This is a genomic window from Facklamia lactis (assembly GCF_015863205.1).
GTDB classification, from domain to species: domain Bacteria; phylum Bacillota; class Bacilli; order Lactobacillales; family Aerococcaceae; genus Facklamia; species Facklamia lactis.
In genome coordinates this window covers 230687-288357 of sequence record NZ_JACBXQ010000001.1, presented here as the reverse complement: position 1 = coordinate 288357, position 57671 = coordinate 230687, and the positions used below count along the sequence as shown (strand labels likewise).

At 37.4% G+C, this 57671-nt stretch carries 50 protein-coding genes and 1 riboswitch (2 of these 51 running past the window's edge); of the genes, 49 read left to right on the top strand and 1 reads right to left on the bottom strand.

Annotated elements, in window-relative coordinates; genetic code table 11:
- The 6 genes from rsmB to HZY91_RS01260 all read left to right on the top strand — a co-directional run.
- Positions 1–1176, top strand: the 3' portion of a protein-coding gene (rsmB, locus tag HZY91_RS01285; protein WP_197113933.1) for a 16S rRNA (cytosine(967)-C(5))-methyltransferase RsmB. Its footprint begins 186 nt before the window's first position; only the last 1176 of its 1362 coding nucleotides appear in the window; the start codon falls outside the window, past its left edge; the stop codon is at positions 1174–1176.
- 15 nt (positions 1177–1191) lie between these two features.
- On the top strand, positions 1192–1953 hold the full coding sequence (locus HZY91_RS01280; protein WP_197113931.1) for a Stp1/IreP family PP2C-type Ser/Thr phosphatase: 762 nt from the start codon (positions 1192–1194) through the stop codon (positions 1951–1953).
- Positions 1953–3944, top strand: coding sequence for a Stk1 family PASTA domain-containing Ser/Thr kinase (gene pknB / locus HZY91_RS01275; RefSeq protein WP_197113929.1), 1992 nt, complete (start codon positions 1953–1955; stop codon positions 3942–3944). The genes HZY91_RS01280 and pknB overlap by 1 nt, the downstream gene beginning before the upstream one ends.
- A 111-nt stretch (positions 3945–4055) precedes the next feature.
- The gene (rsgA, locus tag HZY91_RS01270) at positions 4056–4985 is read left to right on the top strand and encodes a ribosome small subunit-dependent GTPase A (RefSeq protein ID WP_197113927.1); all 930 of its coding nucleotides are present in this window, start codon (positions 4056–4058) and stop codon (positions 4983–4985) included.
- A gap of 15 nt (positions 4986–5000) precedes the next feature.
- On the top strand, positions 5001–5648 hold the full coding sequence (rpe, locus tag HZY91_RS01265) for a ribulose-phosphate 3-epimerase (RefSeq protein ID WP_197113925.1): 648 nt from the start codon (positions 5001–5003) through the stop codon (positions 5646–5648).
- The gene (locus HZY91_RS01260) at positions 5648–6322 is read left to right on the top strand and encodes a thiamine diphosphokinase (protein WP_197113923.1); all 675 of its coding nucleotides are present in this window, start codon (positions 5648–5650) and stop codon (positions 6320–6322) included. The genes rpe and HZY91_RS01260 overlap by 1 nt, the downstream gene beginning before the upstream one ends.
- Positions 6323–6354: 32 nt before the next feature.
- Here HZY91_RS01260 and rpmB read toward each other — a convergent pair whose 3' ends face one another.
- Positions 6355–6543 carry a 50S ribosomal protein L28 gene (gene rpmB, locus HZY91_RS01255; protein WP_197113920.1) on the bottom strand — a complete coding sequence of 63 codons (189 nt, stop codon included), beginning with the start codon at positions 6541–6543 and terminating at the stop codon, positions 6355–6357.
- A 205-nt stretch (positions 6544–6748) separates the two neighbouring features.
- On the opposite strand from rpmB, the gene HZY91_RS01250 reads away from it, so the two are divergent.
- From HZY91_RS01250 to der, 43 genes are all read left to right on the top strand, one after another.
- The gene (locus tag HZY91_RS01250; RefSeq protein WP_197113917.1) at positions 6749–7105 is read left to right on the top strand and encodes an Asp23/Gls24 family envelope stress response protein; all 357 of its coding nucleotides are present in this window, start codon (positions 6749–6751) and stop codon (positions 7103–7105) included.
- A 21-nt stretch (positions 7106–7126) separates the two neighbouring features.
- Complete coding sequence (locus tag HZY91_RS01245) at positions 7127–8800, top strand: DAK2 domain-containing protein (protein WP_197113914.1); 1674 nt, start codon at positions 7127–7129, stop codon at positions 8798–8800.
- Between the two features lie 68 nt (positions 8801–8868).
- Positions 8869–10911: an ATP-dependent DNA helicase RecG gene (gene recG / locus HZY91_RS01240; RefSeq protein ID WP_197113911.1), complete on the top strand. Its 2043-nt coding sequence runs from the start codon at positions 8869–8871 to the stop codon at positions 10909–10911.
- 15 nt (positions 10912–10926) lie between these two features.
- A complete protein-coding gene (gene plsX, locus HZY91_RS01235) occupies positions 10927–11925 on the top strand; it encodes a phosphate acyltransferase PlsX (RefSeq protein WP_197113908.1) in 999 nt (332 codons plus the stop codon).
- Positions 11926–11996: 71 nt separating this feature from the next.
- Entirely contained in the window at positions 11997–12245 is a 249-nt protein-coding gene (gene acpP / locus HZY91_RS01230; RefSeq protein ID WP_197113905.1) for an acyl carrier protein, read from the top strand.
- Between the two features lie 36 nt (positions 12246–12281).
- Positions 12282–13292, top strand: coding sequence for an ABC transporter ATP-binding protein (locus HZY91_RS01225; RefSeq protein ID WP_197113902.1), 1011 nt, complete (start codon positions 12282–12284; stop codon positions 13290–13292).
- On the top strand, positions 13292–14254 hold the full coding sequence (locus HZY91_RS01220; RefSeq protein ID WP_197113899.1) for an ATP-binding cassette domain-containing protein: 963 nt from the start codon (positions 13292–13294) through the stop codon (positions 14252–14254). Before HZY91_RS01225 ends, HZY91_RS01220 begins: the two co-directional genes overlap by 1 nt.
- Before the next feature lies 1 nt (position 14255).
- Complete coding sequence (opp4B, locus tag HZY91_RS01215) at positions 14256–15218, top strand: oligopeptide ABC transporter permease (RefSeq protein ID WP_197113896.1); 963 nt, start codon at positions 14256–14258, stop codon at positions 15216–15218.
- A 10-nt stretch (positions 15219–15228) separates the two neighbouring features.
- A complete protein-coding gene (locus tag HZY91_RS01210; RefSeq protein ID WP_197113894.1) occupies positions 15229–16158 on the top strand; it encodes an ABC transporter permease in 930 nt (309 codons plus the stop codon).
- Positions 16159–16320: 162 nt separating this feature from the next.
- Entirely contained in the window at positions 16321–18099 is a 1779-nt protein-coding gene (locus HZY91_RS01205) for an oligopeptide ABC transporter substrate-binding protein (RefSeq protein ID WP_197113891.1), read from the top strand.
- 136 nt (positions 18100–18235) lie between these two features.
- Positions 18236–18937: a ribonuclease III gene (gene rnc / locus HZY91_RS01200; protein ID WP_197113889.1), complete on the top strand. Its 702-nt coding sequence runs from the start codon at positions 18236–18238 to the stop codon at positions 18935–18937.
- A complete protein-coding gene (gene smc, locus HZY91_RS01195; RefSeq protein ID WP_197113886.1) occupies positions 18937–22497 on the top strand; it encodes a chromosome segregation protein SMC in 3561 nt (1186 codons plus the stop codon). The genes rnc and smc overlap by 1 nt, the downstream gene beginning before the upstream one ends.
- Before the next feature lie 291 nt (positions 22498–22788).
- Entirely contained in the window at positions 22789–23349 is a 561-nt protein-coding gene (locus tag HZY91_RS01190) for an HD domain-containing protein (RefSeq protein ID WP_197114547.1), read from the top strand.
- Between the two features lie 840 nt (positions 23350–24189).
- Positions 24190–24999: a Cof-type HAD-IIB family hydrolase gene (locus HZY91_RS01185; RefSeq protein ID WP_197113869.1), complete on the top strand. Its 810-nt coding sequence runs from the start codon at positions 24190–24192 to the stop codon at positions 24997–24999.
- Positions 25000–25013: 14 nt separating this feature from the next.
- Positions 25014–26033, top strand: a complete 1020-nt coding sequence (gene ftsY / locus HZY91_RS01180; protein ID WP_197113866.1) for a signal recognition particle-docking protein FtsY — start codon at positions 25014–25016, stop codon at positions 26031–26033.
- 118 nt (positions 26034–26151) lie between these two features.
- Entirely contained in the window at positions 26152–27177 is a 1026-nt protein-coding gene (locus HZY91_RS01175) for a helix-turn-helix domain-containing protein (RefSeq protein WP_197113863.1), read from the top strand.
- Positions 27178–27181: 4 nt separating this feature from the next.
- Positions 27182–27763, top strand: coding sequence for a CDP-diacylglycerol--glycerol-3-phosphate 3-phosphatidyltransferase (gene pgsA, locus HZY91_RS01170; protein WP_197114545.1), 582 nt, complete (start codon positions 27182–27184; stop codon positions 27761–27763).
- An 89-nt stretch (positions 27764–27852) separates the two neighbouring features.
- Positions 27853–29127 carry a competence/damage-inducible protein A gene (locus HZY91_RS01165; RefSeq protein WP_197113860.1) on the top strand — a complete coding sequence of 425 codons (1275 nt, stop codon included), beginning with the start codon at positions 27853–27855 and terminating at the stop codon, positions 29125–29127.
- A 52-nt stretch (positions 29128–29179) separates the two neighbouring features.
- Positions 29180–30241, top strand: coding sequence for a recombinase RecA (recA, locus tag HZY91_RS01160; RefSeq protein ID WP_197113857.1), 1062 nt, complete (start codon positions 29180–29182; stop codon positions 30239–30241).
- Between the two features lie 194 nt (positions 30242–30435).
- Positions 30436–31992: a ribonuclease Y gene (gene rny, locus HZY91_RS01155; protein WP_438940335.1), complete on the top strand. Its 1557-nt coding sequence runs from the start codon at positions 30436–30438 to the stop codon at positions 31990–31992.
- A 130-nt stretch (positions 31993–32122) separates the two neighbouring features.
- The gene (locus HZY91_RS01150; protein ID WP_197113851.1) at positions 32123–32905 is read left to right on the top strand and encodes a TIGR00282 family metallophosphoesterase; all 783 of its coding nucleotides are present in this window, start codon (positions 32123–32125) and stop codon (positions 32903–32905) included.
- A 30-nt stretch (positions 32906–32935) separates the two neighbouring features.
- Entirely contained in the window at positions 32936–35524 is a 2589-nt protein-coding gene (gene mutS, locus HZY91_RS01145) for a DNA mismatch repair protein MutS (protein ID WP_197113848.1), read from the top strand.
- A gap of 47 nt (positions 35525–35571) precedes the next feature.
- Positions 35572–37458 (top strand): DNA mismatch repair endonuclease MutL, encoded by a 1887-nt coding sequence (mutL, locus tag HZY91_RS01140; protein WP_197113845.1) that lies wholly within the window; start codon positions 35572–35574, stop codon positions 37456–37458.
- The gene (gene msrB / locus HZY91_RS01135; protein WP_197113843.1) at positions 37451–37888 is read left to right on the top strand and encodes a peptide-methionine (R)-S-oxide reductase MsrB; all 438 of its coding nucleotides are present in this window, start codon (positions 37451–37453) and stop codon (positions 37886–37888) included. The genes mutL and msrB overlap by 8 nt, the downstream gene beginning before the upstream one ends.
- A gap of 1 nt (position 37889) precedes the next feature.
- Complete coding sequence (ruvA, locus tag HZY91_RS01130) at positions 37890–38468, top strand: Holliday junction branch migration protein RuvA (RefSeq protein ID WP_197113841.1); 579 nt, start codon at positions 37890–37892, stop codon at positions 38466–38468.
- 41 nt (positions 38469–38509) lie between these two features.
- Positions 38510–39517 (top strand): Holliday junction branch migration DNA helicase RuvB, encoded by a 1008-nt coding sequence (gene ruvB / locus HZY91_RS01125; protein ID WP_235991438.1) that lies wholly within the window; start codon positions 38510–38512, stop codon positions 39515–39517.
- A gap of 20 nt (positions 39518–39537) precedes the next feature.
- Positions 39538–40575 carry a tRNA preQ1(34) S-adenosylmethionine ribosyltransferase-isomerase QueA gene (gene queA, locus HZY91_RS01120; protein WP_197113837.1) on the top strand — a complete coding sequence of 346 codons (1038 nt, stop codon included), beginning with the start codon at positions 39538–39540 and terminating at the stop codon, positions 40573–40575.
- A gap of 20 nt (positions 40576–40595) precedes the next feature.
- On the top strand, positions 40596–43940 hold the full coding sequence (dnaE, locus tag HZY91_RS01115) for a DNA polymerase III subunit alpha (RefSeq protein ID WP_197113835.1): 3345 nt from the start codon (positions 40596–40598) through the stop codon (positions 43938–43940).
- A gap of 146 nt (positions 43941–44086) precedes the next feature.
- Positions 44087–45058 carry an ATP-dependent 6-phosphofructokinase gene (locus HZY91_RS01110; protein ID WP_197113833.1) on the top strand — a complete coding sequence of 324 codons (972 nt, stop codon included), beginning with the start codon at positions 44087–44089 and terminating at the stop codon, positions 45056–45058.
- 20 nt (positions 45059–45078) lie between these two features.
- Positions 45079–46836 carry a pyruvate kinase gene (gene pyk / locus HZY91_RS01105; protein ID WP_197113831.1) on the top strand — a complete coding sequence of 586 codons (1758 nt, stop codon included), beginning with the start codon at positions 45079–45081 and terminating at the stop codon, positions 46834–46836.
- A gap of 114 nt (positions 46837–46950) precedes the next feature.
- Positions 46951–47835, top strand: a complete 885-nt coding sequence (locus HZY91_RS11135; RefSeq protein WP_328751391.1) for a CvfB family protein — start codon at positions 46951–46953, stop codon at positions 47833–47835.
- Positions 47822–48724, top strand: a complete 903-nt coding sequence (gene xerD / locus HZY91_RS01095; protein WP_197113829.1) for a site-specific tyrosine recombinase XerD — start codon at positions 47822–47824, stop codon at positions 48722–48724. Before HZY91_RS11135 ends, xerD begins: the two co-directional genes overlap by 14 nt.
- A gap of 13 nt (positions 48725–48737) precedes the next feature.
- A complete protein-coding gene (deoB, locus tag HZY91_RS01090) occupies positions 48738–49907 on the top strand; it encodes a phosphopentomutase (protein ID WP_197113827.1) in 1170 nt (389 codons plus the stop codon).
- 10 nt (positions 49908–49917) lie between these two features.
- Entirely contained in the window at positions 49918–50736 is an 819-nt protein-coding gene (locus HZY91_RS01085) for a purine-nucleoside phosphorylase (RefSeq protein ID WP_197113825.1), read from the top strand.
- A gap of 71 nt (positions 50737–50807) precedes the next feature.
- Positions 50808–51257, top strand: a complete 450-nt coding sequence (locus HZY91_RS01080; RefSeq protein ID WP_197113823.1) for a hypothetical protein — start codon at positions 50808–50810, stop codon at positions 51255–51257.
- Complete coding sequence (locus tag HZY91_RS01075) at positions 51254–52024, top strand: segregation and condensation protein A (RefSeq protein WP_328751387.1); 771 nt, start codon at positions 51254–51256, stop codon at positions 52022–52024. The genes HZY91_RS01080 and HZY91_RS01075 overlap by 4 nt, the downstream gene beginning before the upstream one ends.
- Positions 52014–52592, top strand: coding sequence for an SMC-Scp complex subunit ScpB (gene scpB, locus HZY91_RS01070; RefSeq protein WP_235991440.1), 579 nt, complete (start codon positions 52014–52016; stop codon positions 52590–52592). The genes HZY91_RS01075 and scpB overlap by 11 nt, the downstream gene beginning before the upstream one ends.
- Positions 52593–52607: 15 nt before the next feature.
- Entirely contained in the window at positions 52608–53342 is a 735-nt protein-coding gene (locus HZY91_RS01065; protein WP_197113820.1) for a pseudouridine synthase, read from the top strand.
- Between the two features lie 40 nt (positions 53343–53382).
- A riboswitch (FMN riboswitch) is annotated at positions 53383–53504 on the top strand.
- A gap of 120 nt (positions 53505–53624) precedes the next feature.
- Entirely contained in the window at positions 53625–54251 is a 627-nt protein-coding gene (locus HZY91_RS01060; protein ID WP_197113818.1) for an ECF transporter S component, read from the top strand.
- Between the two features lie 184 nt (positions 54252–54435).
- Complete coding sequence (locus tag HZY91_RS01055) at positions 54436–55125, top strand: LysM peptidoglycan-binding domain-containing protein (protein WP_197113816.1); 690 nt, start codon at positions 54436–54438, stop codon at positions 55123–55125.
- 60 nt (positions 55126–55185) lie between these two features.
- Positions 55186–55848 carry a (d)CMP kinase gene (gene cmk / locus HZY91_RS01050; RefSeq protein WP_197113814.1) on the top strand — a complete coding sequence of 221 codons (663 nt, stop codon included), beginning with the start codon at positions 55186–55188 and terminating at the stop codon, positions 55846–55848.
- Between the two features lie 336 nt (positions 55849–56184).
- Positions 56185–57486 (top strand): 30S ribosomal protein S1, encoded by a 1302-nt coding sequence (gene rpsA, locus HZY91_RS01045; RefSeq protein WP_235991479.1) that lies wholly within the window; start codon positions 56185–56187, stop codon positions 57484–57486.
- Positions 57487–57600: 114 nt separating this feature from the next.
- A protein-coding gene (gene der, locus HZY91_RS01040; RefSeq protein ID WP_197113810.1) for a ribosome biogenesis GTPase Der crosses the window boundary here: on the top strand, positions 57601–57671 show its 5' portion. The gene runs 1243 nt beyond the window's last position; 71 of the gene's 1314 nt are visible here — the first part of the coding sequence; it begins with the start codon at positions 57601–57603; its stop codon lies beyond the right edge, outside the window.

The window sequence follows — 57671 nt, the reverse complement described above, 5'->3', positions numbered from 1 at the left end:
CAAAGAAGAATGACTTTAGACTATTATTTGAAGGACTTGCTTGAGGATAAAACAGTAGAAGACTGGATTCAGTCTCTATTAAGGCTTTCCGTTTATCAGTTAGTCTATTTAGACCGAATCCCTGAGCATGCCGTGGTGCATGAAGCGGTTGAAATAGCAAAAATTAATGGTCATCAAGGCTTAGCAAAATTTGTCAATGCGATATTAAGGCAATTCTTACGTAAGAAATTACCGTCATTTGATCAGATAACTGATCTTTATGAAAGATTATCCATTAAATACTCGATCCAAAAATGGATGGTGGAATATTTTAGTCAATTTCTAGAACTTGAGCAATTAGAAGAATTTTTATCTAGTTTAAATAATCAATCTTACCTTTCGGCTCGTCTCACCCTCCCAAAAGAGCAGAGGGAAGAGTTGGTTCAAGCTTTAATGGAAGAAGGATTTCAAGTAGAAAAAAGTTCAGTTGCTCCAGAAGGAATTCGTTCTACAAATAGAAATTTAATTCATTCAACAGCTTTTCAACAAGGAAAATTGACCATCCAAGATGAGTCCTCTATGCTAGTTGCTCCTTTGGGCTTAATTCAAGGAGATGAAGAAGTTTTGGATGCTTGTGCAGCACCTGGAGGAAAAGCTACTCATATTGCATCTTTGTTAAGTGAGGGACATTTAACTGCTTTAGACATATCAGCAAGAAAATTAAAAATTTTAGCAGATCATGCTGAGCGAATGGGCTTATCGGATAGGATTAGCTTGAAAGCAATGGATGCTTTAAAATTTGAAGGACTTTCTCAAAAGCTTTTTGATGTGATATACTTAGATGCACCATGTTCAGGGTTAGGTTTAATGCGTCGAAAGCCTGAGATTAAATATGTAAAGACAATGGCAGATATTCAATCTTTATCCAGGATTCAAAGTGATTTATTAAATCACCTTTCAACATTGTTAAAACCTGGAGGTTATTTGATATATTCTACTTGTACCCTTAGTGTGGAAGAAAATGAAAATAAAATAGAATCATTTGTTGAGGAGCATACCCATTTTGAAGTTGATGAAATCAACCCAGAAGAAATCCTTGATGATTCACTAATTACAGATAAAGGTTATATACGGATATGGCCTCATGATCATGGGACAGATGGTTTCTTTATCTGTCGACTTAAGAAAATTCAATAATTAATGAGGTGAATTATGGATATTACAGTGCATTCAAGTATTGGTCAAAGAAGAAGTTCCAATCAAGATTATGCAGATTATTTTTATTCACAGAACCAACAAGTCCTACTTGTATTATGTGATGGAGTAGGTGGAAATTTAGCCGGAGATGTTGCAAGTCGCAAAACGACCGAGTTCATCGGACGAAAATTTGAGCAAATTGATTTAGAATTTGACCGAAAGGCGATGGAAGAATGGCTAAGAATGATTATCGAAGAGGTAAATGATTATATTCTAGCAGAATCCAATAAGGATAGTGATTATGGTGGAATGGGAACGACCTTAGTATTAGCAAGTATTGTGAATGACGAAGTGATCATTGCCCATGTCGGTGATTCAAGGGCATATGCATATAATGAAGGGAATTTAGAACAATTAACGGAAGATCATTCCCTAGTCAATGAGCTTATCAAATCTGGAGAAATCACACCAGAAGAGGGCTTACAGCATCCTCGTCGGAACGTGGTGACGCAATCGATTGGGAGTCCTAGTCGTCCAGAACCAGAAATCAATTATCTTGCAAGTGATCAAATAGAAATTTTATTACTTTGTTCGGATGGTTTAAGTAATATGATCTCGGATGAAGAAATAACTCAGATTATTCAAGAACATAAAGAAATTAAAAAAATAGGAACCGTTCTCATTGATGCTGCTAATCATGCTGGAGGACTTGACAATATTACAATTATCCTTGTGCGAAACCTGACTCATGCTGATGAGAAAGGGGGACAAGCGTAATGATAGAAATTGGAGATAAATTATCAGATCGTTATGTCTTGAACTCTTTAATTGGGCAAGGAGGAATGGCTAATGTTTTCCTTGCCCATGATTTAATCTTAGATCGGAAAGTGGCAGTCAAAGTTTTACGTTATGACTTCCAAGAGAATCAAGATGCAATCAAGAGATTTCAAAGGGAAGCTATCTCAGCTAGCCAGCTTCTTCATCCTAACATTGTAGAAGTTTATGATGTGGATGAGCATGAAAATCAACAGTATATCGTAATGGAATATGTTGAGGGACAGGACTTAAAATCTTTTATTAAAGAAAATGCCCCGGTTTCATTAGAATTAGTCGTTGCGATCATGTGTCAAATTGTGGCTGGAATTGGAGTTGCTCACCGTAACCGAATTATTCATCGAGATATAAAGCCTCAGAATGTCATGATTACAAAAGATAATATTGTTAAAATTACCGACTTCGGTATTGCCGTTGCCTTGTCTGATACGTCGATTACTCAGACTAATACCCTGCTAGGTTCCGTTCATTATTTGTCACCAGAACAGGCTCGCGGATCTAGTGCGGCGACTAAATCTGATATCTATGCAATGGGTGTTGTACTATATGAATTAATTACAGGAAAGGTTCCACATGATGGAGAATCAGCCGTTTCAATCGCTTTGAAGCATTTCCAAGAGCCCTTTCCAAGAATTCGTGAAAAATTGGACTATGTTCCCCAAAGTCTTGAAAATGTCGTTTTACGTGCCACTGCTAAACAACCACAGGATCGCTATAAATCAGCGCAAGATATGTTCAATGATCTATCAACTTGTCTAAGTAGTAACCGTATCAATGAACAGACTTTTAATCCTAAGAGTCAAGGAGACGAATCAGAGCAATTTAGTTCTATTCAACCCTTATCACAAGCAGAAAAAATCTTAGCAGAACAAGTTGAGGCACCCGAGCCCTTAAATGAAGAGTTATATCCTAGTTTTGATCAGCCAAATAAAGTTAAATTCCCTAGCCGGGGTCGAATTATGAGGATTTTATTCTTCTCCTTAATCTCAATCCTTTTAGGATTAGCGATCTTTTTTGCTTATCAATTCATTACGGGCAGTGTGAATGTCCCAGATTTAGCTGAGATGGATCAATCTCAAGCTGAAAAAGTTTTGTCAGAGAATGATCTGTCGATTGGTAAAACAGAGGTTGTTTTTGATGAATCAATTCCTCGTGGACAAATTATTGAAACAGATCCAAAAGCGGGAGAACGCGTGGATCGAAATAGTTCTGTTCAGCTGAAGTTAAGTGATGGCAAGCCACGAGTTAAGATAGGTGATTACGTTGACAAAGAATATGAACCCGTTAGGCGAGATCTGATTGATGCAGGTTTCATTGTGGACCTTCGTTATCTAGCTTCTAGTCAGGAAGAATCGGGCAAAATTCTCGAACAAAATCTTGAACCAGGGGAAGAAGTTGTCCCTGAAGATACGACGATTACGCTTGTTATTGGTTCCTACGTAGAAGATACGACCATGCAGGATTTTTATAATCTTTCAATTGAAATGGTGCACAAGTTTGCCGATACTTATGGCTTATACGTAGAAGAAACCTATGAATACCATTCCTTCATACCAGAAGGACAAATCATTGAGCAAGAACCTCTTTCGGGTTCACCTATTATCAATGGGGATACCATTAAAGTGACCGTCTCACAAGGAAAAGAGGAAACAGACGTCGTAGCAGCAATCGAAACGGTTTATCTTGAATATGTTCCTAAATATGCTGAAAATGACTTTGATGAAGAGAAACCTTTGCCAAACTTAATTCAAGTTCAAATTGGGGATGAACGTAATAATATTAATGAAGTTGCCAGAGAATTTGAGATCACAGAATCTGAGGAATTACAGTTAACCCTTTATATTCCAACAGATGGAACCGGACAATATCGGATCCTTCGTGATGGCGAGGTTATAGCTGAAAGTTCAGAAGTTTATCCCGCAACGGAAGAATAAAAAAAAGAAAGCACATAGAGACTGGTTGATCATTAGATTCTATGTGCTTTTATTGTTTGAAATGATATGCTTAGAGAGAAGGAGTCAGAAAGAGAATAAAAGGAGGGACATATGTCAGATAATAAACAAGAATATACTGTATTAACGGGAATTATCTATCAATCCATAAGTGGTTTCTACTATGTTTGGAGCGAGAATCATTCTTATGCTACTAAACCAAGAGGAAATTTTCGTCATTTGCAAATGAAGCCCTTAGTAGGAGACTATGTTAAATTTGAATTAGATGAAGAAGACTCTCAATCGATTGGGCGATTAATTGAAATTTTACCCAGACAGAATGAACTAAAGCGACCAAATGTGGCCAATGTTGATTATGCCTTAGTGGTAACTTCTTTGACTGAGCCAGAATTTTCTTATAATTTATTAGATTATTTTCTAGTTTCGGTGGAGTCTCATCAGATCGAACCTCTCATTGTTCTCAGTAAATATGACTTACTTTGTCAGCAGTTAGGAAATCAGAAGGCGCAAGAGAGATTAGAAGAAATTAAGGCTCTCTACCATTCGATTGGTTATCAAGTCTATGAAATTGATCAGAGTTCAGATCGCTTGGATACACTTAAGAATGCTATTACTGAAGGGACCTATGTCGTAATGGGGCAATCTGGTGTAGGTAAATCAACATTGCTCAACCAATTAATTCCGACCGCCTTGATTAATACAGCAGAAATTAGTGACTCACTTAATCGTGGGAAACATACGACCCGTGAAGTCACTTTATATCGGTACCATGAAGGTCTATTAGCTGATACACCAGGTTTTTCATCAGTTGATTTTGACCAAATCCAAAATGAAGAACTTGCGAATGCTTTTCCTGAGATTAGAGAGGCCAGTTATAATTGTCGTTTTCGGTCATGTATGCATGTCAATGAACCTCATTGCCAAGTAAAAAAAGAAGTAGATAACGGAAACATTGCCTTGTCTCGTTATCGTAATTATCTTCAAATTTTCGAAAAAATTGAACAAAGAAAACCAAAATATTAATAAAGGAGAATCATTATGAAAATTGCCCCATCGATGTTGAGTGCGGATTTTAATCGTTTAGCTGAAGATATTCGGATCGTAGAAGAAGGAGGAGCAGATTATTTACATCTGGATTTAATGGATGGACAATTTGTTCCTAATATTTCATATGGACCTATGATTTATGCTGGGCTACGTTCTCAAAGTCAATTAGTCTTTGATTGCCATATGATGGTGACTGAACCAGAGCGATATTTTGAGATGGTTGTGAAGGCGGGTGCAGATATTATAACAATTCATGTGGAATCAACCTTGCATATTCATTCTGCTATTCAGAAAATAAAAGAATTGGGTTGTAAAGCTGGGCTTGCAGTCAATCCTGGTACCTCAGTGGATACAATGATTCCACTTTTAGATATGATCGATTTGGCTCTTGTAATGAGTGTCAATCCTGGTTTTGGAGGACAGAAATTTATTCATTCTAGTCTTGATAAAATAAAACAATTAGCCGATTGGCGTCAAACAAATTCATCCTATCATTATGAAATCGAAGTGGATGGGGGCGTCAATGAGGAAACGGGTCAACTCTGTCTAGAAGCAGGGGCCGATGTACTTGTAGCGGGCTCTTATATCTTTAAACAAGCAGATCGAAAGGCAGCAATTGCCTCGTTAAGAGGAAAGTAATGGAAGTAATGATTATTTGTGGGGGAGCTCAGCCTCCTTATAAGCAAAAAATTTCAGCCTTAAAAGAACTTGATGATGCTTCTGTGTTAATCGGTGTGGATCGGGGCGCTTTATATTTAGTGGATCAAGGTTTTCAACTTGACCATGCAGTAGGCGATTTTGACTCAGTAGATGAGCAGGAATTATTAAGAATACGAGAAAACGCTAGCTATTTTTATCAAACTTCTCCAATTAAAGATGATACGGATATGGAATTAGCTTTATCAGTGGCCCTATCAATAGAGAGTAGTCAGGAAGTTGAATATTTTATTTTTGGAGGGACGGCAAGTGATGGACGTCTGGATCATCTCGTGGCTAATTTATGGATGATTCATCAGCCCAGATATCAAAGTTTAGTGAATCGATTAACTTTTTTTGATCGAGATCGCTTGATTAGAATTTTAGGGCCAGGCCAGCATCTGTTAGAGAATCAAAATGATTGTGTTTATCTTTCGATTATCTCAGCAACACCGGTTAAAGCGCTTGAAATTGTAGGGGCGAAGTATGAACTATCTGCTACAGACTTTGCTTATCCACGTGCTTTAATTAGTAATGAATTTGTGTCTCATAATCATGAGGTACAACTTTCGTTTAAAGAGGGAATTGTCTTTGTTATTTTGGAAAAGAATAAATAAATAAAAAAACGTCAGCCTGGCTGACGTTTTTTTTAAGCGCGTTCTACTTTACCTGATTTTAAGGCACGAGCAGATACCCAAACTTTTTTAGGCTTTCCATCGATCATTACGCGTACTTTTTGTAAGTTTGCACCAAAACGACGTTTTGATTTATGCATTGAGTGAGAACGAGCGTTTCCTGAAACAGCTTTGCGTCCTGAAAAATAACATTCTTTAGCCATATTTTTGCCTCCTTTTCCTTGTAGTAAGTTATAATACTACATTTCATACCAAACTAATTTATCATAATTAGCTATTTGAATCAAGAGAATTTTATGAAGTTCAACTATTGACAGGATGTCTAACAAATCGAATAATAAATAATATAGATGCCTAATTTGGCATTTTATGCTAAACTATTAAAGATACTAAGAAGGAGGAGTCACTATGGCAATTAATATCCAAACGCCTAATGGCGAGATTACCTTAACTAATGAAGTGATTGCAACTATTGTTGGGGCAGCCGTTACGGATAATTATGGTGTGGTGGGAATGGTGAGTAAACACTTTTTCCGAGACAATCTTACAGAAATTCTAAAAAAAGAGAACTACTCCAAGGGTGTACTCATTTCTCAAGATGGGGATAATGTCACTGTTGATATTCATATTGTTGTATCTTATGGCACTAAAATTTCAGTGATTTGCCAGAATATTCAGCAAGCCGTAAAATATAATGTTGAGCAATTATTAGGGTTTGAATTATCATTTGTAAATGTTCATGTACAAGGAGTAACAATCGATTAAGATTGTGTTAGGAGGCAAAGAGTGGAACTTAAAATAATGAAGTCATCTGAATTTAAACAGATGTTTAATGCGGGAGCAGAGCGTTTAGCTGCTAATGTTGATTTAGTCAATTCTTTAAATGTGTTTCCTGTGCCTGATGGGGACACTGGGACAAATATGAATATGTCGTTCCAATCAGGCGTTGAGAAAATGCGATCTAATTCGAGCCTGCATGTGGGTGAGTTAGCAGGATCGGTTGCGAAAGGTCTTTTAATGGGAGCAAGGGGGAATTCTGGTGTAATCCTCTCTCAAATTTTCCGAGGTTTTTCTCAAGCCATTAAAGATGAAGAAAATTTAGATGGTACTGCTTTTGCTCAAGCCTTCATGGGCGGGGTAGAGTCAGCTTATAAAGCGGTCATGAAACCAGTTGAAGGAACGATCCTTACAGTAGCTAGAGAGTCCGCTATCCGAGGAGAAAAGAAAGCACAAAAAACGGATGATATCATCGAGATCATGCGCTCTATCGTGAGAGGTGCTCAAGAGTCTTTAGACAAAACTCCTGATTTACTGCCAGTATTGAAACAAGTGGGAGTAGTGGATTCTGGTGGAAAAGGTTTACTATGTATTTATGAAGGCTTTTTGGCTGCTTTAACGGGTGAAGTGATTGAAGATGAGAAAGACACTTCAAACGACTCACAACATGCCCATGCAATTTTTGATGAAATGAATGAACACCCTATGTCAATGGAGGACATTACTTTCGGTTTCTGTACTGAAATTATGGTACGTATTGGCCAAGGAGAGGGACTTAAAAAGACCTTTGATTATGAAGAATTTCGTCATACTTTGGATCAAAAAGGGGATTCTCTATTAGTAGTGGCAGATGATGAAATTGTCAAAGTTCACATTCATACTGAAAATCCAGGTGAAATTATGCAACTGGGCCAAGAGTTTGGTGAATTGATCAAAATTAAAGTTGATAATATGCGAGAGCAAGTACGAGCTCTTGAGGGACAAGAAGAAGCGATTCAGTCTAAACAGGCAAAGAGTCATCATACGAAGGAGTATGCTATTATTGGGGTAGCTTCTGGTCAAGGACTGATTGAATTGTTTGAGTCAATCGGGGTTGACTATGTGATTGCGGGGGGACAGACAATGAATCCTTCCACTGAAGACTTTATAAAAGCGATTGAAACAGTTAATGCTCATAATATTATTCTTCTGCCAAATAACAAAAATATTGTGATGGCTGCCGAACAAGCTGCTGAAGTAAGTGAGGTTCCAACTAAAGTTGTTCCTACTCGTTCTATCAACCAAGGAATTGCTGCAATGTTAATGTTTAATCCGGAACAGAATATTGACGAGAATCAAATCGCTATGACAGAATATATTGCTACGGTGTCTTCAGGCCAAATTACTCATGCCATTCGAGATACTGAAATTGATGGCTTAACCATTAAAGAAAATGATTTTATGGGAATTTTAGATGGAGATATTGTGTATGCAGATCCAAGTCTTGAAACGGTCCTTTCAGATCTCATCAAACGAATGTTAGAAGATGATTCAGAACTTGTAACCATCATTATCGGTGAAAATGGTGAGGAAGAAGTAGCGAATTCAGTTGCTGAAGCACTAAGCTTAGAAAACTCTGATCTTGAATTTGAATTTATTCAGGGAGATCAACCGGTTTATAATTATTTTGTAACGGTTGACTAGTCTGAATGATACGATAATTCACCACTATTATTAGTGGTGAATTATTTTATAATTAAGGAGGTGAGAGCTTGAGTCACACACAAGATTGGAATGCAACGATTAATCATTTGAAAGGCGTCGGACCCAAAACAGCCACTTTATTTCAAAGTATAGGAATCTACACGATTAGAGATCTGATGTTTCATTTTCCTTTTCGCTTTGAAGACTTACAAGCTCGAGAACTTAATTCACTATTGGATCAAGAGAAAGTGGCCTTGGTTGGCAAAGTGATTACGGACCCAACTGTTTCCTATTTTGGTAGAAAAAAAAGTCGTTTGTCTTTTAAAATGGCAGTTGATTCCTATCATATTATTCAAGTGACATTCTTTAACCAGCCCTATTTAAAAAAACACATCCAAGCGGGTCAAATGCGAGCGATTTATGGCAAGTGGCAAGAAGCATCGCAACAGTTAATGGGGACTAAATTAATTAATCAGACAGCGGGGGAAGATTTCTCCCCCATTTATCGTAGTACGCAATCTTTAAAGCAAGGGCAAATCGTTAAGGCGATTCATCAAGCCTTTGAAGACTACAGCGCTTCAATTGAAGAAATAATTCCTAATTATTTGAATCAAAGATTTCATCTAATACCGTTACAACAAGCTTTAAAAGCCATGCACTTCCCATCAAATTCTGAAGAGCAAGAAGCAGCTAAAAAGAAAATTATTTTCCAAGATTTTTTCCTCTATCAATGGAAGTTACAATCCGCTCGTTATCAACGTCAGCATCTTAGGGGGCAAAAGATTGATTACCCTGTAGACGAGCTACGTCAAGCGATTAAAATTATTCCTTTTGAGCTAACGGCTGCACAGAAGAAAGCTGTGAATGAGATTTGTGTTGATTTGTTGTCCACTTATCCGATGAAACGTTTACTACAAGGAGATGTGGGAAGCGGTAAAACTCTAGTTGCTTTTATTACCATGTTAGCTGTGGTTCAAGCTGGCTTTCAAACAGCTTTAATGGTTCCAACTGAAATTTTAGCTCAACAGCATTATCAATCTTTTAATCGTTATTTTGAAGCAGTAGGCTTTCATGCCGAACTTTTAACCTCTGATATGAATCGGGAGCTCAAAAAAACTACAATTGAAGGATTAGCAAGTGGTCGTATTCGGATTGTAATAGGGACTCATGCTCTCATCCAGGATTATGTCAAGTTCAAGAACTTAGCTTATATTGTGATTGATGAGCAGCATCGGTTTGGCGTAGGGCAGCGGCAAGAATTGTTAGAAAAAGCTAATGCTAACCATTTAGCTAATATTTTACAAATGACTGCAACGCCGATCCCAAGAAGTCTAGCACAGACACTGTATGCCGATATGTCAGTTTCTACTATTGATGAACTGCCGGGTGGGCGTCAAGCCATTTCGACAGTTGCCGTTAAAGAAGATGAAATTGATCATGTATATGATCGAATTGAGAAAGAAATCAGTCTGGGTCATCAAGTATATTATGTGCTTCCGCTTATCGAAGCATCAGAGTACCTCGGCGAAGTCGAAAATGTGCAAAATATTGTTTCAGTTCTGAGTAAAAAATTTCCAGCCGTTCAGGTGGCTCCTTTGCACGGGCAAATGAATAAAGAAGAACAAAAAATAGTCATGGAGCAATTCAAAGAGCAGCAAATTCAGATTTTAGTAGCGACCACGATGGTGGAAGTGGGAGTGGACGTTCCCAATGCAACCGTTATGGTGATCCAATCAGCAGAACGATTTGGGCTTGCTCAATTACACCAATTACGGGGGCGAGTCGGACGGAGTCATTTAGCTTCTTATTGTTTTTTGATTGCTAATCCCACGACCCAGCAGGGAAAAGAACGGATTGAACAAATGGTTAAAAGTCAAAATGGTTTTGACTTGTCAGAAGCAGATTTAAAAATTCGAGGAATGGGTGACTTGTTAGGAAGAAGCCAGAGTGGTATCCCAATGTTTCAAGTAGGAAATCCACTTGAATTCCCGGAGATTATGCAAGCGGCTTATCAAGCGGTTCAAGAAATATTTACTCAAAAAAATATAATAACAAATGAAGAAAGACAAAAATTAATCGAATATGCTGAAAAGCAGCCAATTGAAGTTTAAATGAGGAGGAATAATATGATTAAACTAGCAATAGATGCTATGGGTGGCGACAATGCTCCCCAATCAGTTGTGGAAGGGGTTAATAAGGCTCTTCAAGAATTTGAAGATCTAGAAATCCATTTATTCGGAGATACAGAGGCAATTAAAACTTATTTAAAAGATAATGACCGCGTAAAAATAACTGAAACAACCGAAATCATTACCGGCGAAGATGAACCTGTTAAAGCCATACGCTCTAAAAAAGATTCCTCAATGGTAGTGGCGGCGCGTTCCGTAAGAGAAGGAAAGACGGATGTCTTGTTGTCTGCAGGTAACACTGGGGCCCTTTTAAGTGCGGGGCTTTTAATCGTCGGCCGAATTAAAGGAATTGACCGACCAGGTTTAATGCCAATTATTCCAACTGTTAATCCGGATTCTCCCCAATTTATTTTAATGGATGCAGGAGCAAATGCAGATTCTAAAGCAATTCAACTTCACCAACATGCCATCCTTGCGAATTATTATGCTCAGAATGTTTTGGGGATTCAAAAACCTCGAATCGGTTTACTTAATAATGGAACTGAAGAAGGCAAGGGTGATGATTTGCGTAAAGAAGCATTCGACTTATTAAACAATGATCCCTCGATCCACTTTATTGGCAATGTAGAAGCCAAAGAATTATTAACAGGCTCTCTGGATATTGCAATCACTGATGGTTTTACTGGAAATGCCATCCTAAAAACGTTAGAAGGAACGGCAAAAAATATTTTTAAAGTTTTAAAAGATTCTCTCATGAATTCTGGGGTTAAGACTAAATTAGGGGCTCTTTTGGTTAAATCTTCTTTGAAAAGTATGGCAGAGAAATTTGATGATACTAAACAGGGAGGAGCGGTGCTTCTCGGGGTAAAACACCCTGTTATTAAAGCACATGGTTCTTCAGATTCAGAAGCAATTTATAATGCGATTCGCCAGGCAAGACAAATTGTCGATTCAAAAGCAGTCGAAAAAATGAAAGAATATTTTAATCAAGATTAAAATAATGATAGACACATTAGAATTTTATAGGTAAAATCAAAGTAATGTTAATATATGAAGGAGGTAATAAAATGTCCAATAAACAGGAAATATTTGAAAATGTAAAAACTTTAATCGTAGACCGTTTTGGAGTGGCTGAAGATTCCGTAACAGAAGAAATGACTTTTGAAGATCTAGGTGCAGATTCACTCGATATTGTTGAATTTGTGATGGAGTTAGAAGACCAATATAGCATTGAATTCGAAGATGAAAAAATCGAAAAATTAAATAATATTAAAGATGCTGTCGATTATATTGACCAATTAAAAAACAATCAATAATCGTATGACATCAATTATTTAATTAGGAGGATTAGAATGGATTCGAAGAATGTTTTATTAGAAGTAAAAGACCTACACACTGGTTTCCGGATCAAGGATAACTACTTTGATGCGGTGGACGGTGTTTCTTTTACCTTATCAAGGAATGAAAAATTAGCAATCGTCGGGGAATCAGGTTGTGGTAAATCGACACTTGCGACGGCTATTATTGGCCTACATAATCGTAAAAACACCAAAATTACGGGCGAAATTATCTATAATGATGATAATTTAGTAGAATATAGCGAAGTAGATTATAACAAAATTCGTGGTAATGACATTGGAATGATCTTTCAAGATCCTTTAGCTTCATTGAACCCTTTAATGACGATAGGAGCTCAAATCGAAGAAGCCCTATATTATCATACTAAATTAAACAAGGAGCAAAGGAAGCATCGAGTGATTGAGTTGCTCGATCAAGTAGGAATTACTTATCCAGAAAGAATGGCTAAGCAATATCCACATGAGTTATCAGGAGGAATGAGACAGCGGGTGATTATTGCCATTGCTTTATCTTGTAAACCGCCGATTATCATTGCGGATGAACCGACAACCGCTCTAGATGTCACCATACAAGCGCAAATTTTAGACTTATTAAATGAAATTCAAGATGAAACCGAATCAGGTATTATTTTAATTACACATGATTTAGGAGTCGTAGCAGAAACGGCCGATCGAGTAGCGGTGATGTATGCAGGCCAGTTTGTTGAGATCGGACCTGTTCAGGAGATTTTTAATAACCCTAAACATCCTTATACACGTTCATTATTGAAGTCGATTCCTCAATCAAATGATGTAGTAGATGAAGAAGGAGAACTTCATGTTATTCAAGGTGTGGTTCCGCCTCTTACTCGCTTACCTCGACAGGGTTGTCGTTTTAAAGAACGGATCCCTTGGATTGATGAGTCTGCTCATGAGACGAATCCGCAATTGCATGAAGTGGGGCCGGATCATTTCGTTCGTTGTACCTGTCACGAACATTTCTTTTTCCCAGAGGAGGTTGAATAATGTCTGAATTCTTAACGATTGAAAATTTAAAAGTACACTATCCCATTCGTTCAGGGTTCTTCAACCGAATAACTGATCATGTTTATGCTGTGGATGGAGTCAATCTGAGCTTTGAATCTGGCAAAACTTATGGATTGGTAGGAGAATCAGGATCTGGTAAATCAACGATTGGTAAGGCAATTATTGGTTTAGAAAAGTTGACTGAAGGAAGAATCATCTATGAAGGACAAGATGTTTCGAATTCTGCGACAAGCCGTCGTTCTGAGTATCGTCGGAATGTTCAAATGATTTTTCAAGATTCTCTATCATCATTTAACCCTAAGAAACGAATCATCGATATTTTGGCAGAGCCAATGCGGAACTTTAGTAATATGACTTCTGATGAGGAAAAACGCAAATCGATTGAATTACTAGAAATTGTAGGTTTAACCGAAGAGGCCCTGCATAAATATCCACACGAGTTTTCAGGTGGACAGAGACAAAGAATCGGAGTAGCGCGAGCGGTGGCACTTAATCCAAAATTGGTGATTGCTGATGAGCCGGTTTCTGCTTTGGACTTATCTGTTCAAGCTCAAGTCCTAAACTTTATGCAACGAATTCAAGATGAATTTGGTGTTTCTTATTTATTTATTTCGCATGATTTAGGTGTTGTAAAGCATATGTCCGATGAGATTGCTATTATGTATCATGGTCGTTTCACAGAGTATGGAACGAATCAAGAAATTTATTCTAATCCTTTACATATTTATACGCGGCGTCTGCTTTCTGCAATTCCACAGGTTGATCCGAATAATCGTGAACAGAATAAGATTAATCGCTTACGTGTTGAAAAAGAATACCGTGAAGAAGCTAGCCAATATTTTGATGGTGAGGGTAAAGTATATGATCTTCAAAAAGTGAATGAAGATCATTATGTCGCTTTAAAAGATATTCCAACACCTGTTGAAGGAGGTATTCGATAAAATGTGGAAAACAATTCTACGCCGGATCATCTTAATGATCCCGCAAATTTTTATATTAAGTATCATTGTTTTTGTTCTAGGAGCGCTTATGCCTGGGGATGCTTTAACAGGGATGTTGGATCCTAATCTTGATCCTGCTCAAATAGAAGCTATGCGTGAGCAACTTGGTTTGAATAAGTCTTGGCCTCAACGGTACATTGATTGGATTACAGGAATTCTAAATGGAGATTGGGGACGTTCTTGGCATCATCGTCAGCCTGTGATGTCGATTATTGGCCAGCGAATTAGTCCCACGATTCAGCTTTCTCTGTTAACTGTCATTTTATCTTATCTTATTGCTTTACCTTTAGGTTTATTAGCAGGACGTTATAATGAATCATTCTTTGATAAGGCAGTTAACTTATACAACTTTATTTCTTATGCCATCCCTTCTTTTGTGCTAGGGTTATTTTTAATTTGGATTTTTGGATATACATTGGGCTGGTTCCCAACAACTGGGACAGTTTCACCAGGCTTAACGCCGGGAACAATGGAATTTGCCATGTCTCGGCTTTATCACATGATTCTACCGGCTATCACGTTGGCATTGTTGAGTACCACGGGAACCATTCAATATCTTAGAACGGGTGTCATTGATGCTAAGAGTGAAGATTATGTAAGAACCGCTAAGGCTAAAGGGGTTCCTGACTCCGTTATTTATCGTAAACATATCTTTAGAAATTCTATTCTACCAATCGCAGCTTTCTTCGGCTTCACTATTACCGGTTTAATTGGAGGATCTGTTTTTATTGAGAATGTCTTTACTTATCCAGGTATGGGGAAATTGTTTGTCGAATCAATTAGTTTACGTGATTTTTCTGTAATGCTTGCGATTACTTTAATTTCAGGCTTTATGACACTAATGGGGTCTTTATTATCAGATATTATTATGATCTTCGTTGACCCACGAATCAGAATAAAATAGGAGGGATAAGATGGCAGAAAATAATCCACAACAAGTTATTAAAGAAGCAGCCTTAGAAGAACAAATTGAAGCTTCTACTCCTCCTATGGGGTGGGAAGTCATTCGACGTGAATTTGCCAAAGATAAATTAGCAATCTTTTCCTTGGTCTTAATTCTATTGATTGTTCTAGTAGCAATCTTTGCACCATTATTTATAGATCAAACTGCAGCCAATACAGTTGATATTTTTAATCGTTATACACCACCCGGAGAGAAAGGCTATATCTTGGGATCGGATGAATCAGGTAGAGACGTCTTACAACAGTTAGTCTTAGGAACCCGCAATTCTCTTCTTATTGCCTGGGCTGTGACGATTATCACCGCTGTGATAGGAACCATCATCGGCTTAGCAGCTGGCTATTATGGAGGATTGGTAGATGATATGATTATGCGTGTGGTAGACTTCTTGTTAGTCTTACCAACGATCATGATCATTATTGCGGTTGTTACTATTGTTAGAAGTTTTAATCCATGGACGCTGATTATCATCATTTCTCTCTTAGGCTGGATGGGACAAACTCGATTGGTTAGAACAGCCTCTTTAAGCGAGGGGTCAAAAGACTATATTCATGCTTCTAAGACCATGGGAACAAGGGATTGGAAGATTATGCTAGGTTCACTTCTGCCCAATCTTTCTTCTCTCATGATTACAAACTTAACCTTGTCTTTCGCTGGAAACATCGGGCTTGAAACAGGGCTTTCTTACTTAGGATTTGGCTTGCCAGTAGGAACACCGTCTCTTGGAACCTTGATTGGTTATGCGAATTCGCCGGATATTATTGAGAATAAGACTTGGGTATGGTTACCGGCCGCCTTATTAGTCTTAATCATGATGTTGGCGATTAATTACATCGGACAAGCTTTCCAACGAATTGCCGATTCTAAACAAAGAAGAGGTTAATAATTAACAGTTCAAAATAGTGATAGTCTTCTATCACTATTTTTATATAAAAATAAGATTTAGATAAGTTGAAAATGAAATTATAATTAAAGATTCTCTTGCATTTCTCACACAATTCCTATATTATAGGGACATAATAAAATAATAATTGGAGGGATTCTCTTGAATAAAAAAATTAGAAAAGTTTTTGCGGCTTTTGCCTCGGCCCTAACTTTATCCGCTCTCTTGGCACAAGCAAGTCCAGCTGTCTTTGCACAAGAAGAAGAAAAACCTCAGGCTCCTGAATTTGAAAGTACTGTGACGCATGAAGGGGAGAAAATTGAAGGTGGAACTTTAAATTATGCCCTAGTCTCTGATACAGCCTTTGCGGGAGTATTAAATAATATGCTGTATTCTGGTCAACCCGATTCAGAAGTTATTAACTTTTTCAACCCGGGTCTGTTTGGTTATGATGAGAACTTTCAGTATGATGATGAAGGCTTTGGTCAAGTAGAACTTGATCAAGAAAACAAGCAAGTAACGATTACAATCCCAGAAGGGGAAAAATGGGATGATGGGGAAGATATTACGATTGATGATGTCATTTTTCCTTATTATGTAATTGGTCATCCTGATTATACTGGGATTCGTTACGGTGTAGACTTTGAGAACGTTGAAGGTATGGAAGAATACCATAATGGTGAAGCGGATGAGATTTCAGGTCTTGAACGTGTTGATGATTATACACTGAAAGTAACTTATAAAGAATTCCCGAACTCCATGATCCAAGCAGGGGGCGGAATTTCGCATTATATTGAGCCAGAACATGTCTTATCTGAAATACCGGTGGCTGAATTAGAAGATTCCGAAGCAGTAAGAACAAAACCAGTTGGTTTTGGTCCTTTCAAGGTTGAGTCAATTACGCCAGGTGAGTCTGTTACTTTTGCTGTTAATGAGTATTACTATAAAGATCGTCCAGCTGTAGACAAAGTTCAATTAAAAGTCGTGAATCCAACGTCAATTGTAGCAGAATTAAAAGCTGGTAATATTGATATTGCTCAATTAGCCTCCTCAGAATATGAGACCTTTGCGGATGCAAGTAACTTCTCAGTCATTGGAAGAATTACTAACTCTTACAGTTATATTGGTTTCAAGATGGGGAAATGGGATGCTGAAAAAGAGGAAGTCGTTTATGATCCTGAGTTAGCAACTTCTAATAAAGCCTTGCGTCAAGCCATGGCTAAGGCCTTAGATTTACCGGCCGTTTCAGAGAATTTCTACTATGGTATTCAACAACAGGCCCAATCACATATTACCCCTAACTTTACGGAATACATTTCGGATGAAGTCAAAGGTTATGAATATGACCCTGAAGGGGCCAAAAAATTATTAGCAGATGCTGGCTTTGAAGATAAAGATGGTGATGGTTTTGTGGAAGATCCGAAGGGTCAGCCTTTAACTTTAAATTATGCGACCATGTCAGGTAACTCTACTAATGAATCCATTGCTCAATATTACATTCAGGCCTGGAATGCGATTGGCCTCAATGTACAATTATTAGATGGTCAGTTGATTGAGTTTAACTCATTCTATGAGCGAATCCAAAATGATGATCCTGAAGTCCATGTCTATGGAGCTGCATGGGGCATGGGTGGAGATCCAAATCCAACTAATCTCTATGGTCCAGAAGCTGAATTCAACTTCCCGCGCTGGCAAACAGAAGAGCATAATGAAATTTTAGATCGTCTGAATTCAGATGATTCATTCGACGATGAATTCCGTGCTCAAGCGTATGCGGATTGGCAAAAGATGATGATGGATGAACTGCCAACTTATCCAACCTTCTGGCAATATGACTTATTCGCAGTGAATAAACGCGTGTCAACTTATGATGTTGCAATTGGAAACGATCTCCAGTGGTCAGACATCTATTTAACATCAGAACAGCCCGTTAAAGAATAATAAACAACTTATGCGTAAAGCATCTCCTTTGTAGGAGGTGCTTTTTTAGTCTGGAGAAGATAGACTACACTTTGCCTTTGAGTAAATGCTTTTCTTTTGGTAAAATCAACGTATGTCAATAAGGGGAAGATGTCGAATGAAACCATTAATAAATTATTTAAAGGGAGACTTACAAGTAAAGATTGAAGACCAAGGACTAATTCAGCAAGCTTTTAATCATACTTCTTATGTAAACGAGAAAGCTCATAAAGATTCGCTATCAAATGAACGCTTAGAATTTTTGGGAGATGCCGTCTTGGAACTAGTTGTTAGTCAATACCTTTACCATACTTATCCTAAGCAAGCAGAAGGTCATTTGACCCGGATGCGTGCCCAATTAGTCAGAGAACCTTCGTTAGCTTACCTTGCTCGTCAGGTCTCCTTTGACCAATATTTAAAGTTGGGTAAGGGAGAAGCTGAGTCAGGTGGAAGACAAAGAGAGTCGATTCTTTCTGATTGTTTTGAAGCTTTTTTGGGAGCTCTTTATATCGATCAAGGAATAGAAGCTGTTAAGTCATTCTTAACCCCCATCCTCTTAGCTCCACATCAAACGATCTTAGAAATAACCAGTCAAGACTATAAGACAAAATTTCAAGAGTTGGTGCAACAAAAAGGAGCCGTTCAGATTGAGTATCGACTATTAAAACAAGAAGGTCCTCCCCATAGTCAAGTCTTTACTGCGGGTTTATTTGTAGAGAATCAACTTCAAGCGCAAGGAAAAGGCAAAAGTAAAAAAGAAGCAGAAATGCAAGCCGCTAGAGAGGCACTTAATGCCTATGATAATGGAGGGAAACCTTAGTGTATTTAGAAAAAGTAGAAATGACAGGTTTCAAATCGTTTGCAGATAAGACGGTGATTACCTTCGATCGGGGCTTAACAGCGGTAGTAGGGCCGAATGGAAGTGGTAAATCCAATTTATCAGAAGCAATCCGCTGGGTATTGGGTGAACAATCGGCTAAAAGCTTGCGAGGAAATAAAATGGAAGATGTTATTTTCAATGGATCGCAAGAAAGAAAGCCTGTGAATGTGGCAAAAGTGACCCTAGTTTTGAATAATGAAGATCATTATTTTAATTATGATCGTAAACAAGTGACCATCACGCGTCAATATAACCGTAAAGGTGAAAGTACCTATTTAATTAATAATGAAGTCGTACGTTTGAAGGATGTAACGGATTTACTATTAGATACAGGTATCGGCAAAAATTCCTTTGCCATGATCTCACAAGGGAAAGTGGAATCAATCTTTTTGAGTAAACCGGAAGAAAGACGGGGAATTTTCGAAGAAGCAGCAGGTGTTCAGAAATATCAGCATCGTAAGCAGGAAGCTCAACGTAAATTATCACGCTCACAAGAGCATTTAAACCGTGTGAAGGACATTCTGTTTGAGCTTGAAGGACAAATTGCGCCTTTAAAGGAGCAACGAGAAACGGCTCTGATTTATCAAGAGAAAATTCAATTACTCCAGGAACATGAGATCGCTTATTATACTTATCAAATCGACCAAAGCAAAAAAGTCTGGCAAAAAGCTCAAGAAGACTTAGGGACAGTTCAAGAACAGTTACAAAAATTAAACCAAGAACAAAATGATCATCATCAGCAGTTAACACACAGTCAAGAGGAACTTGATCAACTAAATGATCAACTTGATCGACTGGTTGAAACCGTTCAGCAAGATAGCCAAACCATTGAGCGTCAACGTGGTGAATATCATGTTATTCAACAAAAAATAGAGTATGCGACGCAATCCAGTAAAGAGCGGGAGAAGAGTCAAGCAAACTGGCAGGAGAAGATTGCGACTAATCAGTACGAATTAGAACAAGTACAGCAACAAGGAAAGGTAATCACAGACAATATTCAACAAGTAGAAACGACCCTTCATCAATCAAAAGAGCAAATTCAAGCTCTAAGTGAAATGAATCCAGAAGCGTTAGAAGAACTAAGAGCAGACATGATTGAAGAGTACCGTCAAGAAAGCAATGTAAAAAATCAACTGCAACAAATGGAAGAAACCATTCAGAATTATCATAAGAAAAGCCAAAACTTTCAGGACCAAATCGATCGAATCGATGCTCAACTACAAGAAATAAACCCTGAAAGACTAGAAAAACAAAATGAGATATCTAGATTGGAAACTGACTTGACGCTTTTGCAAAAGGAGTCTCAACAAAGTCAAAATCAATTGGAAGTTATCATTGAACAAAAAAAGCAGCTCCAAAAGCAGATTTATCAAGAAGAACATCCTTTAAGAATCTTAGAATCAAAATATCACTCCCTTGAACAAATGCGTAATGATTATTCAGGCTATTATCAAGGCGTTAGAGCAGTGATGAATCACCGCCAGTCGTTAAGGGGCATTGATGGAACGGTAGCCGATCTTATACAAGTTGATTCAGAGTTTCAGACTGCGATTGATATAGCTTTAGGTGCAGGCTTACAGAATATTATTGTAGAAGATGATCAAGCAGCTAAAGAGGCAATTCAATATTTACGACAAGAAGGTGCAGGCCGAGCTACTTTTCTTCCAAGAAGCAATATTAAAGGTCGATTTTTACGTCAAGATCACTTAGAAGTACTTAGATCACATCCTAGCTATTTAGGCATCGCTTCTGAACGAGTGGCTGTGTCTGAAAAATACCAATCGGTCATTCAGCAATTATTAGGAACGACAGCCATTGTAGAGGACCTTCACACGGCACAATTATTGGCCAAACAAGTTCACCAGCAAGTGAAAATCGTGACCTTGCAAGGTGATGTCATCATGCCAGGAGGAGCCGTCACGGGGGGACGGGTTCAAAAGAAACAACCCTCAATGTTAGCTCGCCAGAATCAACTCGATCAAGTAAAAAAAGAACTAGAGGAAGCTCAGGCTCATTATCAAGTTTTAGTTCAAAAGCATCAAGAGATCGAAATTCAAGTATCGCAGGCTGAAGAAGTGGCTTTTCAAAATAATCAGAAAGTTCAAAATACTTACCAATTTTTGACAAATTTGAGGGCTCAATATCAAGAATTAGACCAACGCTATCAGCAATTAACCCAACAAAAATTAATACTAGAAGATGATCTTCATCAATTAACAGATAACTTTCAAGAGAGTCAGCAAAATTTTAAAGAGGCACAAGACAAATTGGCTCACATTCAAGAAAAAATAGCCTCACTTAATGAAACAATTAAGCATTATCAATTGAATCAAACGGATCGCGACCAGCAAGTTCTTGCGTTGCAAGAACAATATAATGAAGCGAGGACGCAGTTAGCTGTTTTAAAACTAGAATTAAAACAAAACCATTCAAAAGAAGAAGAACTTTGTGATGACATCTATCGATTGCAATCCAACATTGAGAACAATCAAAGCCAAGAAATCAATAAACGAGAAGAGTTAGAGGCATTGCAGGCTGAAGGCACGATGATTCAGCAGAATTTATCTGAACTCGAACAAGTATTAACGAAAAACCAAGTTCAACTAGAAGAAGCCAGACAAATTCGTCAAACCCTCAATGATACGATCCGCCAAACCCAAGCTAAGAATCGTGATTTTGAGGCAAAATTACAAGATCTCTATCAAAAGGAAGGCAAACTAGAAGCAAAAGTTGAAAAATATGGTAGCTTAATTGATCAGTACTTGTCCTATCTTAGTGAAAATTATCAATTGTCTTATGAGGCTGCCGTAAAAGCTAGTCAACCTGGAGATGAAGTTCCTAATCGTCAAAATCTAATCAAGCAATTGCGTCAAGAAATTGATCGTTTGGGACCAATTAATATCGCTGCAATTGAAGATTATCAGTTATTACATGATCGGTTTGTTCATTTAAAAGAACAAGAAACAGATTTACTAGAGGCAATGGCCCAGCTCAATCAAACGATTGACGAAATGGATGAGGAAGTTTCCACTCGTTTTAAAGAGGCTTTTCAAGCTATAAATGTTCAATTCCAAAAGACTTTTGTTCGTTTGTTTGGAGGGGGAAGAGCACAACTGGAATTAACTGATCCATCGGATTTATTAACCACTGGCGTGGATATTACTGCCCAACCGCCTGGTAAACGCAAACAAAATCTAGCCTTGCTCTCAGGTGGCGAAAGAGCTTTAACCGCAATTGCGCTACTTTTTGCGATCCTTGAAACAAAGGCCGTTCCTTTTGTAGTGCTAGATGAGGTTGAAGCGGCTCTTGATGATGCTAATGTTTATCGTTATGGTGAATATATCCATAACTTTACTGAAAAGACCCAATTTATTGTCATTACCCATCGAAAAGGAACCATGGAGTATGCAGATGTCTTATATGGTGTTACAATGGAACAAACAGGTATTTCAAAACTCGCTTCTGTTCAATTAAAAGAAGCTCAAGGAATTACTGAATAGGAGAAGTTATAAGCAGCATAATATAGGCAAAAGTATGGGATATTATAAATAAAAAGCTTTGAGATTATTTGGTTTCAAAGCTTTTTACTTGATTTTTAGTGGAAGCGTAACCAAAAATGACTGGACTTATTCCTTTTATAAAGCTAATATAGACCTTGAAAATTTAAAGAAGTAGAAATAAGGGATTATAAACACTTAAATTTTTGTAAAAGAGCTAATTCCTTTAGGTAACGTATATAATATTAAATATGAAATGAGGTTAATATTTTGGAAAAAATTGTAAAACAAGTAATGTTCATTGAAGAAATTGAACAATTAAAGACAATAACAAGATTTAATAGAACGTTAGATGAAAGATTTGAAAATAGTGCAGAACATTCGTGGCAAGCTGCGTTGGCTTCCATTATTTTTCAGAAATATTACCCTAAAAAGTTAGATATGGGAAAGGTCATGTTAATGTTATTAATACATGATTTAGGCGAGATACATGCTGGTGACACTTGGGTTTTTGATGCGAATCAAAAGATACATTCACATGATAAAGAATTGAAGTCGCTGGAACAAACATTGAGTTTACTTCCCAGTGATCAACATCTAAATATAAAAAGGATTTGGTTAGAATTTGAAAAAGGCGACAGCAATGAGGCAAGGTATGCACGAGTGATTGATGCCCTAATACCACTCATCAATCATCTATCCGTTTCAGAGCCAAATTACAATCCTGATAATATTCCTGCACAATTAGTATTAGAAAAGAAAAATTTCATTAAAGAAGAATCTGAAGAATTGTGGAAGCTAGTCCAAGAATTAGTGAAATTGAGTGTAGAAAAAGGGCTCTATTTACAGAATTAAGATGATTTTATAAGGTATGAATCTTGAAGCGTTAACTCCTTACATATATAGAGACTCGTGAGAAGAAGTATTAAAAAAATCAATTTTCAAAAAATAGGAGATATAGTAATGAATGAATTAGTGGTTAGATTTTCCATTAAGAGTGAAATAGACTATAAAACTACAATTGAATATTTGAATGATAAATATGAACATAAAAAGGGAAAGTAGATAAGTTGATAAATATTTTAAAGAGCATGGAAAAGAGAATGAAGAGGTTGTTATTGGAAGTTTTATCTATCGATTACGTTGGGAAAATAATACTCTTCTAGGCAGTTTTACTAGAAAAGAGACCATGTAACCAAGAATTTGGAATGAAGTGAATAAAAACAATTAGATTTTGTAAAAGATATTTTAGCTACCGGTTTTACAAAGGTTTTGACCATTGATAAATATAGAAAAACTTACGGTGATAGAAATAAGACAAGAACTATAAATGTTGACAAAATTGAAAAATTGGGTTTTTTGCGAAATTGAAATCTTAGATGATTATTCTGAAGAAGATTATTAAACTTTTTATAATGAGATGAAAAAAGTTTTCATTTATTGAGTCAGAAATCGAAACAAGAGGATATGTACAGTTAATGTTAGAAAAAATGAAACCAGTAGATAAGAATCCCTAAACTAAGATAAACAAGCTTTCATCAACTACAGAAGCAGGATTTACATGAGTTAAATAAAAAAGTGGCGTGTCTGAAATGGCACGGTTTTTTTAATCTATATTTTAATTCATCTATGGTATAATGACGAAAGAGAATCTAAGGGGCAAATTTGCTCTTAAAGGTATAAAGGATGAATAGGATGATTAAGTTAATAGCCACTGATTTGGATGGAACTTTATTAAATGAAAAGAAGCAACTAACCAAAAATAATTTACAAGCTTTGCATTATGCTCACGAGAAAGGGATTAAAATCGTTGTATGTACGGGGCGTCCCTATTTAGCAACTCATTTTCTGATTGATGAAATTGGGCTGAAAAGTGAGGAAGATTATTTAATTGTCTTTAATGGTGCTCAAGTAAGACGTTCGATAGATGGACGGATTGTTGTCGAGAATAGTTTGACCCATGCAGACATGCTGATCTGGTATCAAGAGACAGCAAGATTAGATTTACCGATAAATGTTATTGATAGCGAGTGGGTCTATGAACCCTTGTCCTATCCGGAAGGATACGAAAGCTTTTATGCGAGCAAGTTGACGGCGGCTCCAAGCACAGTGAAAGATTATGCAAGTTTTTCAGAAGAACATCAGTTTTTAAAATTTGTCATTACCGTGGATGAGGAACATTTAGCAAATCAAATCCCTAAAATGAATCCAGAACTAAAATCGCGTTATAGTATCTCACGTTCACACCCATTTCAACTCGAAATTATGAAAAAATCAGTTGACAAGGGGAGAGCCTTAAAACAATTGGGCGATCACCTAGGGATTCGGATGGAAGAAATGATGACGATCGGTGATCAGATGAATGATGAGAGTATGATTAAGATGGCAGGAACAGGGGTTGCGATGGGGAATGCCGTCCCAGCAATTAAAGAAATGGCTCAATTTGTCACGAAAAGTCATATAGAAGATGGCGTGGCTCATGCTATTTATCATTATATTAAATAAGAAGGGGTGATAATATGGGATTATTTGATCGCATTAAACGTGCCTTTACCGGCGAAGATAAAGTCGTTAAGGACCAAATAGAAGAAAAAGAGGAACAAATTGTCTTTGAGAAATATGATCGAGGCATGGAAAAAACGCGAAAATCTTTTTCAGATAAAATTTCTGATCTGTTTACAGGATGGCGTGAAGTTGACGAAGATTTTTATGATGATTTAGAAGAAGTTCTGATCGGTGCCGATGTTGGATTTCAAATGACTTTGGCCTTAACTGATGCGATTCGTGATGCAGTAGAGGAACAAAATGTTCATAAACCAGAAGATGTTAAGCGGGTAATGTTGGAAGAGATGGTAGCTATTTATGAGAAAGATGGTCAAGCAAGTGTTGATTTAATCGAAAATCCAAATGGCCCAACGGTTGTTCTTTTTGTTGGGGTTAATGGCGTTGGAAAAACAACCTCAGTTGGTAAAATAGCTTATAATCTTAAGCAATCTGGGCACAAGGTGTTAATGGCTGCTGCTGACACTTTTAGAGCGGGAGCAGTTGAGCAGTTGAATGTTTGGGGGGAAAGATTAGATATTCCTGTCGTAACAGGGATTGATCAAGGCGATCCAGCCTCCGTTGTGTTTGACGCCGTGAAGAAGGCAAATGCCGAAAATTATGACTATCTCTTGGTCGACACGGCAGGGCGTTTACAAACAAAAGTTCATTTGATGGCAGAATTAGCTAAAATTAAACGTATTATTGAAAGAGAAAATCCAAATGGTATTCAAGAGGTACTTTTAGTATTAGATGCAACTACTGGACAGAATGCCTTGACTCAAGCCAAACAATTTAATGAAGCAACGGAAATTACGGGCCTCGTTCTGACTAAATTAGATGGCACCGCAAAAGGGGGCGTTATCCTATCCATACGTCACGAATTAGATATTCCAGTTAAATATATTGGATTAGGTGAACAAGCAAGTGATTTACAAGTGTTTGATGCGGAGAAATATATGTATACATTAATTCGCGATCTATTAGAAAATGTATAAATTATTTATCTTCCTTGTATCCTATTGAGGTTTTTTTATGATAAGATACAGAATATACCGTCAAATAGCTTTGTTTATGCTATAATATTTTAGAAATGACAAAAAGGGAGTAGCTGGCATGAGTGAATTAGGTACACGTTTACGTGAAGCCCGCGTAAATAAGGGATATACATTAAATACTTTACAACAAATGACAAAAATTCAAAAAAAATATTTACAAGCGATTGAAGAGGGTCATTATGATGAAGTCCCTGGCACATTTTATGTTAGGGCTTTTGTTAAGCAATATGCAGATATGGTAGGACTTGATGGTGACCAATTATTAAAGGATTATGCAAATGAATTAGAAGTTCAAAATGATCCTTCCTCTGAAGCGAGCTTGATAGAAGAGAAGGAAGAGGAATTACCGAGTCGATTGGAAACACGACACTCAGGTGAGGATAAAAATCGTTTGGAGATGATTTTATCTTATATTCCACTTTTTATTTTGACAGGGATTATTATCCTCATTATTCTGATATTGTTCTTTGCGATTCAAGATTTGCAGAAAGAGAAACAAAAAGAAACTGCGCAAGTTCGACCTACGACTAGTATTGTGGAGTCAGTAGAGCCTTCTTCCAGTCTTGAGATAGACAATGAGAGCGAAAAGGAAGAAGCAGATGAAGCTGAAAGTAATGAGGATACAACTGAAACCACTGAAGAATCGACAGAAACAGATAAAAATCAGATAAAAGTGGGCGACCAGTTAATTACGCAGAAATCTGAAGAAGGCAGTGAAAAGACTTATCAACTTGAAGGCAATTTAGACAAGTATAAGTTTGGAGCTGAAGCTGAATCATTTGTATGGTTAGGGATTTATGAAGATGGCGCAATGGTGGTGGATCAAACGATTCCAGCTGGTGAAAGTTTTGAATACCAAGCAAATGCAGGCGTTCAAGAAATTCGATTAGAATTTGGTTATCCTGAAGGGGGAGCCTTCACTGTTAATGGCAAGAAGATAGAAGTAGATCCCGCTGTTCCTTCCTCTGTTCTTTTCTTAGTCGGTTCGGATGCCGATGAAGCGGCCAACTCGACAGAATCACTTGATGTTGAGGGACTAAGTGATGAAAGCAGTACTGAGACGACAGAAGCGGTTGGAGATTAGACCTATGAATATTGCGAATCGCTTGACTGTATTTAGAATCATTATGATTCCGATTTTTGTTGGAATTTTAACCTTTAATTTTGAAATGGGCCAGATAAATTGGTTGGGGACCCAAGTATCTACCTTACATTTTATTGCAGGGCTCATTTTTGCTATTGCTTCTATTACTGATTATTTAGATGGTTATTTAGCCCGCAAGTATCATTTGGTCACTGCCTTTGGTATTTTTGCTGACCCTATGGCTGATAAGCTCTTAGTCTTAGCTGCTCTTATTATGCTAGTAGAAATGGGTGAAATTGCAGCTTGGATGGCGATTATTATCATCAGTCGAGAATTATTAGTAACGGGTTTACGAGTACTTCTTGCTCGTCATGATGGGAAAGTTTTAGCAGCTGCTTGGCCTGGTAAGATCAAGACCTTTACTCAAATGTTTGCTATTTTATTCTTTTTTTGGAATGATATGGCTTTTACGTGGCTTCCTTTTTCATTAGCAGAGCTTTTAATGTTTATTTGCTTAATTTTCACCCTGTATTCGGGAGTCGAATATTTCTATAAAGCACGTCATGTGTTAATCGATGAACTATAAGTGACGAAGACAAGGCATCAATATGCCTTGCCTTTTTATATTTACAAGCGCATTTAGATGATATTGGGTTATCTATAGGGGAGGTTAATATGAAAGCTGAAATCATCAGCGTTGGAACTGAATTGTTACGGGGAGAAATCACGAATACTAATAGTAAAATTTTGGCTAGTTTTCTACTCGATTTAGGAATTGAAGGAAACTACCAGCAGGTGGTAATCGATAAGGCATCCTCTATTAAGGAAGCTTTAACAATTGCAATAAAGCGAGCGGATCTTATTATCCTTTCAGGCGGACTCGGCCCCACCCCAGATGATATAACAAAGGAAGTGGTGGCCGAATTTTTGTCTACTCATCTTGTTTTGGATGAAGAACAGTGGAACTATATTCAACACTATTTTGTGTCGCAAGGCAGAAATCAGACTCCTACCGACCGCAGGCAAGCTCTCTATTTTGAAGGGGGAGTTCCATTTAGGACCCAAGATGGCTTAGCATGTGGAACGGCTTATAAGAATGAAAATTCGCAATATTTCATTTGCTTACCTGGGCCACCTGCTGAATTATCAGCTATGCTCCATCAAACTATCAAACCTTATTTATTATCAGAATTATCAAATCTTCCCATTATTCAGACGGTGAATCTTAACTTCTCAGGAATTGGCGAAGCCCAATTGGCTTATCAGATAGAAGATATTATGTCCGACTATAACCCGTCAATAATTGCTATCTATTCGAAACCCATGCAAATTAGAGTGAGAGTCACGACGAAAAGTAATAATGCTTTGCAGGCTCAGACATTAAGCCAAGAGATAGCCGACCGAATTCTCGCTAAATTAGATCCCTATTTTATCGGTTATGGTGAAAATCAAACAATTGAAACTTATATTATAGAAGCTTTAACCAAGAGGGGGCAAACACTTGGTATCTCTGAAAGTCTAACAGGAGGTCAAGTATCAGCTGCCTTAACAGAGATTCCCGGTGCCTCAAAAGTGATTCGTGGAGCTCTAGTAACTTATCAAGAGCAAAGCAAAATTGACCTGTTAAAGATAGATCCCCAAGTCCTACAACGCTATTCTGTGTATAGTAAAGAATGCGCCTTTGAGATGGCGAAAGCCACTCAAAGCTTATTACAAACAGATTATAGTCTTTCATTGACTGGGGTAGCGGGACCTGGTTCAGATCAGGGACATCCTGCTGGTCAAGTATTTGTAACGGTTTGTGGACCACTTGGCACTATTAGTAGTCGAGAGTATCAAATTCCTCCCAGAGGGAGACATTATGTGAGAGAATTAGCAAGAAAATATGCTTTGCAACAGGTAAAAGATATGTTAGAATTAAAATCGAACAAAGGTTCGTTTATCTCTTGAAAAAATTAGATAGGATTGATAGAATAAGAGAGGTTAAGAATGGAGGAAAAATATGGTAGATGAGAATCGTAAAAAAGCATTAGATCAAGCATTAAAAGGAATTGAAAAGAATTTTGGTAAGGGTGCTATTATGCGCCTAGGTGATCAGACACATCGAGATATTGAAACCATTCCGTCTGGGTCTTTAGCTTTGGATGTAGCCCTAGGAATTGGAGGCTATCCACGGGGAAGAATTATTGAATGCTACGGACCTGAATCATCAGGTAAAACAACTGTTGCTTTGCATGCAATAGCCTCTGTTCAAAAGCAGGGAGGGTTAGCAGCCTTTATTGATGCAGAGCATGCTTTAGATCCTCAATATGCTGCCAAATTAGGAGTCGATATTGATGAGCTTTTACTTTCGCAACCTGACACAGGAGAGCAAGGATTAGAAATTGCGGATGCGCTTGTGTCTTCAGGAGCGATTGATATCGTGGTAGTCGATTCAGTGGCAGCTCTTGTACCACGAGCTGAAATTGAAGGTGAGATGGGTGACTCTCATATCGGATTACAGGCTCGGTTGATGTCACAAGCAATGCGAAAACTATCAGGGTCAATTAATAAAACTAAAACGATTGCCTTTTTTATTAATCAAATTCGTGAAAAGGTTGGGGTCATGTTCGGTAATCCAGAAACAACCCCTGGGGGAAGAGCGTTAAAGTTTTATTCTTCGATTAGAATGGAAGTAAGAAGAACTGAAACCTTAAAGCAAGCAGGACAAGCCTATGGTAATCGTACAAGAGTGAAAATTGTAAAAAATAAAATGGCTCCTCCTTTTAAAGAAGCGATGGTAGACATTGTCTATGGTGTTGGCATCTCTCAAACGGGTGAGTTAGTGGATATGGCGGCAGATGTTGATATTATTAATAAAGCTGGTTCTTGGTATTCTTATAAGGACGAACGAATTGGTCAAGGACGAGAAAATGCTAAACAATTCTTAGATGATAATCCTTCTATTCGCCAAGAAATTGAAACACAAGTTCGTGAACATTATCAGATTGGTAGTAAAGAAGAAGATCATACTGAAACACAGTTAAACAGCGCAGCTGAGCAATTAACAATTGAAGAAGAATAATTTTACGGAACTATCAATCATCTTGATAGTTCTTTTTATAAGCATTTAGATAGATTAATAAAGGAAACTGGTGGATTCATTTGACACTTACTCTGATTAAAAGTATTATTATAATGTGGAAAACCACAATTTTATGTTCTAACTTTTAACATGAAAAATAAAATATAATAGATACGGAGGTGATTCTCTTGGACATGGGTATGTCACTCGCCTTCGCTATCGTTGCTTTAATTGCAGGTGTTGCGATTGGATATTTTCTTAAGAAAAAAGCTGATGAAAAGTCGTTAGCTGGAGCAAAATCAAATGCTGAAGCTATAATAGATGATGCCATCAATCAAGCTCAAAACTTGAAACGTGAAGCGCTTTTTGAAGCGAAGGAAGAGAATATTAAATATCGTAATGAGATTGAACAAGAGCTCAAAGACCGTCGTCAAGAGGCTACGAGATTTGAAAATCGTTTGATCCAAAAAGAAGAAAACCTGGAAAAGAAGAGTAATTTACTCGATAATCGTGAGGCATTATTGGAAACAAAAGAATCTGACTATTTAAAGCGTAAGGAAGAAATTGATGTTAATAAAGAGGAAATCGAAACTTTATTAGCTCAGCAAAAAGAAGAGTTAGAAAAAGTTGCCATGATGTCACGTGACGATGCCAAAGAAATTATTTTGAAAGAAACTGAAGAAACTCTTTCAAATGAAATTGCTGTTATGGTTAGAGATGCTGATCAGAAAGCAAGAGATGAAGCAGATCGCAATGCGAAAAGTGTCATTTTACAAGCTATCCAGCGAAGTGCAACGGACTTAGTGACTGAAAATTCTGTTACCGTTGTTCACCTACCCAATGATGATATGAAGGGACGAATTATCGGACGAGAAGGTCGAAATATTCGTACTTTAGAAAGTCTAACAGGAATCGATTTGATAGTAGATGATACGCCGGAAACGGTAGTATTAAGTGGTTTTGATCCAATTAGACGTGAGATTGCTCGAATTGCACTTGAAAAATTAATTCAAGATGGTAGAATTCACCCAGCCAGAATAGAAGAAATGGTTGAAAGAGCCCGCAAAGAGATGGATGAAAAAGTAAGAGAAGTTGGAGAAGAAGCCGTATTTGATGTCGGTGTTCATTCAATGCATCCAGACCTCATTAAAATATTAGGCCGACTCGCTTATCGGACCTCTTATGGGCAGAACGTCTTAAAACATTCAGTAGAAGTTGCTAAATTAGCCGGTGTGATGGCTGGAGAGCTCAATGAGGATGTAGCGCTTGCTAAGAGAGCAGGTTTATTGCATGACATTGGTAAAGCTCTTGACCAAGAAATAGAAGGTTCACACGTTGAGATTGGTGCAGAAATAGCCAACCGTTATAAAGAAAATGAAACTGTTATTAATGCTATTGCTTCCCACCATGGCGATACAAAACCAACTTCAATTATTTCAGAATTAGTCGCTGCGGCTGATGCTTTATCTGCTGCTCGACCTGGTGCCAGAAGTGAATCACTTGAAAACTATATTCGCCGTTTGCAACAACTTGAAGAAATTGCCAATGACTATGATGGTGTCTCACAATCCTACGCTATTCAAGCTGGACGTGAAGTACGAGTCATAGTAGCACCAGATAAGATTAATGATGCTAAGGCAGTGGTATTAGCTCGAGATGTTAAGAAACGCATTGAAAATGAAATGAAATATCCAGGCAATATTAAAGTGACGGTTATTCGCGAAATTAGAGCCGTAGAGTACGCTAAATAAAAGTTGACACAACTCCCTCGGAGTTGTGTTTTTATATGAATGCTATTTATTATATTTTTTGTTAAAATACATATATTAGTAAGAATAATTATCTTTTTGAAACAACTTAAATCAAACGAAAGAGGCATATATGAAACTAATATTTATTGGGGATATTGTTGGAGAAAACGGTCAGAACGCCATAGTGGAATTTTTACCCCAAATTAAGCAAGAGTTTCGTCCACAATTAACAATCGCTAACGCTGAGAATATCTCAGATGGTAGAGGCATTCACCAAAAGCATTACAAATGGCTTTTAAATCAAGGAATTGATGTGATCACGCTAGGAAACCATGCCTTTGATAACCGCAATATTTTTGAATTTATCCACAATGCAAAATGTTTGGTGCGTCCCATTAACTTGCCTGAATCAACTCCTGGTCATGGTGTACATTATGTAAAAATCAATCATTTAGAGATTGCTGTTTTAAATGTACTCGGGACCGCCTTTATGAACATCGGAATCAATGCTTTTGTCTATTTGGATACATTAATTGATCAGATAAGAAAAAGGACACCTCATATTTTTATTGACTTTCATGCTGAGTCAACAAGTGAAAAACAAGCCTTTGCTCATTGGCTAGATGGAAAAGTATCGGCAGTAGTAGGTACCCACACTCATGTTCAAACAAATGATGGTCATATTTTAAATAAAGGTACAGCCTATTTGACGGATGTTGGGATGACAGGTTCAGCGGATTCGATTATTGGCTTTAATAAACAAACGGTCATTCATCGTTTTCTAACACAGCTTCCTAGCCGAATGGAGGTTGAAGTCAAAGGACCTAGATTATTAAGCGCTGTTTTCTTGGAATTAGATGATCAAACTGGAAAAGCTTTAAAAATAGTGCCGATATTAAAGGTGAATCGATAGATTATGAGATAATTGGATAGGATGATAGAAATGGCGAAAGCTAAGAACAATGATACCCCTATGATGCAGCAATATCATTCCTTAAAAGAAAAATATCAGGATGCCATCCTCTTTTTTCGTTTAGGAGACTTTTATGAAATGTTTTTTGAAGATGCTCTGGAAGCATCCAGGATACTCGAAATCACTTTAACTTCTCGCAATAAAAAGGCAGAGAAGCCTGTTCCTATGTGTGGAGTTCCTTATCATTCAGCCACAGAATATATTAAACGTTTAGTTCAAGCCGGACATAAAGTAGCGGTCTGTGAACAAATGGAAGATCCAAGATTAACCAAAGGAATGGTGAAACGAGATGTGGTCCAAGTGATCACACCCGGGACCATCATGGAGGATACTGCTTTAGAGCAGAAGGAAAACAACTTTCTTGCAACCATTATAAAGGCAGAAGGTATTTATTTTTTAATCTATCTTGATATTTCAACTGGTCAGAGCCGTTTAACTCATACGGAAGATTGGACCCAATTCCTGAGTGAAATTCAGACGATTAAACCAAGTGAATTGGTTTATAATCCGGAAACTTTTAATGGTTTCACAGCAGAAGAAATAAATCGAATGATGGACCAAGTGAATGTTTATATCACTCATTATATTTATCATGCAGATGATATGTCTGTCATGCTTGATTTAGAAGAAGCCAATGAAGTAGAAATGGAACTCATACAATACTTATCAGCTTATCTTTATTCCGTTCAGAAGCAAAAGCTCGATCATATGCAGACTGTTGAGCGTTATGAATTAAATCAATACCTTCAAATGAATCAATACACTAAGACTCAGCTTGAGTTAACAGAATCCTTGCGAACCCAAAAAAGAAAAGGATCTTTACTATGGCTAATGGATCGAACTCAAACAGCCATGGGAGGACGAATGCTTCATCAATGGCTGGACAAACCTCTGTTAAAAGAAAAAGCCTTGAAAAGCCGTCATCAGAAAGTAGCTTCATTAATTGATCACTATTTTGAGAGGGTAGAAGTCTCAGCAACCTTAAAGAAAATATATGACTTAGAGCGTTTAGTAACAAAAATATCAATGCAGACCGTCAATGCTCGTGAGATCGATCAGTTAAGGGAATCTTTAGGACAGCTTCCTCGTATTAATTTTTACCTACGACAAATCAATGAGTCTGGTAAAGATAATAGTCAGCCTACCTTTGAAAAATTAGAGGAGTTTGACTCTTTATTAGAATTGATCAATCAAGTTTTAGTGGATGAACCTCCCATTTCAGTTACAGAAGGACGCCTAATCAGAACAGGCTATAATCTCGAACTTGATCAGTATCGAGATGCTTTAGATAATGGGGAACAGTGGTTACTAAAATTACAGCAAGAGGAAAGAAGTAAAACCGGATTAAAAACGTTAAAAATTGGGTTTAATAAAGTTTTTGGTTATTATATTGAAATTAGTCGAAATCAAGCGGAGTTACTTAAGGATGATCGATATATTCGTAAACAGACACTCGCCAATAATGAACGTTTCATCACGGAAGAATTAAAAGAAATTGAGAATACAATTCTAGGTGCACAAGAAAAGGCAACTCAATTAGAATACCAATTGTTTGTTGAATTAAGGAATAAAATTAATGTTTATGGCAGTTCTTTGCAGCTGCTAGCACAAAAAATTGCGGAATTAGATGTCCTCTGTAATTTTGCTAATTTAAGTGAAGAAGAAGCTTACGTGCAGGCAGAAATTTCAAAAGATCCAAAAAGTTTTTGTTTGATTGAAAATCGACACCCTGTTCTTGAAAAATTAATTGGGAAAGATAAATTTGTTGCGAATGATTTCATCGTACAAGACGGTCAGTTTGTTCTGTTATTAACGGGACCCAATATGTCTGGAAAATCCACTTACATGCGGCAAATAGCTTATAGTGTCATTCTTAATCAGATTGGTTGCTTTGTTCCTGCAAAACAAGCCTCCCTACCATTAGTCGATCAAATCTTCACTCGCATTGGATCTTCGGATGACTTGTCGAGTGGTCAATCAACTTTTATGGTGGAAATGCTTGAAACTAATTATGCTCTACAGAATGCAACTCAAAGAAGTTTAATTTTATTTGATGAAATTGGTAGGGGAACTGCTACATTTGATGGAATTGCATTAGCAGAAGCCATCCTTTACCATATCAGTCAAGAAGTAAAAGCCGTTACCATTTTTTCAACTCATTATCATGAGTTAACAGACTTAGACCAAGCACTAGATGCTGTGCGAAATATTCATGTCGGTGCGGTTGAGGAGGATGGCAATTTAGTTTTTCTCTATAAAATTTTGGAAGGGCCTGCCGATAAATCGTATGGAATTCACGTTGCTCAATTGGCAGGCTTACCCTCTTTATTAATTGAACGTAGCCGTGAGGTGCTTCATGAATTAGAATCGAACGCTAAGCACTTACGCCAACCTCGCTCTAAGCAATTATCCCTCTTTGAAAAAGAAAAAGAAGAGGAAGTGATGCCTTTGCCTTCATTATCGATGGTTGAAGAGGAAATAGTCGAGTTAAATATTAGTCAATTAACTCCTTTAGAAGCTTTGAATCTTTTAGCTGAACTACAAAAGAAACTTAACTAAGAAATGATAGAATTTCCTATGCATTTAAATAGAAAAGAGGTGAAGCAATGGGGAAAATTAAGCAAATGGATCGTTCTCTCGCTAACCAAATTGCTGCGGGTGAAGTAGTCGAACGCCCCGCTTCTGTGGTTAAAGAATTAGTTGAGAATGCAATTGATGCGAATGCACATCATATACAAGTGGAAGTAAAAGAAGCAGGTATCCAACAAATTAAAGTGATAGATGATGGAGTTGGGATGAACAAAGATGATTTACACATGACCTATCTCCCTCATGCCACTAGTAAAATTTACTCAGTCCATGATCTCTTTCAAATCCAATCGTTAGGCTTTAGGGGAGAGGCATTAGCTTCTATAGCGTCGGTCGCCAAAGTACGAATTGAATCGAGCTTGTCTCGTGGACAATATGTTAATCAAGGCTATTATATTGAAGTAGAAAACTCTAAATTGATCCAGAGCGGAACTTGTCCCCCAAGAGGTGGGACAATTGTTCAAGTTGACTCACTTTTTTATAACACGCCAGCTCGTTTGAAACATCTGGCAAGCTTAAAAACCGAAATGCGACATATTATTACGATTATGCAAGATTTGGCACTGGCCTATCCTGAAATAGCTTTTGTTCTAAAATCTGAAGAGCAGACAGTGGTTCAAACAATAGGAAATGGTGATCTAAGACAGACCATTGCTAATTTATATCAGCCGTATTTAGCCCGAGAACTATTAAAAATCAAACAAGCTAATGATGAATTTGAAATTTGGGGTTATATTTCACCCCCTCAGCAAACGCGCACAAGCCGTCACTACATTCATTGGATGGTGAATGGACGTGTGGTCAAAAGCCCTCGTCTTAGTAATGTTCTGTTAAGCGCTTATGGCAAACAATTGATGATAGGTCGCTTTCCTTTATCATTTATCCATATCCAACTGGATCCACGATTAGTAGATGTCAATGTGCATCCAACAAAGCAGACGATTCGTCTAAGTAAAGAAGAAGACTTATCACTCTTGTTAACACAAGCAATAGAAACGACGCTCAAACAACATCGAACGGTCCCTGAAGCCGGTGAAACTCTTTTTAAACGAAAAGGATATAACCCAAAAGACCAGTCACTTGTTTTAGATTACCAGTTTGCCCCTGAAGTGGGGCGGACGATTCCTCATACAGAATTTAACAAAGAAATTATTTGCGAAGAAGTAGAAAATGTTCAGATACCCACCCCTGCTCCTAGCATACAAGAATCAACTGATGAAGAGATAGAAATAGCTGGAGCTCAAATAGATTCCAACAAATCAAGACCAGAATTAAAAAAAGAAACAGCGGGAATCGATTTTGCTTCTTTGCGATATGTTGGACAGATACATGGAACTTATTTAATAGCGGAAAGCTTGACAGGATTTTTTCTCATTGATCAACACGCTGCTCAAGAACGCCTTCGTTACGAGCAATTGATGAAGAATCATCCCGAAACCCTTAATCAACAGCAACTACTTGTGCCAAAACTTTTTGAATTTGACCAGAACCTTTCAGTCCTTGTTGAAGAACACGCCGAGAAACTTCAGGAATTAGGGATTTTTTTACAGGCTTTCGGTCCGAAAAGTTATCAACTTGAAGCTTATCCTGTATGGATAGAAGCAGATGAATTGGATCGACTAATACCTGATATTATTGAGAAACTTAAACAGCAACCGCACTTATCGATTAATGAAATGAGAGAAGCAAGTATCATCATGCAATCTTGCCGAGGCGCCATTAAAGCTAATCAATATTTAACAAAAGAAGAAGCGATCCAATTAATCCATGATATGCAATTTTTAGAAGATCCTTATCATTGCCCACATGGACGTCCTGTGTTCGTCGAATTTGACCAAAAAACGCTTGAAAAATTATTTAAACGAATTCAAGATAGTCATCAAGGAGGAAGAATTTATGAGTAAAGAAAAATACAATCAACAAATTAAACAATTAAACGATATTCAATATAAAGTCACACAAGAAGAAGCAACAGAACGACCATTTACAGGAGAATATGACAACTTTTATGAAAAAGGTATTTATGTGGATATCGTGAGCGGGGAGCCTCTATTCTCAAGTGCTACAAAATATGATGCAGGATGCGGTTGGCCTTCATTCACTCAACCAATCAATGCTGATTCGATTTCTGAACATGAAGATCGCAAATTATTTGTTCCACGGACAGAAGTTCGCTCAAGAGAAGCAGACTCTCATTTAGGCCATGTATTCCCTGATGGACCGAAAGACCAAGGAGGATTAAGATATTGCATTAACTCTGCTTCCTTAAAATTCATTCCTTATGAAGAAATGGATCAAGCAGGCTATGGTGACTATAAGCAGTGGGTAGAATAGTATGTATCAGTATATTACAGGAACAATCCAACAGATTACTCCCACTTACTTAATTATTGACAATACCCAGATCGGCTATCAAATATGGTGTGCCAATCCCTTTCGTTGGCAAGAACAGCTAGGCGAATGTGTTACCATTTATTTAGAGTTAGTGGTACGAGAAGATTCGATGCTCTTATATGGCTTTAAAAATCAAGAAGAAAAAGATCTTTTTCTTCAATTAAATCGTGTATCCGGCATTGGGCCTAAGAGCGCTTTGTCTATATTAGCATTGGATGATCATGAAGGACTTGTAGCAGCAATTGAAAATGCAGATGCTAAATACTTAATGAAATTTCCTGGTGTAGGTAAAAAAACCGCTCAACAAATGATTCTAGACCTTCAGGGAAAAATTGCGCTTGATGTAACAGAAATCAAGCAAGAGACGATTTCTTCGGATATTGAAGAAGTCACAGCAGCTTTAGTAGGCTTAGGTTATTCCCAAAGGGAGATTAATAAAGTGAAACCACTCATTGAACAAGAATCTTTTACTAATACACAGGAAGCCTTGAGTTTTGCTTTTAAAATGCTAATAAAATAAGGCGGAACAGTTAGACACTGTCTAGATAAGGAGAGATGGAATTGGATAATGAACGCATTTTATCGAGTGATTCACAAGAGGGTGACTTGACAGACTTTTTATCCTTGCGTCCTCGTTTCCTAAGAGAATATATTGGGCAGCAAAAGGTCAAAAATGAATTAGACATTTATATTAAAGCTGCGCTTAAAAGAGAAGAAGCTCTCGATCATGTTCTTTTATATGGCCCCCCTGGATTAGGAAAAACGACTTTAGCTCTAGTGATTGCTAATGAATTGGATGTTCAAATCAAAACAAGTTCAGGACCTGCTATTGAGCGTCCAGGAGACTTATTGGCGATTCTAAATGAGTTGAACGCTGGAGATATTCTATTTATTGATGAAATTCATCGTCTCCCAAGAATCGTAGAAGAAGTCCTTTATTCTGCGATGGAAGACTATTATGTAGATATTGTCGTCGGTCAGGGTGCGACTTCGCAACCCATTCATTTTGAATTACCTCCTTTTACTTTAATTGGAGCGACAACTCGTGCAGGAATGCTAAGCCAACCTCTTAGAGATCGGTTTGGAATCATGGCACATATGCAGTACTATCAAGAGGCTGATCTAAATGAAATTGTGAAACGTTCTGCTCAAGTATTTGGAGTAGATATTCATCCAGATGCTTCTTATGAAATTGCCTTAAGAAGCCGGGGGACACCTCGGGTGGCTAATCGCATTTTAAGAAGGGTAAGAGATTTTGCCCAGGTGAATGATGGTGATGGGAATATTGGCTTTCAGCATGCACAAAAGGCTTTAGAAACTCTTGAGATTGATAAATATGGACTTGATGCATTGGATAGACGCTTGCTTCAAACCATGATCGACTATTATAATGGTGGCCCAGTAGGCATTGCTACTATTGCAGTGAACATTGGCGAAGATGTTGTAACGGTAGAAGATATGTACGAGCCTTATTTACTGCAGACAGGGTTTATTCAACGAACCTCTCGAGGAAGAAAAGTAACCTCACTCGCTTATCAACATTTAGGTTATCCGACACCAAAGGAATAAAAGAATAGAGAGAAGAAAAAATGACTTTAACAACAAAAGATTTTGATTATTTACTACCTGAGCACTTGATTGCTCAAACACCACTTGAAGATCGATCCGCTTCAAAATTATTAGTATTGGATCGTACCTCAAATGAAATGATTGATACTGACTTCAAACATGTACTAGATTATTTTAAACCAGGAGATGCTTTAGTGGTCAATGAAACGCGTGTGATTCCAGCAAGAATTTTTGGAATCAAAGCGGATACTGGTGCACATGTGGAAATCTTATTACTTAATAATACAGTGAGGAATTGTTGGGAGTGTCTTGTTAAGCCTGGCAAGCGTGTTCATATTGGGACAGTTTTACATTTTGGTGAAGATGCTCGATTAAAAGGCGAAATTATTGAAAGTCTTGATCATGGGGGCAGAATCATTGAATTTACATATGAAGGAGTCTTCCTTGAGGTATTAGAATCACTAGGGGAAATGCCTTTACCCCCTTATATTAAGGAACGTCTAGAAGATCCAGACCGCTACCAAACAGTATACGCCAAAGAGAATGGTTCTGCTGCAGCTCCCACAGCAGGCCTGCATTTCACTCCAGAACTAATGAAGGCTGCAAAAGACAAAGGAATTGAAATTATTCCTATTCTACTTCATGTTGGTCTCGGAACTTTCCGACCTGTTTCAGTCGATAATCTTGAGGAACATAATATGCATTCTGAGTTTTATCAGGTTAGTCAAGATGCAGCCGCCCGTATTGAACAAGTCAAAGCCCGACAAGGAAAAATTATTGCAGTAGGAACAACTTCTGTGCGAACATTGGAAACCGTTGCCCAAAATAACAAGGGGAAAATTGTCGCTTCCTCAGGATGGACGGATATTTTTATTAAACCGGGCGACTCTTTTTTAGCCGTAGATCATCTGATTACCAACTTTCATTTACCTCAGTCAACTCTAGTAATGCTTGTATCGGCTTTTTATGAGCGAGAAGAAATTTTGAAAGCTTATCAACACGCTGTTGAGAAGGAATACCGTTTCTTTAGCTTTGGAGATGCTATGCTGATTCTATAATTCAGAAAAGAGGGAAGTAAGTGCTATTTAATATTCGAAGTGCTTATTCTTTATTACAATCTACTATCTCAATAGAAGATTATGTTCGTGTAGCCAAGGAACGAGGCTATCAAGCTGTAGGGCTTGCGGATGTGAATGTTCTATATGGAGCCTTAGATTTCTATAAGCGATGCCGTCAAGAAGGTCTGAAACCTATGGTTGGCATGACCTTATTTATGCCAGGTTTTGTGGATCAAAGTAAAAATTTTCCCCTAATAGTCTACTGTATGAACTATCAGGGGTATTTATCTTTGATTCAACTTTCAAAAGCCATTCTTCAAGAGTCAATTTCAGTAAAAAAAGTGAAGGAAATTCTATTTACAGGTCGTAATCATTTATTAATGATTAGTGGAGGACGCTCAGGAGAACTAGAACAAGCGCTAATATATGAAGATTATGAACGTGCTCAAGAAGTATTGCGTCAATGGAAAAAAATCTTTAAAAAAGAAAACATCTATTTAGGCTTATCGATTTATCCTTTCAATGAATTTGAATGTAAGCAAATGATGCATTTTTCTAAGGATTTTTCTTTGCCGATTGTTTCTAATCAATTAGTAGAGTGCCTAGAAAGTGAAGAAGCATTTAGCTTAAAAATTCTACAAGCAATCGATCGGAATGAAGTTTTAGATGATTCCATTTTTAGTTATCGGGGGGCGCACTATCTTTATCCCAAATCTGACTTAGAGCAAATGTATATCGAACAAGGATTAACTCCTATCTTGGAAAATAGCCAAGAATTAAAGAATCGGATTCAGCTAGAACTTCCGCTGGAACAATCGCTTTTACCGAAATTTCCTGTCACTCACCATAAAAATTCATTAGAACTACTGAAAGAATTGACACACCAAGCTTTAATTGAACGCAAAAAAGATCAAAATCCTGACTATCTAGAAAGACTTACCCATGAATTAGAGATTATCAGTAGTATGGACTTTATTGATTATTTTCTGATTGTTTGGGAAATTATGGACTATTGTCACAATAACGGTATTAGAACGGGACCCGGTAGAGGGTCTGCAGCTGGTTCATTAGTAGCTTTTCTATTAAATATTACGCTAGTAGATCCGATTGAATACGGCTTGCTTTTTGAGCGTTTTTTAAATCCTGAGCGGCATAATATGCCAGATATCGATATTGATATTCCAGATGATAAACGTGATCAAGTCTTGCTTTATATTGAGAAACGATATGGTCATCAGCAAGTCGCTCAAATGATTACTTTTGGAAGCTTTGGAGCCAAGCAATCGATTCGGGATACACTTAGAGTCTTAGGGAAAGGAAAAGCCATTCAAGATCGGTGGTCAAAAGCAATTCCCAATGAAGTTTCGATTAGTTTGGAGACTGCTTATCAAAAATCATCAACTTTACGCCAAATATTGAATGAAAATCAACAAAATCAACAAATTTTCTTAGCTGCTAAAACGATCGAAGGTTTGCCACGTCATACCTCAACACATGCATCTGGGGTGGTGATTGCAGACCAAGATCTTAGTCAATGGATTCCTATCATTGAACGTCCTAACCAATTGCAAATCACACAATTTGCGATGGAAGATGTGGAAAGTGTTGGACTGCTAAAAATGGATTTCCTCGGTTTGCGAAATTTGCAATTACTTGATGATATTCTCAACAATATTCGTATTCATCGCAAGGAAAATCTGAATATTAATCAAATCGATATGAATAATCGAGCAACCCTTCAACTTTTTCAAAAAGCAGATACAGCTGGAGTCTTTCAGTTTGAATCACCAGGAATTCGTCAAGTATTAAAAAAATTAAAGCCTGAATCATTTGAAGATATCATTGCTGTTAACGCTCTGTATCGACCTGGCCCTATGCAACAAATCGATCATTTTATCGCAAGAAAACATGGCAAAGAAAAAATAATCTACCTCCATCCAGCCTTAGAACCGATTTTAGATAAAACCTATGGCATTATCGTTTATCAAGAACAAGTGATGAAAATTTGCCAAGAATTAGCGAATTTTAGTTTGGGACAAGCAGATTTATTACGCCGAGCAATGGGAAAAAAAGACATCGCGATTATGAATAAAGAAAAAGAGCATTTTATTGCTGGAGCGCTTTCTAATAATATACCAGAAGAAATAGCTGTTAAAATCTACGATTACATCTATCAATTTGCTAATTATGGTTTTAATCGAGCCCATGCAGCTGTTTATTCAACTTTAGCCTATCAACTTGCTTATCTAAAGTGCCATTATCCTTTAGAATTTTACTTATCTCTCTTGAATCAAGGCCGATCTCTGCATCAATCGAATGATGATTATGTGCGAGCAGCTAAAAACAAACTAGGAAAATTTCTACCTGTAAATATCAACAAATCGGCTGGCCAATTTACTATTGAAAATCAGAAGATTAGAATTGGTCTAATGGCAGTTAAAGGTTTACGCCATGATTTTTGCCAAGCGATTTTAAGCGATAGAAGTTTAGCTGGTCCTTATAGCGATTATCAAAACTTCTTAAATCGGCTACCTAAGAAATTTTTAAAAGAAAATTTAATTCAATTACTTATTAAGTCAGGCGCTCTAGATGTATTTGGCTATTCAAGATCTACCTTATCGGAGAATCTTGATCACTTAATACAATTTCGCATCTTTTCGGGGAATAATCTCAATCTCCTTGAAGAAATTGAACCCAAAATAGAACACTCAAAAGAATGGCCTTACAGTGAAAAACTTCAAGGTGAACGAGAAGTACTTGGTTTCCAATTAGCAGGTCATCCGATTGATGAATATTTAAATTTAATCAAAAACGATGGAACTTGGTCACAAATTGAAGAGATTTTGCTAATGGAAAAGGGGAAAAAAATAAAACTATTAGCTTTTATTGTCAGCCAAAAAGTTATTGAGACAAAAAACCAAGAACTTATGGCGTTTGTAACCGTTAATGATGGTCAACAAGATATTTCATTGGTTTTATTTCCAGCAATTTATCGTCGCTATCAAAATGCAATTTTTAACGAAGGGGTCGTTGCAATTGAGGGAAAAATCGATTTTGATCGACAAAAACAAAAACAAATCATTGTTCAAAGGGTTCAAGCTGCTGATCAATTAAATTTAAATAAAGATTCTAACCACATACAATCCCCCCATAAACTCTATATTCGTTTATTAAATCAAGACACTCAACAAATCGAAGCATTAAAAACACTTGCTCTAGAAAATCCTGGTCCTTTAGAGATTTTCTTAGTAGATCCCCAGCGTAATGCTTGGCAATTAGATCCACAGTATAATATTTCTGCTGCCAAACGAATTATTCAACGATTATATGAAATCTTTGGAAATGACAATGTTTTTTTGAAGTAAATCATTTAACGATTGTTTCTAGCAACCCAAAATCATTACTTAGCCATTTTTTATCCTTCTTATCATTAAAATGACATAGTGAATAAAAGATGATAAACTATAGCTAGATGTTTAAAGTAGATAATAGGAATTTATGAGGTGAATGTATGAGACGGTTAGCAGTCTTGACAAGTGGTGGAGATGCACCTGGAATGAATGCTGCAATACGTGCGGTTGTCGAAGAGGGCTTGCACCATGAAATTGAAGTAATGGGTGTACAGCATGGTTTTAAAGGTTTAGTAGAAGGCGAATATATCAAATTAGGTGTTGCCGATGTTACGCATGCAATCCGTCGAGGAGGGACTATTCTTTATTCAGCTCGCTATCCAGAATTTAAAGAGGAAGCCGTACAAAAGCAAGCCATTAAAAAAATGGAAGAGAATGGAATTGAAGGACTCATTGTGATTGGAGGAGACGGGTCATTTGCAGGAGCTCTTTCTTTAACCAAATTAGGTTTTCCAGCAGTCGGAATTCCAGGAACAATTGACAACGATATTCCAGGAACAGAATATACAATTGGCTTTGATTCTGCAATGACAGCGGCCACCATTGCGATCGACAATATTACTGATACAGCCGCTTCACATAATCGAACTTTTGTCGTCGAAGTGATGGGACGTAACGCTGGGGACATTGCCATATGGGCAGGTGTTGGAACGGGTGCAGATGCCATTATTATTCCTGAAGAAGAATTCTTTATGGGGGATATTGTTCGACGTGTCAGAGCTTCACGCCAACACGGTAAAGATTATTCAATCATCGTTTTAGCAGAAGGTGTCATGGGGGTAGAAGACTTCATAAAAGAATACAAAAAAGAAGCGCCCGAACAAAGTGTTCGTGGAGTGAACTTATCCCATATCCAAAGAGGAGGAAATCCTACTGGAAGAGATCGTGTTTTCGCAACCTTGATGGGAGCCAAAGCAGTAGATCTTATTTTACATGGACAATCGGGAATTTACGTTGGAATTATTGGTGAAGAGCTCGCTGTGTTTGATATTGTTGAAACTCTAGAAAAAGTTAAACATAAAGTCCGTGACGACCTTTATGAGTTAAACCGCTCGCTAACCGACCGTTATTAAGAAGTAAGGGAGATATTTTAATGAAGAAAACAAAAATAGTATGTACTTTAGGTCCCGCAACCACTGAAAAAGATATTATTGTCCAATTGCTAAAAGCCGGAATGAATGTTGGGCGTTTTAATTTTTCTCATGGTAACCATGAAGAGCACTTAGTGCGCTTTAATAATTTTAAAGAAGCAAGAGAAGAAGCGGGTGTGGTCGCTGCCATACTATTGGATACGAAAGGCCCGGAAATTAGAACTCACACTATGGAGAACGATGCCATCACTTTAGAAAAAGGAAAACAAGTTCGAATTGCGATGGAAGAAGTCGTGGGAACGCCTGACAAATTCTCTGTAAGTTATGACCATTTAATCCATGATGTTAATGAAGGCTCTCATATTTTAATTGATGACGGACTAGTAGATCTAAAAGTTATAGAAATTGATCACGAAAACAATGAAATTGTAACTGAAGTGCTTAATACAGGAATATTAAAAACAAAAAAAGGAGTCAATGTTCCTGGCGCATCCTTAAATCTTCCAGGGATCACTGAAAAAGATGAATCAGATATTCGATTTGGTTGTCAACATGGAATCGACTTTATTGCGGCATCATTTGTTAGACGACCAAGTGATGTTTTAGAAATTCGTGCAGTTCTTGAAGAAGAGGGTAAGACCAATGTGAAAATCATTGCTAAAATTGAAAATCATGAAGGTGTCCAAAATATCGATGACATCATTGATGTATCAGACGGTATCATGGTTGCTCGTGGAGATTTAGGAGTGGAAGTCCCCACTGAGGATGTTCCTTTAATTCAAAAAATGATTATTAAGAAGTGTAATCGTGCGGGGAAACCTGTAGTTACCGCGACGCAAATGTTAGATTCCATGCAAAGAAACCCACGCCCCACTCGTGCAGAAGCAGGAGATGTGGCGAATGCTATTTTTGATGGAACAGATGCTGTCATGCTTTCAGGAGAAACAGCTTCTGGAGATTATCCTGTCGAGGCAGTTCAAATGATGGCCCAAATAGCCATTCGAACGGAAGAACAATTACACGGACAAGATGCCTTTACATTAAAAGCTTTCGATAAGAAAGATTTGACGGAAGCTATTGGACAAGCTGTAGGTCATACGGCTAGGAATTTGGGTATTCAAACGATTGTTGCAGCAACTTCTTCTGGTCATACGGCAAGAATGATTGCAAAATATCGTCCTTCAGCTAATATCTTGGCAGCGACTTTTGACGAAGAAGTACAAAGATCCTTATCAATCGTTTGGGGGGTTCAGCCTTTTGTAATTGGTGTTCCAACTTCAACAGATGAAATGTTAGACTCAGCTTCTCAAATGGCGGTTCAACAAGGTTTTGCCAATGAAGGAGATTTAATTCTTATAACCGCAGGTGTACCAGTCGGCGAATCTGGAACTACAAACATTATGAAGATCCAACTTATTGGAACCAAATTGACTTCAGGTCAAGGTGTTGGTAACGGGAACTTTATTGGTAAAGCTGTTATTACGACTAACGCAGAAGAAGCGAATGAATTAGTAGGGCTAGGCTCCGTCTTAGTAACTAACGAAACGGATAGAGACTTTGGTCCAGCGCTTGAGAAAGCAGGTGCCATTGTTTGTGAAAGTGGCGGAATTACTTCACACGCTGCTTTAATTGGTCTAGAACGGGGCATTCCGGTTATTGTAGCAGCAGAAGGCGCCATGGAGGCCATTCAGTCAAACGAACTTATCACCGTTGACGCTCGCAGAGGTCTTGTCTATCGAGGTGCAACCGTCAGCATTTAATTCACCACCCCTTATAATACGAGCAAGTTATAAAGACTTGTTCGTATTTTCTTTGTTTTTTGAACTATGGTAAAATAAAAGCTACTACAGGTACAATAAGAGGAGAAAAAAATAGTGCAATATGGAGAAATAATTACAGCAAAAATTACAGATGAAAATGCCACCCATTACTTTGTACAAAAAAATGGACAAACTTTTGCATTAGCCAAAGATCAAACTGATGGAGAACACTATCAATTAGAAGAAGAAATTGAAGGTCTCATTTATGAGGACATGGATCACCGCCCAGTTATTCAGATCAACTTACCAGATATTCGACCTGGTTTTTTTGGTTGGGGAACCATCACACAGGTTAGAAAAGATTTGGGTGTTTTTGTGGATATTGGTTTATACAATAAAGATATCGTGGTCTCCTTAGATGATTTGCCCGATGATCGATCACATTGGCCACAAAAAGCAGATTGTTTGTATCTGACAATAATGGTTGACCAAAAAAATCGTTTCTGGGGACAAATCGCTAACTATGAAGAAATTGCTAAACTTTTCAAACCAGCTCCTCAACGACTTATGAATCAAGATGTTGAAGCAAGAATTTTTCAATTGAAATTAGCTGGTGCACAATTGATCACTAAAGAAGGATATCGCGCCTTTGTTCATGAAAGTGAATGGATCCTCCCACCACGACTAGGACAGAAAGTTCAAGCCAGAGTAACCAAAGTTCATCCAGATGGTTCGCTCAACCTTTCATTAAAACCTCGTGCCCATGAGGCGATAGAGGATGATGCCACCATGTTGTTACGTTTGCTAGATAAAAGTCCAAACCATTTCTTACCCCTACATGACAAATCAGATCCAGAAGTCATTAAATCTTATTTGGGGATTAGTAAAGGACAATTCAAACGCGCGGTCGGTTCTTTGCTAAAAGATAAAAAAATTCGTCAGGAAAAAGAGAAGGGGCTTTACTTAATAGACAAGGATGATCTAAGTGAAACTCGATGAAATAGTAGAAGGTTTCGAACGCTATTTACTAATCGATCAAGGAAAATCGACTAATACTGTGGCCTCCTATCGGTTAGATATCCGGAAGTTTCTTAAATTTATCCATGAAAAAAAAATAGTCGACATACAAGAAGTTGATTATCACTTTATTCAGGCATATCTCGCCGATTTAAAAAAACAAGCTTATGCTAGTTCTTCAACATCACGAATGCTATCTACCCTCAGACAATTTTTTCTTTTCTTGCTAAAAGAAGGTCTAATTGAACAAAATCCCATGCAATTAATCCAAGGACCAAAACAAGAAAAAAACTTGCCTCATAGCTTAACCATGGAGCAGGTGGATCAAATTCTCAACGCACCAGATCTTACAAGTTTGATCGGAATCAGAGATCGTGCAATATTAGAAGTGATGTATGCTACTGGTTTAAGAGTAAGCGAGTTAACTCAATTGAAAATAGCTGATTTACATCTTGATTTAGGTTTTATCCAAACTATTGGCAAAGGAAATAAAGAACGAATTATCCCATTGGGTGACGAGGCAGTATTCTGGATTAAAGAGTATTTGCAGGATGTTCGTCCAGTTTTTGCTGCCAAAAAAACAGCCATTCAAACGCCTATCTTATTTTTAACAGAGAGAGGAAAGTTTTTTACTCGTCAGGGCATCTGGAAAAATCTAAAAAAATATGTTCAAGTGGCAGGATTAAATCAATCAGTCTCTCCCCATATGTTGAGGCATTCTTTTGCGACTCATCTATTAGAAAATGGGGCTGATTTAAGAATGGTTCAAGAATTGTTAGGACATTCAGATATCTCCACAACTCAAATATATACTCATATCTCTAAACACCGTTTACAAGAAGTTTATCGAAAGAACTTTCCTAGAGCTTAGCAAGGAGGAAAATATGACATTTAAAAGAATACATTTATTGGTTATGGATTCAGTAGGGATTGGTGAAGCAAATGATGCAGAGCATTTTGGTGATAGTGGAGCTCATACCTTGGGACATATTGCAGAATCGATGGAGCTCACCTTACCAAATTTAGAAGCAATGGGATTAGGCAATATTGAAGTCATAAAAGGCATCAAACCAGTCGATTCTCCCATTGCATATTGGACTAAATTAGCTGAGAAATCAGCTGGAAAAGATACGATGACGGGGCATTGGGAAATTATGGGACTCATCATCGATCGCTCATTTCGTGTTTTTCCAAACGGTTTTCCTGCGGAACTGATTCATAGAATCGAAGATTTCTCAGGGCGAAAAGTTATAGCGAATCGACCTGCTTCAGGAACTGAAATTATTGAAGAATTAGGTCAGCATCATGTAGAGACAGGGAGTTTGATCGTTTATACTTCAGCAGACTCTGTCTTGCAAATAGCAGCACACGAAGAAATCGTTCCTTTAGAGGAACTTTATCGAATTTGTGAATATGCACGAGACATTACGCGAGATGAGCCGTATATGATTGGTCGGATTATCGCCCGTCCATTTGTAGGTCAGGCACCGAATTATACTCGCACGAGTAATCGACATGACTATGCCCTAGATCCTTTTGGTAAAACTTGTTTAGACTTTCTAAAAGAAGCTCATTATGATGTGATTGCTATCGGTAAAATCAATGACATTTTTAATGGTGCAGGTATTACGCAATCCATTCGCACAAAAAGTAACATGGATGGCGTGGATCAATTGTTATCTGTGATGAAGCAAGATTTTAATGGCATTTCATTCACGAACTTAGTGGATTTCGATGCAGTATATGGGCATAGAAGAAATCCACTAGGGTATGGGCAAGCTTTACAAGCATTTGATGAAAGGATTCCTGAAATAATAAATAAAATGCAGGAAAATGATCTATTACTTATTACTGCTGATCATGGAAATGATCCAACTTTTCCAGGAACAGACCATACGCGAGAATTCGTTCCACTATTGGCCTATTCAAAAAGTTTTACTCATACAAAAGAGTTAAATGCTGAATCTTTCAGTGATATTGCCGCAAGTATTTCAGATCATTTTAATACCAAAAGTACTGGAAATGGTCAATCTTTTATGGATCAATTAGTATAGGAGAAATTAAATGTATACGAACACATTAACTTATTTGCGAGAACATGGGGTACAGTCACCTGATATCGGTCTAATTTTAGGGTCTGGTTTAGGAGACATGGTCGAAGAAATGACCAATGCTATTAAGATTAAATATGAAGATATCCCTGATTTCCCAACTTCTACGGTCGAGGGGCATGAAGGGCGGCTTGTCTACGGTGAATTAGCTGGTAAGAAGGTTATCGCTCTGCAAGGACGCTTCCATTATTATGAAGGTTATGATCTTGAAACGGTCACTTATCCTATTCGAATTTTCAACCAATTAGGAGTTAAAACTCTTATTCTGACGAATGCGGCTGGGGGAGTTAATGAAGAGTTTAAGCCTGGGGATTTAATGGTCATTACGGATCATCTCAATTTAACAGGGGAGAATCCTTTAATTGGCTCTAATAAGCCAGAAGGGCCTCGATTTGTTGATATGTCGCAGACCTATAGTCATCAGGGACAAACACTGTTATATCAAGCTGCATCAGAACTTGGCTATCACTTACAAAAAGGGGTCTATACCTGGTTCACAGGTCCCTCTTATGAAACACCGGCTGAAATCCGAGCAGTGAGAACACTCGGTGGAGATGCTGTTGGCATGTCTACGGTTCCCGAAGCAATTGTGGGACGCCATTGTGAAATGGAAATCATTGGAATTTCTTGTATTACAAATTATGCAGCCGGAATGCAAGAACATTTAAATCATGAAGAAGTTGTAACAATATCTCAAATCGTTAAACCAAAATTCAAAGCTTTATTAAACAAATTGATTGAAAAGATAGGAAATGAAGCAAATTTAGGATAAAAGTTGAAATTTATTCTCTGAAATGTTACGATCACACAAGAAATCAATTGGTAACATTGGGGGTAGCTTATATGCTATTAAGCTCTACTAATAAAAATGAAAAAATTGTGCTCGGTTTACTTTGTCTGACTTGTAAAGATGATGACACAATGACTGAAGCTTCTGAAATATTAGATTACTACCGTAATCATGAGGATATGGAATTATTCTTATATAAAGATCCTGATACCGATAATTATGTCGGTCTAATGGGAATTGAACACCGCCGCTATGTCACAGAAAATGAGAAGCTAAGTGAACCGAATGAAATCGAAACTATCTTAGTGAATCGCATTTCAGTTATTCCATCATTTCTAGATGAAGGTGTTGAGTATGAAATGTATAAAGAATTACGGATCCTTTTTCCAAATGCTCAGATTGTTGGCGTTATCCAAAATCATACACAAGATTTAATTGCTGAATTAGCAGCAGAGTTTCGTGCAGAAGAAGATTCAGAAAATGAAAGTGTGGTCCATACGTGACTCAAACAGACAATATGGAATTAAACCTTAATTTAACGGCCTTTCAAGGGCCGTTTGATTTACTTCTACATTTAATTAAGCGCATGGAAATTGATATAAATGATATTCCAATGCGGGAAATTACCCAGCAATATTTAAAGTATATTCAATCGATGTCTCAACTAAATCTTGATGTTATTGGTGATTATTTAGTCATGGCTGCAAGCCTGCTTGAGATCAAAAGTCGTTTGTTAATTCCAATTGAGCCTGAACAAATGGATGATGACGAATTCAATGAAGACCCTCGTAAAGTTTTAGTCCAGCAACTTTTAATCTATCAACAATTTCAGAATGTAGCAGATGCTTTAGAAGAGAAACAAGACCAACGCTCCAAAATTTATTCAAAGACTCCCAGTGATCTTTCACACTACCAATCCTTTGTCCCTCTTGAAGAAGGGGAACTTACTTTATCAGATCTTTCTCATTCGATGTTACAAGTGTTGCAAAGAGAATTGGAACGTATCCCAAAAGAGCGAAAAATTAAGCATGATCAGGTATCGGTTACTGAAAAAATACACGAAATTCGGCAATCTTTCCAAAAAATTCCACTAGGAGAGAAACTTGAATTCAACGATTTGTTAAGCAATCCTAGTCGTCCAGAGATCATTGCTACTTTTATGGCCTTACTTGAGTTGGTTAGAAAACAAGAACTAATTTTCCAACAAACACATAATCTAGGTAACATCTATATCAAATATGGACAAGGAGTGAAGCCAGATGATTCGTAAATTAGCAGCCATTCTATTCGTTGCAGGAGAAGAAGGTGTCAATTTCCAAGATCTTGTAACCGTCTTAGAAGAAGATCCCGAATTAATCCGTGAATCTCTTAAGGAATTAGCCCATCATTATCGTTCAGATACTTTTTCCCCCATTGAATTGGTCCAATTTGGCGAGCGCTACCACTTGACGACCCAACCTGATTTAGAAAAAGTTGTAGAGCAGTTTGCTCAGTCTTCCCTCCAACAAAAGCTCACTCGTGCTGCAATTGAGACACTTGCTATCGTTGCGTATCGACAACCTATAACTCGAATGACTGTGGATGAAATTAGAGGTGTCTCCTCACAAGCCATGCTTCACAAATTACTTGGAAGAGATCTCATCAAAGAAATAGGACATTTAGATGCCCCAGGACGACCGATCCTATATGGGGTGACCGATTATTTTTTAAATTATTTTGGACTGACGAGTTTGGATGATTTGCCTCCTATTGAAGAATTAGCCTTAAATACTCAGACAGCAACTGAAGAATTATTTACAAGAAAGAAATGGGAAATTGACTCAACAGAAACTTTGTAAGGAGGGTGAGAACCAATGGAAAGATTACAAAAAGTAATGGCCCATGCGGGAGTTGCCAGTCGTCGAAAGTGTGAAGAAATCATCTTGGAAGGAAGGGTAAAAGTCAATGGCCAGACGATTACTGAGCTAGGAGCGAAAGTAAATCAAACAGATTTAGTTGAAGTTGATAATATTCCCATCTATCGTGAAGAACCACGGTACCTTTTATTATATAAACCGAAAAATTATATCTCTGCAGTGGCTGATGACAAAAATAGACCCGTTGTGACAGATTTAATCAGGGGAATTGACGAAAGAATTTATCCTATCGGTCGTTTAGACTTTGATACAACAGGTCTTCTGTTATTAACCAATGATGGGGATTTCGCTAATTTAATGATGCATCCTAAATTTCAAGTTGAAAAGATCTATATTGCAAAAGTTCAAAACATTCCAACTCGGGCTAGTTTGAATCAATTAGAAAAAGGAGTCATCATTGATGGCAAGAAAACGTCTAAAGCTCGAGCAAAACTTCTATCTTCCAATGAAAAAAATCAAACGGCTATTTTGGAGCTAAGTATTCGCGAAGGATGGAATCATCAAGTAAAGAAAATGTTTGATGCTATTGGCCATCCTGTTATGAAACTTAAACGAGAACGATTTTCATTTCTTGATTTAAAAGGGTTAGAGGCTGGAATGTGGCGTGAATTAACCGCTTTTGAAGTGGATAAATTGAGAAAAATGGCTCAAGGTTCATCTCTTGACATTTGAAAAACACAATGCTATTATACTCTATAATAAAATAATATATAAACGTCTTCGGGGCAGGGTGAAATTCCCGACCGGCGGTATAGTCCGCGACCTTGAGTATTCTCAAGTTGATCTGGTGAAATTCCAGTACCGACAGTAAAGTCTGGATGGTAGAAGCGGATAGCGTATTCATTATTGAAAAGTACGTTTTTTCCACGCTCATTATTTCAGTTCCGAGATAAAGAGGGTGGCTTTTCTCTGTACGCTAACTTACTCCATGAGACGTATAAAGGAGAAAGTATAATGAAAAAGAAAAAATTAACTCAGATGGTGTTGTTAGCAATTTTGGGAGCATGGGCGATTGTTTTAAGAATGTTTGATTTTCCAATTTTGCCTTTTGCTCCTTTCTTAAAAGTTGATTTAAGTGATTTAATGGTTCTAATCGGTATGTTAATAGCTGGCCCTAATGGTATTATTGCGGTGGCTGGAGTCCGCGATGGTCTTAATTACTTACTGAAAGGTGGAGAAGCCGGAATTCCAATCGGAAGCATGATGAGTTTTATCGCAAGTCTTTGTATGTTTTTACCTACTCATTTCATTTTAAGCCGTGCCAAAAATTTTGCTTCCAGACACATTTATCTTCTAATGACACTCAGTCTAGTTGTCAGCCTAACCATTTCAATGGCGGTCTTAAATTACTACATTACTTTACCAATTTACGTTAATGTTATGCATTTCCCAATTGAAAATTTTTTGAATTATGTTCTAACACTTATTGTTCCTTTCAATTTAATTAAAGGCCTCATACTTGCAGTCGGTCAAATACTCATTATCAAACTAGTGGCACCTGCAATATACAAAAAGGGTATGTTGAATAGTGCTTATTTATCTGAAATTTATTTTGAACATCAGCAACTCTTCAATCAATAAATATATTCGATTCAATACTTGTTGTGAGTGGGTTATCGAAAGATTTTGTTTGATTAAGAAATAGAGTTTGCTATAATGTAATAAATTAGGTATATTAACAAAAGGTTTTTGAATAAAACTAATCTAAGATTCTAGTGAACTAGTGGTTAAACATATTGAATACTAGTCTGTAGGAGGATACATAATGGCAAACGATAATGAAAAAATTAGACCAAAAACTCACCATGAATCACCAAATGGTGAAGATCTTAAATCAAAAAAATTCTCAGCTCCTTGGAATAAGAAGTTTGGAGAAGATGAAAACTTTAAAAATAGACAATACTCACGTTCTTCTCGTAACCAACCTGCTAAAGAGGCCACAACTTTATCGCAAGTATTATTATTTGTTCTAATTGTTGCTTTACTGGCTCCTTTCATCCTTTATGCTGTAGTTGATTCACAAAGAGATAAACAAATTGTAGAAGATCGCACTGCTGAACAAGTACGCATGAGCAAACAAGCTCAAGAGAATACTGAAGACGAATCAAAAGAAAAAGAAAAATCTTCAGAATCTGCAACTGAAGAAGAATCAAAAGATGAATCTGACTCAGTTTCCACTCGTAAAATTGAATCTGAAGAGTCTGAAGATACTACAGATCAACGCGAAACAACAACTGCACAAGAACCAACACCAACTCCTGAACCTGAGCCAGAACCAACACCGACACCTGAACCAGAGACTGAACCAAGTTCTACCTACCATACTGTAGGAGGTAGTGAATCATGGTGGTCTATTTCACAAGCATATGGTGTTGATGTATACGAATTAGCTGCGGCTAATGGTGCAAGTATTGATACACCCATTCATCCAGGAACGCAAATAATTATTCCGTAATAATAATAGATAAACACATTTAGCTTCGGTTAAATGTGTTTTTTATGAAAGGAAGTTCAAATGTTAACGATTGCTATCGATGGCCCAGCAGCATCTGGAAAATCTACCGTTGCCAAAATTATTGCTCAACAGCTAGGGATCATTTACTTAGATACCGGAGCTATGTACAGAGCCATAACATTGGCATGTATTCAACAAGAAATTGATTTGAATAATGATACATTTATTCACCAAGTAGTAAAAGAAACTCAAATTGATTTTACAAACACAGCCAATGGCCAAATGGTTCTGATGAACATGCAAGATGTAACAGCCCAGATCCGTTCTGAAGAAGTAAATCGATTTGTGTCTAAGGTATCAGCGGTCCCTCTTGTTAGAAAAGAGCTAGTCAGCCGCCAACAAACCATTGCTCATCAACATAGTGTGATCATGGATGGCAGAGACATCGGAACGGTTGTTTTACCAAATGCTGACTATAAATTTTTCCTTATTGCTTCAAGTCGAGAACGTGCCAAAAGACGCTATGAGGAAAATCAAACTAAAGGTTTAACTGATCAGACTTTAGATGAAATTGAAAAAGATATTATTAGAAGAGATCAGTATGATATGAACCGTGAAATAAGTCCCTTAAGAAAGGCAAAAGATGCAATCGAAGTGGATACCTCTAATATGACGATCAATCAGGTGGTCAAACACTTATTGTCATTTATTGCAAAAGAATAATTTTATAAACAAAAGCTAATATTTCGTGTCTTATGCTAGACGTGGCACTGTTTTTTTGGTATGATTAATGTTAGAGTGCTTGGGTATAAATTCCCTTGCAACAATTTTTTTAGGTAACGCTTAGGAGGAACGGGAAGAATGTCAGAGTTTTTAGAGAATAATGAGATGAATGAAGAAGTTGAAGCTACTGAGGTAGAAGAAACTAAAGTTGAAAATGGGGAAGTTGAAGCTGAAGATACAGTGGAAACGGTAGCAGAAGAAGCAGCTGAGGAAACGATTGAAACGGTAGCAAGTGAGGAAACCGAAGAAGTTCATGAGGTAACTGATTCTGATTCAATGACAACAATGGCAGATGCTTTAGACAGTGTTTTAGAAATTAAAAAAGGCGATACTGTAACAGCCGATGTTTTAGCTTTTGATGAAGATAATCAAGTTCGAGTTGCGATCAAAAACAGTGGCGGTTTAGAAGGAGTTATTCCTTTAAAAGAATTAGCAGCTACTCGTGTTGAAGACCCATCTGAAGTTGTAAGTATTGGGGACGAAATTGAATTGGTCGTTTTAAAACCTATCAAGGATAAAGAAAACGGGAACTTCTTATTATCTAAAACACAACTTGAAGCTAAAAAAGTATGGGCAGATATTAAAGAAATCGCTGAACGTGGTGAAACAATTGAAGCGCCTGTAAAGGAAATTGTAAAAGGTGGATTAGTAGTGGATGCAGGAGTTCGTGGATTCGTTCCTGCTTCTATGGTTGAAGACTATTTTGTAGATGATTTTTCACCTTATAAAGGTCAAACTTTAGAATTCAAAATTGTCGAAATTGATGCGGATGAGAACCGCTTAATTCTTTCTCATAAGGAAATTGCTCGCGAAAAACGTGAAGCTGAACGTACAGAACGTATGGGGCAATTGGAAGAAGATTCAATCATTGAAGGTAAAGTAGCTCGTCTAACTAATTTTGGAGCCTTTATTGACTTAGGTGGGGTAGATGGACTTGTACATATTAGCCGTATTGCTCATGAGCATGTAAAACATCCAAGTGATAAATTAACAGTTGGAGAGGTTATTAACGTTAAAGTCTTATCTGTAGATGAAGAAGAAGGCCGTATTTCATTATCGATTAAGGATACATTAGCCGGCCCTTGGGACGATATTGAGGAGAAAGCTCCTGAAGGATCTGTTCATAAAGGAATCGTTAAACGTTTAACTAACTTTGGAGCTTTTGTTGAAGTTTTCCCAGGTGTTGAAGGTTTAGTTCATATTTCTCAAATTGCACATGAACATATTGCAACTCCTGAAGATCGTCTAACAGAAGGTCAAGAAGTAGATGTGAAAGTTCTTTCTGCTGATCCTGAAGCACAAAGATTATCTCTTTCAATCAAAACTTTGCTAGAAAAGCCAGAAGGTTTTGAAGAAAAACAAGACGAAATTTCACGTCCAACTAACGACCCACATACTCGCAAGCCTAAGCAAAATAATCGCAATACCCAATCTCGTTCTCAAGCGAAAAACCATAACCAATCCTCTAAAAATACTTCAAGCTCAATCAATGATTCTGCAAGTGAAGGAAGCTTTACCTTAGGAGATATGTTAGGTAGCGACGCTTTTAAAAACTTACAAGAAGATACTGAAAACTAATTCATAATCTCATGTACTTTTTAATCCAATTGTTCTCCCTCTATCACTGTTATTCAGTCTTATTGGGATGGCAATTGGGTTTTATTATTATTAATTTTTTTTGGAGGTGACAGAATGGATTTACCTATAGTGGCGATTGTTGGCAGACCTAATGTCGGAAAATCAACACTCTTCAATCGTTTAGT

Coding starts and splice junctions, on each gene's coding strand:
- HZY91_RS01185 (WP_197113869.1), top strand. CDS start 24,190: ATGATTAAGTTAATAGCCACTGATTTGGATGGAACTTTATTAAATGAA.
- pknB (WP_197113929.1), top strand. CDS start 1,953: ATGATAGAAATTGGAGATAAATTATCAGATCGTTATGTCTTGAACTCT.
- ruvA (WP_197113841.1), top strand. CDS start 37,890: ATGTATCAGTATATTACAGGAACAATCCAACAGATTACTCCCACTTAC.
- mutS (WP_197113848.1), top strand. CDS start 32,936: ATGGCGAAAGCTAAGAACAATGATACCCCTATGATGCAGCAATATCAT.
- HZY91_RS01165 (WP_197113860.1), top strand. CDS start 27,853: ATGAAAGCTGAAATCATCAGCGTTGGAACTGAATTGTTACGGGGAGAA.
- plsX (WP_197113908.1), top strand. CDS start 10,927: ATGATTAAACTAGCAATAGATGCTATGGGTGGCGACAATGCTCCCCAA.
- mutL (WP_197113845.1), top strand. CDS start 35,572: ATGGGGAAAATTAAGCAAATGGATCGTTCTCTCGCTAACCAAATTGCT.
- recA (WP_197113857.1), top strand. CDS start 29,180: ATGGTAGATGAGAATCGTAAAAAAGCATTAGATCAAGCATTAAAAGGA.
- HZY91_RS01210 (WP_197113894.1), top strand. CDS start 15,229: ATGGCAGAAAATAATCCACAACAAGTTATTAAAGAAGCAGCCTTAGAA.
- rny (WP_438940335.1), top strand. CDS start 30,436: ATGGGTATGTCACTCGCCTTCGCTATCGTTGCTTTAATTGCAGGTGTT.
- deoB (WP_197113827.1), top strand. CDS start 48,738: ATGACATTTAAAAGAATACATTTATTGGTTATGGATTCAGTAGGGATT.
- cmk (WP_197113814.1), top strand. CDS start 55,186: ATGTTAACGATTGCTATCGATGGCCCAGCAGCATCTGGAAAATCTACC.
- scpB (WP_235991440.1), top strand. CDS start 52,014: ATGATTCGTAAATTAGCAGCCATTCTATTCGTTGCAGGAGAAGAAGGT.
- msrB (WP_197113843.1), top strand. CDS start 37,451: ATGAGTAAAGAAAAATACAATCAACAAATTAAACAATTAAACGATATT.
- rsgA (WP_197113927.1), top strand. CDS start 4,056: ATGTCAGATAATAAACAAGAATATACTGTATTAACGGGAATTATCTAT.
- acpP (WP_197113905.1), top strand. CDS start 11,997: ATGTCCAATAAACAGGAAATATTTGAAAATGTAAAAACTTTAATCGTA.
- HZY91_RS01175 (WP_197113863.1), top strand. CDS start 26,152: ATGAGTGAATTAGGTACACGTTTACGTGAAGCCCGCGTAAATAAGGGA.
- HZY91_RS01225 (WP_197113902.1), top strand. CDS start 12,282: ATGGATTCGAAGAATGTTTTATTAGAAGTAAAAGACCTACACACTGGT.
- ftsY (WP_197113866.1), top strand. CDS start 25,014: ATGGGATTATTTGATCGCATTAAACGTGCCTTTACCGGCGAAGATAAA.
- HZY91_RS01065 (WP_197113820.1), top strand. CDS start 52,608: ATGGAAAGATTACAAAAAGTAATGGCCCATGCGGGAGTTGCCAGTCGT.
- pyk (WP_197113831.1), top strand. CDS start 45,079: ATGAAGAAAACAAAAATAGTATGTACTTTAGGTCCCGCAACCACTGAA.
- rpmB (WP_197113920.1), bottom strand. CDS start 6,543: ATGGCTAAAGAATGTTATTTTTCAGGACGCAAAGCTGTTTCAGGAAAC.
- HZY91_RS01190 (WP_197114547.1), top strand. CDS start 22,789: ATGTTCATTGAAGAAATTGAACAATTAAAGACAATAACAAGATTTAAT.
- rpsA (WP_235991479.1), top strand. CDS start 56,185: ATGACAACAATGGCAGATGCTTTAGACAGTGTTTTAGAAATTAAAAAA.
- rpe (WP_197113925.1), top strand. CDS start 5,001: ATGAAAATTGCCCCATCGATGTTGAGTGCGGATTTTAATCGTTTAGCT.
- HZY91_RS01055 (WP_197113816.1), top strand. CDS start 54,436: ATGGCAAACGATAATGAAAAAATTAGACCAAAAACTCACCATGAATCA.
- HZY91_RS01080 (WP_197113823.1), top strand. CDS start 50,808: ATGCTATTAAGCTCTACTAATAAAAATGAAAAAATTGTGCTCGGTTTA.
- HZY91_RS01110 (WP_197113833.1), top strand. CDS start 44,087: ATGAGACGGTTAGCAGTCTTGACAAGTGGTGGAGATGCACCTGGAATG.
- HZY91_RS01280 (WP_197113931.1), top strand. CDS start 1,192: ATGGATATTACAGTGCATTCAAGTATTGGTCAAAGAAGAAGTTCCAAT.
- HZY91_RS01085 (WP_197113825.1), top strand. CDS start 49,918: ATGTATACGAACACATTAACTTATTTGCGAGAACATGGGGTACAGTCA.
- queA (WP_197113837.1), top strand. CDS start 39,538: ATGACTTTAACAACAAAAGATTTTGATTATTTACTACCTGAGCACTTG.
- HZY91_RS01150 (WP_197113851.1), top strand. CDS start 32,123: ATGAAACTAATATTTATTGGGGATATTGTTGGAGAAAACGGTCAGAAC.
- opp4B (WP_197113896.1), top strand. CDS start 14,256: ATGTGGAAAACAATTCTACGCCGGATCATCTTAATGATCCCGCAAATT.
- HZY91_RS01060 (WP_197113818.1), top strand. CDS start 53,625: ATGAAAAAGAAAAAATTAACTCAGATGGTGTTGTTAGCAATTTTGGGA.
- HZY91_RS01250 (WP_197113917.1), top strand. CDS start 6,749: ATGGCAATTAATATCCAAACGCCTAATGGCGAGATTACCTTAACTAAT.
- HZY91_RS01260 (WP_197113923.1), top strand. CDS start 5,648: ATGGAAGTAATGATTATTTGTGGGGGAGCTCAGCCTCCTTATAAGCAA.
- rnc (WP_197113889.1), top strand. CDS start 18,236: ATGAAACCATTAATAAATTATTTAAAGGGAGACTTACAAGTAAAGATT.
- HZY91_RS01220 (WP_197113899.1), top strand. CDS start 13,292: ATGTCTGAATTCTTAACGATTGAAAATTTAAAAGTACACTATCCCATT.
- pgsA (WP_197114545.1), top strand. CDS start 27,182: ATGAATATTGCGAATCGCTTGACTGTATTTAGAATCATTATGATTCCG.